Raw genomic sequence first — 55,444 nt, 5'->3', positions numbered from 1 at the left:
AATGCCGAGCTTAGGAACGGCAAAAAGATCAACGGGTACGCAAAGGCACCTGCGCCATCCGGCGACTTCGCGAGCATGCCGGGAATCACCGCAACCCAGGTAAGCGCGAGCGTAAAGAGCGTCAAGATGCCAAACACGGCTGCCCATTCGCCGAAACTCGCAGCGCTGCGAAAACCAAGCAGCAACGATACGAGCACAACCACTACGAGCGACACGAGATTGGCAACAAGAGAAGTCACCACGTGTGCCCAGAGCATTGACGAGCGGGCGATCGGCATTGATTGAAATCTTTCAAAGATGCCACTCTGCAAGTCGTTGAAGAGCCGTAGGGCGGTGTAGCTCACGCCCGAGGCAACAGTGATCAGCAAAATACCGGGCAAAAGATAATCAACATACGAACCACTTTTTTGATCGGTCTGGATCGCGCCGCCAAATACGAACACAAACATCAGCATGATCGCAATGGGCATCACTGCAGTCGTAATGATGGTGTCTGGACTGCGCAAGATATGGCGCAGCGAGCGACCGGTGAGGGTTACCGTGTCGTGCACAGCGTGAGCGCTCATGACTGTTCTCTTTCCGTTGCGTTGAAGGCCGCACTTGTCACTGTCTTGTCGGCGCTCGTAACTGCAAGAAATATCTCTTCGAGGCTCGGTTGCTTTTCGATGTATTCAACCCGTGCCGGCGGCAGTAGCTTTTTCAACGAAGCCAGGGTGCCGTTTGCGATGATCTGTCCCTCATGCAAAATAGCGATCTGATCGGCCAACTGCTCAGCTTCTTCCAGGTATTGCGTGGTGAGCAAGACCGTCACACCGCCGGCGCTCAGTTCGCGCACTGCTTGCCAAACTTCAAGTCGGGCTTGCGGGTCAAGACCCGTGCTGGGTTCATCAAGCAGCACAAGCGCTGGATCGCCAATCAGACTCATCGCAATATCGAGTCGTCGGCGCATACCTCCCGAGTAGCTCGCGGCTCGGCGATCCCCCGCTTCTGTCAAGGAAAATCGGGCAAGCAACTCTTCGGCGATCTGCCTCGGCGCTTCACAGTGCCTCAGTTTCGCAACTAAAACCAGGTTTTCGCGGCCACTCAGCATGTCGTCAATCGCGGCGAACTGCCCAGTGAGGCTCATTGCCTGGCGCACCCTCGCGGCGTCGACGACTACATCGTGTCCGAGCACTGTCGCTTCGCCGGAATCAGCTCGGGTGAGCGTGGCGAGAATTCGCACGAGCGTTGTTTTCCCAGCCCCGTTGGAACCGAGCAGCGCGAAGACACTGCCGCTTTCGATATCAAGGTCAACCCCGCGCAGCACCCGCACCTCACCAAATGATTTGTGGATGCCGCGCAGCCGGACAGCCTCGGGCTTAGTCGCGCTCACCTTGGCCTCCGCGAGATGCGGTTTCAATCGCTTCAACAAGGCGGGCACGCTCTTTGTCGATCCACCGCTTGCCGCCGTACGCTTGGGCGAAGGTCTCTGCAAATTCGACGGGGTCATCGCCAACGATAGACGCGATGCTGGCTTGGTCTGCAGCTGCCTGTTCCCACAGCTCAACTAGACCGAGATACATCTGCACGGTTGTGTCGCCGTCGGTCACACCGCCGTAGTACATAAGGTAACGGTTGGTCGCTTCAGCTGCCGCGCGATAGTTTGCTGGCAATGCCTGCAGGCGGGCCTTTGCTTCGCGGTATTGTTTCTTTTGCTCGAGCGGTCCGATCACCGTCTCGATCCATTTTGCTGCCATGATTTGCTCTCTTTCTCTGGGCTAATCACCGAAGCGCAAGCCACGAAGTGTATGAATGTGTGTTGTCAAGAAGTCCCAGGTCTCCCAGAACTCGGCGAGCTCGGCTCGGCCCTGTTCGTTCAATGTGTAGACCTTTCGCGGTGGTCCCTTTTCTGAGGGCACCCGGTCAACATCAACCAGGCCGCGCTGCTCAATACGCACGAGTAACGCGTACACGGTGCCCTCTGCAATGTCTTCAAAGCCGCTGTCGCGCAGTCTCGCAGTGATCTCGTAGCCGTAAGCAGGTTTTGATTCGAGGATCGCCAGAACGATGCCGCCGAGTGTGCCCTTGAGCATTTCGGTCATCTGTTTGCTCTGCTTTGCCATGTCACCTCCCTTTCGACGAATATCTAGCACTACTAAGTACCGCTATATAGTAACGCCGAGTACCGATAGATAGCAACACTAAGTACCGAAATAAAAAAATAGGCCACCGGTTCTCGTATTCAGAGAAGCCGGTGGCCTAGATTCAACGTGCTTAGTTTTGCTTGCGCCCTGGTCTTACCTTGGCGTTGAGCAACTTTGAGCCCTGAGTAAGCGTGCAATCCCGCCCAGGCGCTCGAAGCAACGCAACGCGTTGCGCGCCGATGGCGCCGAGGCCGACAGGCTCGGCCCATTCAGCCCTACACGCCCTTAGAGCCCTGAGTAAGCGTGCAATCCCTTAAAGAAAACATTCACAATGGTGAAGTTGAAGATCACAGCACTGTAGGCAACGATCGACAGCCAAGCCGATCGAGTACCGCGCCAACCGCGGGTCGCGCGCGCATGAATGAAGCCTGCGTAGAGCACCCAGATGACAAGCGTCCAGACTTCCTTGGTGTCCCAGCCCCAGTATCGACTCCAAGCGCGCTCCGCCCAGATCGAGCCAGCGATCAGCGTGAAGGTCCAGAACACAAAGCCAATGATGGCCATACGGTACGCGAGGTCTTCAAGACGAATAGCGTTCGGGAAGCTCCGCAAGAAACTGAGCGCATTCTGCCCGGCTTTCGCCGCGTTCTCACGCTTCGTCTGCATCAATTGCAGCACCGAGAGGCCGAAGGAGAGTGTCATGAAGCCGACCGCGAGTACCGCGACCAAAATGTGTATCACCAGCCAGTAGGTATCGAGCGCTGGCGGCAGCGGCACGATTGGGCGATAGAAGTTCACCTTCGAAACACCGAGGAACAGTACAGTGAGCCCTGTAACGAGCGCGCCAAGGAAGCGCACATCGACAAAGAACTGCATGAAGAGGAAGATCGCAATAATGGCCGTGGTCGCGGTCAGCGCGAACTCGTACATGTTGGCGAATGGCACCCGCTCGGCGGCAATGCCGCGCAAGAGTGTTGCAGCAAGATGCAGCACAAAGCCGAGCACGGTAAGCGCAAAACCAATGCGCAGCGAGCGGCTGCGCACGACGGTCTTGCCCTTTGCGTCGATTTCAGGCCGAACGGCGGCGCCATCGCCGCTGCGGTTGGCCAGATCTACCGCGTAAAAGACGAATGCAATCGAGTACACGGCCATGGCCGAGTAGAGCGCGATTGTTGAATACTGTTCGAGTTGTTCGAGCGACTGAAGCACGGCTCCTTAGCCTAGACCTACCCGATTGAGGCTAGCTGAGAACAAGCGAAATGCGCTTGTGTTCTCAGGCGAAAGACCCTAGCCCCTACTCTTGCGGAGTCATCAAGGCGAACGGGTACCGCGCCGATCTTGTGACCGTTGCTTCACCAAGGAAACGGTCGCCGGTTTCGTAGTTCGGGTGCGCCGACACCACCACTCGGCCGCTTGAGTTCACAAGCGCTGCACCATCAAGCTCGGCGAGCATCGGCAGAAGCAGCGCCTCAAGCGAGGCGACTAGTACGTCTGCGCAAAGCACCCCGACAAAGGCGTCATCAATTTCGACCGGAATCGCAGCAGTCAGCGTGATTTCGTTTGAGCAAAGATAGTCGACAAAGGGGCCAGCAATATGTCGCTCCCGAGTCTCGGCTGGCAGCCGGAACCATTCAAGCCGTTCAAGATCAATCGCGGCCTGACCGGGCCCAAAGGTCGAAGATGCGAGCAATTGACGGTCCGGCCCCTGCCACCAAGCGAGCGGGTTACCCTCGGTCACGATGGCATCGCTCGCGCAGAATCCTGCGCCGTAAAGTGGGCGGTCCGTCTGTTCAAGCAGCGCGTGCGCATCTTTTTCGGTTAGCGCCGAGAGCTGTGCTCCGGTCATGGTTCCGTCGGCGAGACGCTCGCCAAGCTGGGTCTTTAGCCGTGGCAGCCATGATTCGAGCGGCGCGAATACACCGTCGACAAACTCGTCGAACTGCGCGATTAAGGCTTCGCGCTGTTCGTTTTGTTGCGTTTTCACGCAGCCTCCCCTGTGAAGCTCGTGGACTGTTCTTTGCCACGATACCTCTCAAGTGTTGCACGAGGATCACCCGATGCCGATGATTCGAGCAGTTCGAGGCGAAGTGCACCGAGCCAACGGACCGACCCACGGATGCTTGTGCGCACGACTTCGCGCGCCTTTGCAACGTCACCTGCGCGAGTCGCTTCGATCTGTGCGAGCAGTGAATCGTGGGTGAGGTGCCGCTGGGCTGTGTGCATGTCTTGGAGTGCGAGCAGCGGGGTAAATTCGGTTTGCACTCGCACGTGCTCAGATGTCAGCCTCACGGACTGGCTGAGTGCAGCGAGTTCAAGCTGCACATCGGTAATTCGACGACGCCACGCGCCAGCCGGCAGGTCACGCGCGTCTGAGAGCACACGCTGAGCCACGTCAAGCTCGTCGGGGGTAGCGCGCAAGCACGCGTATTCGGCACAGGCGGCAACGATGACCTCGTAGAGCACGCCGAGGTCTGCGAGAGCCACTCGTGGCATTGCCATGAGTGCTTTGGCGTTGACTTCTTCAACCACGCCCGGGCTCGATCGAACAAAACTGCCGCCGCCTCGACCACGTTTGGTGTCGATCAGCCCGCGGTGCCGCAGCGTGCCAAGTGCCTCGCGCACGGTGACTACTGCAACGCCAAAAAGCTGCGAAAGTTCGCTTTCGCTTGGCAGTCGATCGCCTTCGATGAAAGCTCCGGCCGAGATGGCCTGCATGAGTCTGGTCTCGACGAGCTCGGCCCGGCCCTCGTCGCCGATGGGTGCAAATGCAGCGGTGCGCAAACGGCTCGAACCCGGTGAGGGTGAGCTGGATTTCATATCCGCTCCTTCCGTGGCCGCGTTACGCATATCTCGAGTCTGCCAGGCACAACATGGATTCTTTCTGTACGCGGACCTATTTTTCTCACTTTGTCGTAATCAAATTGTGATTGTTCAGAACAGCGTAAGTTAAAAACATCTAATTTCCTATGTTAATGTTTCTGAGTATTCCGACAATGTCGTTTGAGGAGCGAGCAATGACGCACAGTGACACGCCAAACCAGGGGTTCGACCTTGGCCAATCGCGCGGCCGCCTGCATGAAGAGCACACGAGCCTGCTGAAGACCGCCGACGTGGCCGTCTCACTGCAAGGCCTCGCAAAGCACTTCGGCGATCTCACCGCAGTGAAAGATCTCGATATGGATATTCGCGCTGGCGAATTCTTCTCGATGCTCGGCCCATCAGGATCCGGCAAGACCACCGTGCTGCGCATGATCGCTGGTTTCGAAGAGCCCAGCGCCGGCAAGATCCTGCTGCACGGCACCGACGTCACAAAGTCTGCGCCCTTCGACCGCGAGGTCAACACCGTCTTCCAGGACTACGCACTCTTTCCCCACCTCACCATCGCCGAAAACGTGGCCTACGGCCTCACCGTGCGCAAGATGGACAAAGCAACCCGAGCGAAGCTCGTTGGCGAAGCCCTTGAACAGGTACGCCTCAGCCACGTCGCCGACCGTCGCCCATCACAGCTTTCAGGCGGCCAGCGCCAGCGAATTGCGCTCGCCCGCGCACTCATTCTGCGCCCGAAGGTACTGCTACTCGACGAGCCGCTCGGCGCCCTCGACAAGCAACTGCGCGAGCAGATGCAAATTGAACTCAAGCAGATTCAACGCGAGGTCGGCATCACATTCATCTTCGTGACCCACGACCAAGAAGAAGCACTCACGCTCAGCGACCGCGTCGCCGTTTTCAACGACGGAAAAATCGAGCAGGTCGGCGCCCCGCGCGAAGTCTACGAGTTCCCAAAGACCGAATTTGTCGCCAGCTTCCTCGGAGTCACCAACCTGATCGATGCCGAACTCTCGCAGCGACTGCTCGGTGACGCACGCAGCCACAGCCTGCGCCCCGAGCGCATCGTGCTCGCAGACGCTAGCGCTCCCGCAGAACTCGGCTCGGTCGCCCTCGCAGGCACCATCGCCGAGACTGTCTACGCCGGAGCGCACACCCGCTACCTGGTCGACACCGACGCTGGCATGCGTTTTATCGTCGAGACACAAAACTCTCACACCCCACGCACCGAGCCAAGCATCAGCCGTGGCGACAACGTCAGCTTGCGATTCCAGACCGACCACGCGATGGCGATCCCCGGCTCCGGCACAGTCGAGAAGCGCGACGCCGCCTAAACCAAGCGCGATCCAACGTAATAAAAAACCACCCACATCAGCTACTAAGGAGTAGAGATGAAGAAGATACTGGCAGCTCCGGCAGCCATTGCGGCAGCACTGGCGCTGGCCCTCAGCGGATGCGCAAGCGCAGAAACTGGCGGCGGCAACGGCGAGCTCAAGATCGATGTTCCTGACATCCCAATGATCGAAAAACTCGGCGACTTCGAGAAGGAGGTGAACATTGTTGCTTGGTCTGGCTTCGTTGAGCCAGCTTGGGCCGACAAGTTCACCGCCGACACCGGCTGCGTCGTCAACCGCAAGGTCGCTGGCACCAGCGATGAAATGGTGCAGCTCATGCGTACCGGCAACTACGACCTGGTCTCTGCATCTGGCGATGCAAGCCTCCGTCTGATCGTTGGCGGCGATGTTCAGCCACTGAACTCCGAACTCATTCCGAACTTCGGTGACGACATCGTGCCCGGCATGAAGGGTCAGATTTACGACACACTGAACGGCAAGTCATACGGTGTGCCAATCGGCCGCGGCGCCAACATTCTGCAGTACAACGATCAAGTTGTCACCGAGACCCCTGACAGCTGGGATGTCGTCTGGGAGAAGGACTCACCCTACGCCGGCAAGATCATTGGTTACGATGCGCCAATCTACATTGCTGACGCAGCGATCTACCTGATGGAACACAAGCCTGAGCTCGGCATCACGAACCCATACGCGCTCGATGAAAAGCAGCTCGCAGCTGCAGTTGACCTGCTCAAGCAGCAGAACAAGATCATCGGTGACTACTGGGCCGATCCAGTGAAGCAGATCACCGCGTTCAACGGCGGCGACGTTGTCGTCGGCACCTCGTGGGAAGTACTGCGCAAGCTCAGCGAGAACCCAAATCTGCAGGGCACCCTGCCAAAGGAGGGCTCAACCGGCTGGTCTGACGCTTGGATGCTCAGCGCCAAGAGCGCAAACCCTAACTGTGCATACGCATGGATGGACTACACCAGTGCGCCAGATGTGAACGGTGCAATCGCAATGAACTTCGGCATGGCTCCAGCCAACGGCGCGTTCTGCGACACCAGCGACGAAGCTGCCGCGCACTGCGAGCTCTTCAACGCTACCGATGAAGAGTACTTCTCGAAGGTCTGGTTCTGGACCACCCCAATCGAGCAGTGCATCGATGGTCGCACCGACGTAAAGTGCACCAACTTCCAACAGTGGACCGACGCCTGGCTCACCGTTAAGGGATAACCCCTCTGGCTCGGTGATCCCGGTCATTTCAGACGAGGATCACCGAGCCAACACTCCCGATTTTCGCCGCAGCGCTCATCGCTGAGTGCGCGGATTCACCAACGTACGTTTCTTCCAAGATTGAGGAAAGCCGTGGCTTCTCAGCTCTCATTCACGACTCGGCCCAAGCCGATCTCTTCGGCACTGCACCGGCACCCAAAGGGTCGCCTGGCAGCACTGCTCAGCCTTCCCATGATCTGGCTCGTTGGCGTCTACATTCTTTCGCTCGCGCTGCTCTTGGTTACGGCCTTCTGGGTCACCGATCCCTTCACTTCGAAAGTGAAGCCCGGGTTTACCCTCGACAACTTCGCAAGTATTTTCACTGTTCCGGCTTACCTCGCAACTGCAGGCCGCACCCTCGGTATTGCCGCAGCTGTCACCGTAATCTGCGCCGTGTTCTCGGTACCGCTCGCAATCTTTATGGCAAAGATGGCAAGCCCGTGGCTACGCTCGGTGCTCGCCGTTGCTGTCACGCTGCCTCTCTGGGCCGGCTACCTCGTCAAGATTCTCTCGGTTCGTATTGTTTTCAGCCAGGAGGGGTTTTTGAACTGGCTCTTTGCCCCCTTCGGCATTGAGGGCCCCGGCTACGGCGTGTTCGTCACGATCGTCGCCCTCGTCTACCTGTGGTTCCCCTATATGGCCATCCCGGTGTACACCGCGGTTTCGCAGATTCCCGCCAACCTTTTTGATGCGTCTTCAGACCTCGGCGCCCGCGGCATTCGCACCATCACTTCGGTGGTTGTGCCGCTGCTGAAGCCCGCCCTCATCGCCGGCTCGATCTTCACCTTCTCGCTCAGCCTCGGTGATTACATCGCAGCAAAGTTTGTTGGCGGCTCGACCCAGATGATCGGCACGATCATTGCGCAAAACATCAACCTGAACCCGCCAGTTGCCGCGGCGTTCTCTGTGGTGCCAATTGTGCTCGTACTTGTGTACCTGACAGCAGTGCGTCGCACCGGCGCCCTCGAGAACATCTAGCCGAAATCTAGGCAAGGAGACCAACATGCTTCGACTCGGCCGCGGCGCGAAGATCACCCTCTCGGTGATTGCCGCCCTCGTCATCATCAGCACCTACGTTCCACTCGTTGTGATCGTAATGAACTCGTTCAACGCGAACCGCGTTGCCGGCTGGCCGGTAATGAACTTCTCACTCGAATGGTGGGAGAAGGCGTTGACCAACCCAGCGGTGCACGCCGCGGTAATCAACTCGGTTGTGGTGGCCGCATGCGCCACTGTGATCGCGTTGATTCTTGGCACTCTCGCTTCATTCGCATTGCAGCGCTTTAAGTTCTTTGGTCGCGAGGTAGTGAACCTGCTGATCATTCTGCCGATCACCCTGCCCGGCATCGTCACCGGTGTCGCGCTCTCAAATACCTTCTACTCGGTGCTCGACCCCATCGGCATCAAAGTCGGTTATGCCGGCATGATTATCGCGCACGCAACATTCTGTGTCGTGATGGTGTTCAACAACGTCATCGCTCGCCTGCGCCGCATGAACCCAAACCTCGAAGAAGCTTCGATGGATCTTGGCGCAAGCATCGGCCAGACTTTCCGGATGGTGACCTTCCCTCAGTTCCGCAGCGCATTTATCGCGGGTGGCCTCTTGGCTTTCGCGCTCAGCTTCGACGAGGTCGTTGTGACGATCTTCACCGCCCCTCCCGGGGTTGAGACGCTGCCGCTCTGGATCATGAACCAGATGGCCCGCCCGAACGAAGCGAACCAAGTGAACGTGGTGGCAACCATCATCATCGTGCTCTCGCTCATTCCGGTCTACTTCTCACAGAAAGCGTCAGCCGCGGCAGACGCGAAGTAGCCGCACCCTGACCCAACAAAAATCCCCCTTCGGCATCTGCCGGAGGGGGATTTTTTGCATCCCTATATTAAGGAAGGGTGTTAGAGACGTTCGCGATGCTGCTCACGCAACACCTCAACAGCGCGCTCAAGCGCTGGATCATCGCCGCGAGCCAATGCCGCATACTGCAGCACTACGCCGTCTTCACTCTGCACAGCTTTAACCCACATACGTCGACGTGGCACGAAAAGCGAAGAAAGCAAACCGAGCACAGCGGCGAGGGCCGAAATCAGGATCCACATCTGGGCTGGGTTGTACATCACATCGAATGCGGCATAGCGTGGCGCATTCTCGAACGAGATAGTTCCCATGTTGTCTGGAAGATCCAGCGTTTCGCCAAGATCAAGCTCAAGTGACTTCTTATCAACGGCGCGACCCGTGAGCTGCTCCATGTTGTCAGTATCAAGCTTGTAAACCGACTGCGCGATACCAGAATCAATTCCGAGATCACCCACAAACACGTCGAGGGTGAGCACCGGGTTCTTCAGGTCAGGGTAGATCGAGGTGTAAGCACCGGTGTCAAGCTTTGCTTGAGTCGGGTAGAAGAAGCCTCGCAAACCAACCTGAGTTGGCTCACCACTACGAGAAATACCGTAAGGCACCTTGAGCACGCCAAGCGAGGTCAAGTTCAGGTCTTCTTGCGGAATGAACGGCATCGACTCGCTGTAGACCACCTCGCCCTCAGCATTTCGAATCGTCACGGTTGGCGCATAGCCGTTGGCGAGCAAGTAGACAGGTGAGCCGTGCACTCGCAGCGGGTGGTTCACACGAATAACATCGTCATTCTGCTGGCCGTCGGGAGTGGTCAGCGTAACGTTTGCACGGTACTCGCTCACCTGACCGACTGCGACATCATTGCCGTCTTCATCGGTGATGTAGTCGACCTCAAAGTCGTTGAGCTTCATAGTGAAGGGCTCAAGCTCGGTTGGGCTGAAGTAAGTGCCCGAATTGGCTGAGTCGTAATCAATCAGCTGGTTCACAAACGACTCGCCCTCAACCAGCACACGCTGACCGTTGAAGCTGAACATGCCGCCGATCGCAACGCTCACCAAAACACCAACGAGTGCGATGTGGAAGAGCAAGTTGCCGGTTTCGCGCAGGTAGCCTCGCTCCGCCGAAACCGAGATCTCCTCAGCACCCGCGCTCGGGGAGCGCTTTGAAGACTTCGCGCGCTGAATCTCAACACGGTAGTGCTGTCCGCGCAGCAGTTTTTCTGCTTCGAGGATCGCCCGCTCAGAAAACTCCTGGCGCTCTTCTGGCGTCGCTTGCGGGTTTGAAATGCGCTGCTCCGCGTAGCCGGCCATACGCTGCAAACGAGCCGGGGTGCGCGGTGGAGTACCGCGAAGCGCCTTCCAGTGGTGCGCAATACGCGGCAGTACACAACCGATAAGTGAGATAAAAAGCAGCAGATAGATCGCTGAGAACCACACCGACGAATAGACGTCAAACGCCTGGATCGGGAAGGCGTCAAGCACCTTGAACAGATCGGGGTGGTCCTGCTGGTACTGCACCACACCGTTCGGGTCGGCTGCACGCTGCGGCACGAGCGAACCTGGAATGGTTGCCACGGCGAGCAACAGCAGCAGAATCAGTGCAACACGCATGCTTGTCAGCTGACGCCAGAACCAGCGCAGGTAACCGCGAATACCAAGTTCAGGCGAGATGACTTTGTTGTCGCTTGCGTCGCCTATCGATGCAGATGCGCCGCTTGTGCCGTCGTCATAATCTTCTGGACGACCGGTACGTGCGGTGCCACGGGGGTCAGAGGATCGTGCCAAAGTCGTCCATCACCGCCTGCAAAGAAAACATAATCTGGCTCCAGATTCCGGTCACCATCAAGAGACCGATGAGGATCAGCAGGCCTCCGCCGATCAGGTTGACGACACGAATGTGCCGCTTAAAGAAGGACATCGTTTCAGTCATCCAGCCGAAGCCGAACGCTGCAAGCACAAAGGGCAGTCCGAGACCGATGCAATACGCGATTGCGAGCACCGAAGCACGAGCGAGCGAGCCCGATTGCAACGATAGCGACATGACGACGCCGAGGGTTGGCCCCATACATGGTGCCCAACCGATTGCGAAGACGATGCCCAGCAAAGGAGCCCCAGCGAGGCCAATCTTTGGCTTGAGGTTCAATCGGGTGGTGCCCTGCATCTTGCTGAATGCGCCCATAAAAACTAGGCCCATCAAGATCAGCAGCACACCCATGATTCGCACTATCAAGTCTTGCCAGTCCCAGAGCCAAAGCCCGACAGTGCCCATCAAGATGTTGAGCAGCAAAAAGACAAGCGTGAATCCGAGCACGAAGAGCAGCGAACCGAGCACCATCCGGCGACGGTCCTTGAGCTTTGCATCAGCAGGGTTTGCCGCCGATGAAGCGTTTGAGTCGGCGATGCCGGAAACATAGGCAAGGTAGCCAGGGATCAACGGCAGAACACAGGGGGAAAGGAACGAGACGAGGCCTGCGGCGAGCGCGATCAGCGAGGCAATGAGCAGTTGCCCATCGGCAACTGTCTGTTCAAGTCCCACGGGTTATCCCTCGGCCAAAGTTTCTTGCACGAGAGTACGCAGTTGCGAGGTAGCTGCAAGCTGGCCGACCACGCGATGGGCCACACGGCCCTCCTTGTCAAGCACAAGGGTCGTCGGTACCGCGTTGAGTGGCACCTGCCCTGCGAATGCGCGTTGCGCTTTGCGATCCCCCGCGGTATCCATGATTGAGGGGTACTCGATGCCAAATTCTTCAGCGAATTGCAGAGCCTGAGCTTCTTGATCACGAGTGTTTACGCCTACGAACTGAACACCTTCAGACTTGAATTCTTCGTAGACCTCAGCGAGCTGCGGTGCCTCGGCACGGCACGGCGCACAGCCTGCGTACCAAAAGTTCACCACGGTCACCGAACCAAGAATTTCGTCTGAGGTGAAATCTTCACCAAACTCGGTCACACCAGAGAATTCGACTGCGTCTTTGCGCTCTTCTGGCGCAAACGAAGTGGTCGAGCCGTCACCGGCAACGTAACCCTTGTCGCTCCCCTGGTTCCACTGTTCAGCAAGTCCGTTGCTTTCGGCCGAGCAACCCGAAAGTAGCAGGGCGCTGGCGAGGGTCAAGGCGGCTACTGGAACAAGATTTCGGCGCATTACACTGCTCCCACGTCGATCGAATCTTTCATCAATTCAGCCGCTGGTGTGCGGTAGTCAACCTCAAACCAGCGCCCGCCACGACGCTCAAAAGTGGTGATGCTCGACAGCTCGCACCGGCGCTTAGCCGGGTTGTGGAACAGTGGTTCGCCGTTAATGTCCCGGTGCGCAGCCCAAATCACTGCCTGGTGGCTGACCATAACGATGTCGCCAGACCGCTCTGCTTCCCAGGCGTCATCCATCGCTGCACGCACGCGATTCGCAATGCTGCGGTATGGCTCGCCCCAGCTTGGCCGGAATGGGTTCAGATAGCGGTACCAGTAGCGAGGATTCTTAAATGCGCTCTTACCTACCGAGCCCTCAAATGCGTTTGTGGGCTCAATAATGCGTTCATCGATTGCGATCGGCAGATTAAAAGCCTGCGCGATTGGGGCAGCTGACTGCTGAGCACGTTCAAGCGGCGAGGCGATCAGCAACGATACGGCTCGGTCGCTCGCAGCTAGCTCTTGCGCGGCAGCCTCAGCCATTCCATGCCCCAGCTCAGAGAGTTGGTACCCGGGCAGGCGCCCATAGAGCACTCCCTCAGGGTTATGTACTTCGCCATGGCGCACCAAATGCAGCAGTTTGTCGCTCACACAGACATTCTAGGTTTGCCCTCCTGTGAACATGCTGCCACGGCCCCCGCGCAGACTCCCGCTACGAAGCTTGTGCGTGTAGCGTGTGCACCGCTCCGAGCGGCAATACGTACGAATACAAGTCGAGCACGCGTTTGCCTGAAATCCACAGCCCGTCTCGCTCTTGAGCCCGGTCGTAGCCGAGTGATTCATAGAGCACGTGCGCTCCGGTCATGTGCGGTGCCGTCTTGAGCACCACCGTGTCAAAACCTTCGCGTTGAGCGTGCGCGGCCACCTCGCGCATAATCTTTGCGCCGATGCCTTGTCTTCTCGCCCTCGGCGACACAGCGAGTAAGCGAAGATCAAGTTCACCGTCTGCTGTGTCTTCGTGCAGGGGCCTGCCGTCTTTTCGCCGGGTAGTAATACTGCCAAGAATCAAGCCTTCTTGGTTTCGCGCTACCCAAACGTCAAATTGCTCTGCGCGTACCCTGGCGAAGCGCATCGAGTCACCGCGATCGCTCGGCCCGTAGTCGTGCGTATAGGCATCGAGGATCAGCTGATCAATTTCTTCGTGTTCTTCGGGCTTTGCGAATTCAATCATTGCGAGACCAACCTAGCGCTGGTGCAATCTCGCGGGCGAGCTGTTCAAGAATCTGCTTCCAATCTGCGAGTTCGAACTCGAACGGCAATTCGAATAGGTAGTCGTCGGCTGCCTGGAACGCGACATCGTTTCTAATGAATTCAATAATCTCGGCGTTACTGCCGGTGACATCTGGCGCAATCAGAGTGCGCCCACCGTGCACACCCTTCGTACGAGCCGTGCGCCCCTCAACATATCGCGCATAGCGCTCTTGCTGATCCAGCGTGGCACCTTCGGTTGGCACAATCACTCGTGCGACTGAGACTCTTGCAGAATCTCCCTCCCGGTGCGCCGCCCGGAAAGTATCAATTTGTTTGCGCTGGGCAATTGAAAAGTTTTCTTCTCCCTCTTCATAGGAGGTGATGTTGCTGACCAGCCAGTTGAGACCTGACTGGCCCGCCCACTCGGCCGAACGCAAAGAGCCCCCTCCATACCAAAGCCGCTCCGAGAGGCCCTCGCTGTGCGGCTCAACTCGTTCGCTATCGAAGTCGCCGCCGATGCCGTTGTACTCTGGCACGCTTCGCACCTGCTCACCTGAGAGCAGCGAACGAAGACGCTCGATACGGCCATACCCGTAGTCTTCTTCGCGCCAACCGGTGTCGTGCACCAGGTCGTTCACCTCTTCGGTATAACCCGGGGCGTGCACGCTGAGGCCAGGGAGCAACCGGCCTCCGCTGAGCACGTCAGCGGTGGCCAGGTCTTCGGCCAAGCGAAAAGGATTTTCAAAACCCACCGGAATCACCGCATTGCCAAGGCCAATCTTGGTAGTGCGCTGCGAGACGGCCCCGAAGAATACGGCGGGTGAGGAGAGTCCGTGCTGAAGGTGCCGAGTTCTCACCCAACCGCTATCGAGCCCGAGCGATTCGGCGTACTCGAAGAGTTCGAGCCCTTCTTCGTGACCGCGTTGCGGATCGTTTTTGTCGAAGGGAACGAGATGAATGAAGCCGACGCTCTTTACTGGCCTTGCTTGTGCTGACATAGCTACTTCCTTTGCGTAAAAAATCTATTGGGTTAGATCTGGTAGTCGGGGTTGCCTCTGGACAGGTGGTACTCGTGCAAAAAGGCTCTGGTTCGCGCCTGCACCTTCGGGCCGAAAAACTCTGCCGGGCTCGCATCATCGAGCACTTTTCCGTGCTCAAGAAAAAGCACACGATCAGCCACTTGTCGCACGAAGTTCATTTCGTGCGAGACGATCACCATGGTTTGACCATCGGCGGCAATGCCACGAATTGTCGCTAGTACTTCACCGACAAGTTCCGGGTCAAGTGCACTCGTCGGTTCATCAAGCAGCAGCACTCGCGGCCGCATTGCGAGTGCTCTCGCGATGCCAACGCGCTGTTGCTGCCCACCCGACAGCTGGGCCGGGTAGTGACCCGAGTGCGAAGCAAGCCCCACCCGGTCAAGGTGCTGTCGCGCCTCACTTTCAGCCTCTCGCGAGGACATTTTGCGAACCACACGCAGCCCTTCAGCAACGTTTTCAAGCGCCGTCTTTCGCGAGAAAAGATGAAACTGTTGAAACACCATTGCCGTACGCCGACGAAGTTCAAGCACCTCGCGTTTATGGGCGTGCTTTGCGTCAACACTGAGGTCGTCGATCACGACTCGGCCACTATCGGGTCGCTCCAAAAAATCAATGCAGCGCAGCAGGGTAGATTTTCCTGCACCCGAACTGCCAACGAGCGCCGTAGTCTGCCCTCCGGCGAACTCAAGTGAGAGATCGTCGAGAATCACACGATCGCCGTATGACTTATAAATGTGCTCTAGCGCGATCATGCCAGCCTCAGCTTTCCCGGCAATGGCCGTTTCATGCGCTGCTCGACCACCCGTGCAATTTGCTCAACGAGCACCGTGAGACCCCAGTAGATGATCGCGGTGGCCAGAAACGCCTCAAAGAAGCGGTAGTCGCGACCGCCAATGATTTTTGCGTACGCGGTAACTTCAATGAGCGACACCACAAACGCCAGAGACGACTGTTTGAGCATGCCGATGAAATGGTTCACCAGGGTGGGGAAAGCGATCACGGAGGCCACCGGAATGGTCACCCTACGCAGGGTCTGCCAGGCTGTCATGCCCAACGAGTGCGCCGCCTCAATCTCTCGGCGATCCACCGCGAGCAAAGCTGCGCGTATCGATTCCGAGCTGTAGGCTGCCTCGTTCAGAGCGAAGGTGAAGCCTGCGACGAGAAACGGAGATACCGCGACGACGTTCCAGTCTGTGCCAAATTGCGCGTTCACGGTGAGCACCAGAATTGGTGCCGCGTTTACGTTCAATAGCAGTTGCACGAGGATCGGCGTGCCTCGTAAATACGAAACGATTACGGCGGTGATTTGGCTCAGCACGGGCACTTTCGCCATTTTGATCAGCGCCATAGCCAGGCCGATCACCGTGCCGAGCAGTGTCGCGAAGACACTGATCGCCAGGGTGATCGGAACGTAGGGCAGTAACGCGAGGGTGTATTCGCCGATCGCGTTCAGGTCGATTATCTGCACTGGTTTAGAGGAGTGAGTTCGCTTGGCTAGCGACGGGGCGTTACGTCTACGCCGAAGAACTCGTTGCTCAGTTTTGCGACGGTTCCGTCGGCAATGAGTTCGTCGAGCGCGGTATTGATTTTCTTGATCGTGGCCGAGTGATCCTTCGTCTTGCTAAAGCCGTACGCCGAATAGAGGTTTGTACCAAAGGTGTCGACGAGGTAGTCGCTATCTAGCGGCGTGAACGTCACATCGAGACCCGCGTCTTCGCCGTATCCCTGATAGACCACCCGCTCAGAGAAGATGAAGTCGGTGAGACCTGCTGCGAGGTTTTGGAACTGCAGCTGCAAATCGAGTTCTGTGTAGTCAATGATGATCTGGTTGTCGGGGTTTTCGGCGTTGTAGGCCTCGAGGATCTTGGTGTAGTTGAGACCTGGGGTGCCGTAGGTGCGCTTGCCCGCGAGGTCGTCAATCGTCTTGATGTTGCTCAGGCTGCTGTTTGCGGCAAGGCCAATGCCAAATTGCGCCTCGATGTAGGGGTCGCTGAAGTCGTACTTTTCACGGCGTTCTTCGGTCGTGCTCAGATTGTTTGCTACCAAGTCGAAGCGGCCCGAGTCGAGACCGGCGAAGAGTGCAGGGAAATCGGTGACCTCAAATTTGAATTCAACGTCGTCAAGCTTCTGATCGATCAGCTTTAAGAGCTCGATGTCGTATCCGGTGAGCTCGTCGTTGTCGTCTCGGAAGGTGTATGGGCGCACTGATCCGCTTGTACCGACGAGGAGCACCTCGGTCTTGCCTTCGGCGCTCTCGCTGCCCTCAGCGTTCGCAGCCCCGGGAGCGCACGCACTGAGGCCCATGACGGCGATGGCAGCGATAGCGGCAATGCCGGAGGCGGTGCTGATCTTGAAACGGGGTGACATGCGATGGTCCTTTCGTAGTGACTGATTTGGAGCGTACGCACTCGCAACACATAACCACAAACTATGGGTCACATTATTTCAACTTATTACATGGTGTTTTTATGGCCGCCTTTTTCTAGAAGCAACTCTCGACAGCCGTGAAAGCTGCACAACTGGCAAACACACTCACGACGCGCAGATAGACTTGTGGGATGCAAGAGCGTGTGTTGATCAAAGATCTCGCTGCCCACGAAGACGGCCCCGTACGCGTTTCGGGGTGGGTCGAAAAGGTACGCGACCAGAAGTTCGTTCAGTTCGTGGTGCTCCGCGACGAAACCGGAGCGGTTCAGCTCGTGAACGGCGGCGTGCTGCGCGAGGCTGATCCAGAAAATCCGCGCTCAGACATTCTGCTGGAGCGAACTGGCACCATCACCGAACTCACCCACGGCACCTTCATCACCGTCACTGGCGAGCTACAGCACAATGAGCGCGTAAAGCTTGGTGGCGTTGAAATTCAGATCGACAAGATCGAAGTTGTCACCCGCGCCCTGCCAGACAACCCGGTCGCCGACGATTCAGGTATCGACGTTCGACTCGACTGGCGCTTCCTGGATCTGCGCCGCCCAGAGCAGAACCTGGTCTTCCGCGTGCAGACCACCTTCCTGCACGCGCTGCGTCAGGTTTGGGTGGAGCGTGGATTCATCGAGATTCAGACTCCAAAGCTGATGGCTTCGGCGAGCGAGTCTCGCGCGGAACTCTTCGAGGTTGAGTACTTCGAAGGTAAGGCGTTCCTTGCGCAGAGCCCCCAGTTCTTTAAGCAGATGGCGCAGGCCGCTGGTTTTGGTGGCATCTTCGAAGTTGGCCCAGCCTTCCGCGCTGATCCTTCGTTCACTTCACGTCACGCGACCGAGTTCACCTCGATTGACGCAGAGCTGAGCTGGATCGATTCGCACGAAGACGTCATGGAGCTGCACGAAGAGCTCATGGTTGCCGGCATCACCGCGGTGAAGGAAAAGCACGGCGCTGAGATTGAGAAGCTCTTCGGCATCGAGATTGAGGTACCAAGCCGCCCATTCCCTCGTATTCCACTGGCCGAGGCCAAGGAAATCGTGAAGGAACGCGGCTACGAGGTTCCTCGCGCGGACGCCGATATGGATCCTGAGGGCGAGCGCCAGATCGCTGCCTACGCCAAGGAAAAGTTCGGTCACGATTTCGTCTTCTTGACCGATTACGCCGCATCTATTCGCCCGTTCTACCACATGCTGAACGAAGAAGATCCGTCGCTCACCAAGAGCTACGACCTGATTTACCGTGGCACCGAGATTTCAACCGGCGCGCAGCGCGAACACCGTGTTGAGGTACTCGAGGAGCAGGCGAAGGCCAAGGGCATGGATCCAGCAGAGCTGGCGTTCTACCTGGACTTCTTCCGCTACGGCATGCCAGCACACGGCGGATTCGGCATGGGCCTGAACCGCGTGCTGATGCTGATGCTGCACCAGCCTTCGATTCGCGAAACCACCTACCTGTTCCGCGGACCAAACCGTCTGCTGCCGTAAGGGTTCACAGCTAAAAGCACACATAAAAGTGGCTCCACCATTCGGGTGGAGCCACTTTTATGTCGCCGCTTGGTCAGAAAAAAGTAAATCAGTGCCAGTTTCTGCGCGTTTTATGACGATAGCGATGCGGACCACATAGCTGAGCCAGTTTCCTAACACGATCTCTAGCGAAAATACAGTTGCCAAAAATTTATTCAAACAAGACGCGAAACTTTGTATGCTGTAGCAAATCGAGCGACTTTACATCAAGACACTAGCCTCGTTTTCAGTTACGGAACTCATGCTCGATTTCTTGGGGGAATCCCCCGGGACATCGCAGAAAATACTGCGTAGGGGAGAACTCCAGGGTCATCTACACACATCTCAGTGAAGAGAGTTTGATCATGGGAACAGCAAACACCGCTCAGCCGAGCAACGAAACACAAACGAGCAAAAAACCACAAGCAAGCAGAAAACGGAAGATTGCTGCCATCGCCGCCGGCGCTCTGGTCGTCGGCATCGGAGCAACCTACACGCTCGCGTCTTGGACCGATTCTGAATGGGTCTGGGGCGGCACCGGAAACACTCCAGGGGTTGGCACAAGCAAATTTGAGGTGCAGCAAAACGTCACCGCGCCGTTCAACGACCTGGCCGCAAACTGGGCCAATCGCGAAACCAATCCGGGCGGCGGACTGACCTTCACCGCGGGCGCACTCGCGCTGGCCCCGAATACCACCATCTACGCGCCTGTAGCTTTGCGCACAATAACCCAATCGGCCGGGGCGACAGTTACGCTGCAGAAAGCCGTCACCGCTACCCTTACCCCGCCATACAACGCCGCCACCTCCGACCCGAACAGCGATCTATGGAAATCAATCAAGGTCTCGGTATACACACAGTCAGTCACCAGCCCGGTCACCTCACCGACAGCAGCCTGTGACGCGGCCAACATCGCATCATGGGGCACACCCATCGCAGGGATCACCTCGCTCGACACCACCGCGACGGCAACACAAACCCTGAGCGGTAACGCTGGATCGACCCAGCACTATTGCTTCGTACTGCAACTCCCAGCCACACTGCAATCGGGCTTGACGGCGACATCGATCGACGACCTACAGGGACGCACTATCGCTCCCGCGTGGGAATTCAAGTCGATTTCCACTCCATAACAGTCAGCCGGGCCTAGGGGTCAACCATGTTCCGAAAAACGTTTGGAGCAGCTGCCACGGCGGTCCTCGTCGTGGCAGCCCTCGGGCTGGGTTGCTGGTTCGTTTACGCGGCGACTACGGGAGCGAGCATCATCGTTTTCCGAACCGGTTCGATGAGTCCAACGATGCCGCAGGGGGCGCTTGCGGTCTCAGTGCCGGTTGAGGCGAGCGACGTCCGAGTCGGCGACGTGATCACGCTGCAGCGAGCAGGAGAATCGTTACCTGTCACACATCGCGTTATTGATATCAGCCCGGTCTCGCCACGCAACGAAGGCGACGCCGACATCCGGGCCGCAATGCCCGGCGGGAAGGCGCCCGATATCAATAGCTCCGATGCACGGCAAGTGCTCCTGCAGGGCGACGCCAATCGCACCTCCGACCCACAGCCCTACGCATTCACCGAGACGAAAAAGACAATCTTTTCGCTCCCCTATCTCGGCTCGGCCATCATGATGCTTCAATCCCCCATAGGAATGGGGATCCTCGTCATTGCAGTAGGGGCACTCGTCACCTGGGCATTTTGGCCAAAACCTTCTGCCAGCGAGAGCAGCACCACTGAAAAAACAGCCGTACCCGTATAGGCAGTTTCACGCAAAGGAGGGCCGCCATGAATCTTCGTAATTCAGCGCTCGCACTTGCGCTTGCGTTCGGAGTCATCACGACTCTGGGTGTTGGACTCACAGCGACGCGCGCCGCAGCCGTCTTCAACCAGATCACCGAAACAGGCACTCCCGGTTACCTGAAACTTGCCGTCGACTCAGGATCTCAATTGTTTGCAGATCTCAACCCGGGCGACTCCGCGACGTGGCTCATTCAGGCTGCTCTCCATGATGCCCCCTCAAGCACCCTCACCATTGAAGTGCAAGGCCGGGGGGCAATGATCAATCACTCCAATATGCGTGTCACACTCATCGCCTGCGCCGGCACGTTCCAGAGCGCCACCGCCGGCGCAAGCTGCGCTGGCACAAGCCAGACGATTCTGAACGATCAGCCGCTCGGCCAAGTGATCCAGTCAGGGCAACTCACTGATCTGAGTACCTTGCAAGACGGGCAGCCCCGCGAACTGCTTGTCACACTGGCTGTACCAGCGAGTACCCCGGTAGCGCTATTCGAAGGCGAAAGTGCAGTCATCGGTATTGGCGTGCACGCAAGCGGCGATAACACGCCACCTGTCGTCACCCCTCCCGGCCAGAGGGCTGCACAGCCTCAAAGTCTCGCAGCAACCGGCACCGACGCGCTCGCACTGGGCATGCTCTCCCTCGGGCTAATTGGTTTGGCCCTCTCGCTATCGCTACTTCGAACCGCGAACGCACGCCACCGAGTGATCACAACGCAGACCTCGACCTCTTCAACGCAAAGCACCGCAGCAACAGACGCGGGGGCACCCCATGCCTAGATCACGCAAAGCACTTCGACACCGTCGGGGCATCGCTGGCATTGCTGCCGTCATGATCGCGTCGATCGCTCTCGTCGCTCAACAGGGGATCACCACTGATGCCAGTTGGACCGATGCCGAATGGACAAACGGTCGAGCCATGACCACACCAAAATGTTCGGCTGCCACTGGACAATTCGCGGCCCGCGGCGAGGGGCGGGCGCTCAGCGGTGGGTTGCTCGGCATCAACCTTGATACCCTCGCGGAGGCCAGTGGCGTGGAGGTCACCCAGAACGGTGATCGCTCAAAAGAGACTCGCGGGGTTGCCACTTCGCTCGGAAACGATGCGTACTCGAACCCACTCAATGTGGTTGCGCTATCTGCGGTCAATGTCAATCTCGGGCAAGGCATTTTGCAATTGCCGCTCGACAACAGCCTTGGCGTGCTCGGCCAATATGGGCAGGCACAGAGCACGGGTGTCTCAGTGGGCGCTTCTGGGTTCGTCACCAACACCGGCGGCATTGCTTTGGCACCTGGCAATGGCTATCCGCAGCTTGGCACCATCAATCTCAAGAACTTGCTCAATTCAACCGGCCTCAACCTCGGCACTCTCGTGAGTGGTGTCACTGACGTTGACCTCGAACTTGGCGCGGTTGCTGGGCGCGCAACTCTCAACGGCTGTTCTCAAGTGTGGCAACAGTCTGTCGCGAATGCGCTGACTCGTGATTACCTCGCGTCATCGGTAAAAACCAAAATCTCCTCACCGACAGTAGGAGCGCTCGTCACCGGAGTAAGTAACACGATCACCACACTCGAACAGACTGTGAACCAGGTTGCCGGTAACGCGGGGGTGACCAGTTCGATTGTGAACGGCACCAAAAACCTGCTCAACAGCCTAATCTCAAACCCAATTCTGAGCTTGGGTGAGGTCACCGCCACGGTCTCGGCAACTATCAACACGACAGCGGTTCGCTCGCTTCTCACCGAAACCATCACCGATAGCGGTGGCGTGGTGGCGATCAATCTGGCTCAGGGCACAATAACCGTCAATACCGCAGCGCTGCTCGCAGCGGCCTACCCCGGCAGCTATGGAAGTGGGCTCAACAGTCTGCCGCCCAACACAGATTTGCTCGGCAACAAGACTGTCGTACCAACACTTACCGCCGCCGTGAATAACGCTCTAAACAGCTGGATAGCCCGGGTAAACACCGCACTCACTCAAGCGATCGATGCGGTCTCGGTTACCGCCGCTGTCACCATCGCCTTGCGGGTGGAAGTCTGCACTCTCGGCTGCTTGCAGGTACCTATCGGGACTATCTCCGCGAATGTGCACGGCAGCCTCAAAGACCTTTTGGCAGGCACAGTGCAGGCGACCACAAGCACCAATCTCAACTTAGGCGCTATCGGCGCGATTCTGTCGGGAATCGTTAATCCGCTGATCAACACCTTGCTAGGCGGGCTCGTAAACGGCCTTGGCAAGATCGCGGGCGACGCGGTGAACGCCGTGCTCAACACTTTACGAACGCTACCATCGACGGTGTTGAACCTCGCACCACCAATCACAAATGTGGTCGCGAATGTCTATGCGCAGCTCTTCATCAGCGGTGTCGTTCAATTGCTCGTCAACGCCCAAAATGCGCCGGCCGCAGTGCCTGGGGCAGGCGCAGCCCCAGCCGATTGGTCGACGCTGCCAGCGGGCCGCTTCGACGTGGCGGCACTACGAGTTGGTGTGCTCGGAGCGCTCCCGGCAAACTCGGTTCGCCTGTATCTTGGCCGCGGATCCGTGGGCACGAATTGTTTGGCCGAGCGACCCCCATCGGCGGGCAGCCCGTGCCGTCTGTATTAGGCCTGCAATCTCGCTGAGTACGGGTTCTGGGTCTAGATCGTGAAGTCTGTTGCCACGCGAGCGGCAGCAACTGTTGGCATGTACTGCAATGCCGGCTGGTGCTCCGGGTGCTTCGCGTAAAATTCGAGACCTTCGGCATCATCAAAATCAGCGATCAGGGTGAGGTCGAAGTTTGCGCCGTCAAACAGTTCGTTTCGATGCAGGCTCAGCGCGCGCACGCTCTCGATTTTTTCACGAAGCGGATCGATGAGCGCGATAGCCTCGGCAGCCTGAGCGTCGCGCTGCTCTTTGGTCTCGCCGTTGAACTTCCAAGAAACAATATGGCGCAGGGTCATGACTTCGGGGTGCTTTCTGTGTTTCGTGTGAAAAATGCTGGTTTGCGGGCAGCCTTCTGAATCGCAGCCGTCAGGCGATCCCCGTCTACCCGCCAAATCGCGTGCCGTTTACCGTTCAACAGCACCACTGGAATCTCTTCCGAGTGCAGCCGAGCCAGGGTTTCGTCTTCAAGAATGTTTTGCTCAAGAAGAGTCGTGCTTTGCCCTCGTTCGTCTAACGAGGATCGAACCTGCTCAATCACGGCTCTGGCGTCATCGCAGAGGTGGCAACCTGGCTTTGAAAGCAACGTGATTTCGACGGTTTTTGGCACGAAACCAGTCTAAGCCAGGCCACCCTCTGGATCAGCGACGGCGAACCACAACCAGGGAATCATCGATCAACGCAGCTGCGCCCTCGGGGTCCTTCACCTGACGTTGTCGAATCTCAGCAACCTCAACCACGTACTCGGCAGTGTGTTGCGGTTCAGCTGTAGCGCTTGCGAGGCCCAGCTGCGCCAGTTCGTCTGCGGGCGAGTAAAACGTCGGGCCCTTGCGCTGCGCCGAGTGATCATGGCCGGGATCGAGCTGACCCTGCTGGCTGTTTGCCCACGGTGGCGGTGCCGCGTGGGAGACCAACACCAGCCGTCCACCCGGGGTGAGCCTTGCCAGTGCAGCTCGTAAGATCTCGGCTCGCAGCAGTTCAACGGGCGACTGGAAAAAGCTTGCGGTGATCAGCTCGAATGCTTCTTGTTCGCAATCATCTTGCAAACCAGCAGAGGCCCACTCGGCAAGATTTCTCACCTCGAACGATGCTTGATCACTACTCTTTGCTGTGACTGCGGCCCTCGCCCTGTTGACAGCGGTGGGCGAGAGTTCGATGCCGCGCGCTTGCCAGCCGCGCTCCGCAAGCCAAAGCACGTCAGCCCCCTCGCCACTGCCAAGGTCAAGAGATCGACCCGGCACCAATTCGGCCACCGCACTCGCGAGAGTGGCGTTCACCTTGCCCGACCAAATCGGCGAGCTGCCCGCGTAGCGTTGTTCCCAAAACTCTTCGGGAGAGCCAGAATCCGGGTATGCAGCAGAGGGTCTGGCGCCGTTGTTGTGGTTGGTATTGTGCTGGTGCATTGTCACACCCCTGAGGTCGGCGTCTGCTGCGAACGCTGGGCTTGCTGCGCGAGATCAAAGTCTTCTTCGACGAGCACAAAGTTTAGGCCTCCGCCGGCCATCGCTCCGGCGGCCATTGCCTGTGGCACAGCAGTTGCCGGTGCCACCACATTGCCAACCGCCCAAATACGCGGGTGGCTCGTGCGGCCGGTCGGATCCACCGCAATAAATGACCCGAAAGGACTTTCAGATCGCTTCAGTTGCAAACTCGCCAGCATCTCGTCGTGCGGGCGCAGCGTTGCAGCCGTGAAAATTGCATCGATCGGCAGCTCGCGACCGTTCACGGTGCGAATAGCGGTAACGCTTTGCTCGTTGTTCACAACTTCTGAGATTGGCTCGGACACGAGCTCGATACCCCGTGCGAGCAGCCGCTGAGTTGCGGCTTCGTCGAGTTCACCGAGCGCATCGGTAAAGACGGTGAGCTGATCTGTCCACTGCCGCAGCAGCAGTGCCTGGTGCATTCCAAGCGGCGAAGTTGGCACGACCGCGATGCGAGTGTTGCGCACCTCCCAACCGTGGCAATACGGACAGTGCAGCACAGAGGATCCCCAGTGCTGTGCGAGTCCGGGGATCGGCGGCAAGTCATCGCTAACTCCTGTGGCAAGCACCACACTTCTTGCGATGATTTCGCTACCGTCATCGAGCGCGAGCGCGAGCGTCGCGCCGAGGTCTCGCACTGATTCAACTCGGCCATCTCGAAACTGGACACCGTAGCTTTCAGCCTCGATTTTGCCTTTGCCAATGAGCTCGAGCGGGGGCGTGCCATCGTGCCCGAGCACATTGTGCATGTGTGCGGCGAAGCGGTTGCGCGGCTGGCCTGCGTCGATTACAAGCGTGCGGCGTAACGAACGCCCAAGTGCCTGAGCCGCGCTCAAGCCTGCGGCACCAGAACCAATGATTACTGCGTCCCATGTGTGTTGTGTCATAAACTCAGCATTGCCGCGCTTGGCTGTTTTCGCAAAGCTATTTGCAGAAATGGCAATACGGTGAAATGATTCGAACATGCAGGAACTACAGCAACTCGGCACAAAGCTTCGCGCCGCCAGGCAAGAAAAAGGCTGGACGCTTGAAGAGCTCGCGAGCAAGGCCGGCATGTCCACAAGCACCCTCTCGCGCCTTGAATCAGGCAAAAGACAAGCGAGCCTCGAACTACTCCTACCGATTACCCGGCAACTCGGCATTCGAATCGACGACCTGCTCGAAGAGCCAGAACGCGACCCGAAAGTGCGCAGACCAACCTCAACCCGCAACGGAATAATTGTGGCGCCACTCACCCGCGAAGAATCAGATGTGCGCGCGTTCAAATTAACTTACCCAGCCAAAGCCGAGGCAGCCAAGTTGCAAGTGCACGAAGGCCTCGAGTGGGTCTACGTGCTCTCAGGCGAACTTGAACTCACCCTAGGCGAGACTAGCCACACACTCACACAGGGCGAAGCCGCAGAGTTCGACACCAACACTCCACACCGAATGCGGGCAGCGGGATCACGTCGCTGCGAGGTCATCAGCATCTTCAATACCGTCGGAGAGCGACTGCACCTAATGAGCCACTAACAAGTCGAAACCCCTGGAACCCTCAGAACAAACACAGAAAGCGCCGCACCCAAAGGGTACGACGCTCTCGCAATTCGCTTTCGCGAATTACTTCTTGTTGCGGCGCTGGTGACGCGTCTTACGAAGCAGCTTGCGGTGCTTCTTCTTTGACATACGCTTACGGCGCTTCTTGATAACTGAACCCACAGTAACCTCACAAAATCTCAGGGCCGCGCGATCTGAGGCCCACAAAAATACAATCTTACAACGTTATGCACGCAAGCGAAAACGCGCGACGAGCTCTTTTACCCGATGCTCGGCGTTTGCCATCGCTCGACCAATATTCTCGGCAGCCGTCGCGAGCTCTTCAGGCAGCACTTCGTCGTCGCCAAGAGGCGCCTCAGGGTCAGGCAGAAGCTCTCCCGTTTCAGACCGATATTCCACGGTCACTTCGGTATCAAAACCAACCGAGAGGAACGGAATAATAAAATCCTCGATCATCTCAAGTGGCTCTGGATCGAGCGTGTAGAAACGATGCTGTCCCTCTTCACGCACGGTCACAAGCTCTGCCTCGCGCAGCACTTTCAGATGCTTCGACACGGTCGGCTGACTCAGCTCAAGCTGAGCCACGATCTCTGAGACGCTGATCTCGGCATCCTGCTGGTGGCGCTCAAGAAGCACCTGCAAAATGTCGCGTCGGGTGGCGTCGGAGATCACCCCGAAAATATCTGGCATAACACCCAGGGTAGTCCAGAGGCGGCCTCAGTGTGTCCGAAATTACTTCTCGGGGGTAGCATGACACTCTACGGACGTCACAAACCAGAGCGCCCGTCACCAAATACCGACTGATTCTGACTAAAGAGGAAGCTATTGTGAGGGGATTTCTCGCGCCGCGTCGATCGGTAGCGTCTCTTTCGCAAAAAACGTGGCTGCACTCACTCATTCAGTCATCGCCAGCACGCTTCGCACTGCTCATTTTCACGGCGCTCATCCTGCTCTGGACAGCACTGCTCTCACTGCCAATTGCCAGCCGGACCGGCACCATGACACCGCTCGCCGATGCGCTCTTCACAGCGGTTTCAGCAATCTGCGTGACCGGCCTCAGCACGGTCAACATGGCCGAACACTGGTCACTCTTTGGCGATCTTGTCATCTTGCTCGGTCTTCAAATCGGCGGCATCGGAGTGCTCACCCTCGCAAGCATTCTTGGCCTCACCGTGACCAGGCGTCTCGGTCTGCGCCAGCGCCTTCTCGCCGCGAGCGACACAAACCCGGCACGCACCACAAAAGGGTCAAGTGAAAGCCAAGCCATTGGTCTCGGTGAAATGGGTGGCCTGCTCGCTGCGGTAGCACTCAGCCTGCTTGTCATTGAAGCAGCCCTCACCCTATTGATCACGCCGCGCATGCTGGTTGCCGGATACAGCTTCTGGGAAGCCCTTTGGTACGGCTTCTACCTCGCTGCCTCATCGTTCACGAACACCGGTTTTGTGCCGATGTCCGAGGGCCTCGCGCCCTACGCAACCGACACCTACCTCTTAGTCGTTCTCGCCCTCGGCGTCTTTCTTGGCAGCATAGGTTTTCCAGTAATTTTCGCGCTCTATCGGGTGGTCGTGCGCGGAGGCTGGCGCTCCCACAAGCGCCTAGGGCTGCACGCAAAGCTCACGCTCACCACCACGATCGCATTTGTGATCCTCGGCTGGATCGCGATTGGCGCGCTTGAGGCAGATAATCCCGGCACCTTCGGCAACGAAAACTTCTGGCAGACCCTGATGCAATCCGGCTACATGTCGGTAATGACCAGGTCTGGCGGGCTCGGCATTATCGATCCGACCGACATGAACGGCTCAACCATGCTCGCCATGGACATGCTCATGTTCGTCGGCGGCGGCTCAGCCTCAACCGCGGGCGGTATCAAGGTCACCACAATTGCGGTGCTCTTCCTGGCCGCCTACGCCGAAGCTCGCGGTTACAAAAACGTGCAAGTCTTCGAACGCAGCATTCCAAACGAAGTTGTGCGCCTCGCCGTCTCCATCGTGATCTGGGGCGCGACCATCGTCGCCGCTTCGACCATCACCCTGCTGCACATGACCAAGTTGCCGCTTGATCTTGTGCTCTTTGAAGTGATTTCCGCGTTCGGCACGTGTGGCCTGTCAACAGGTCTCTCTGAAGCCCTACCGGACTCTGGAAAGTACGTGCTCGCCGCCACAATGTGGGCCGGTCGAGTCGGCACCGTCACGCTCGCCGCAGCAATTGCGGCAACCAGCCGCAGGCGCATGTTTAGCCTGCCCGAAGAAAGGCCGATCGTTGGTTGATATTCGCAGCGACGCACCCGTCATCGTGATTGGCCTTGGCCGCTTCGGGGCGGCCACCGCTGGTCAGCTCGACCGCCAAGACCGCGAAGTGTTGGTGGTCGATACCGACATGCAGCTCGTACAGAAGTGGGCCGATCGAGTCACCCACGCGGTGCAGGCAGACGCCAGATCGATGGAGGCTCTGCGCCAGATCGGCGCTGACCAGTTTCAGATCGCCGTCGTCGCCACTGGCGCATCGATCGAGGCCAGTGTGCTCATTGCCGCAAACCTGGTAGACCTTGGCATTCCGCAGATTTGGGCGAAGGCAATTTCGCAGTCGCACGGCAAGATTCTTGAGCGTATTGGCGTGAACCATGTCATCTACCCAGAGCGAGAGGCGGGCGAGCGCGTCGCCCACCTGCTTAGCGGCAGCATGCTCGACTTCATCCAGTTTGATGACAACTACGTGATCGCCAAAATGTACCCGCCGCGCTCAATTCGCGGTCTGTCACTTGAAGCCAGCGGCGTGCGCACTCGTTACCGCGTGACGGTGGTCGGCGTGAAAACGCCTGGCCAGCCGTTCACTCACGCAACGCAGCACACCGTCGTTTCACCGCGAGACCTGATTATCGTTTCAGGCACGGCAGAAGACGTGGAACGCTTCGCCACAATCGGCTAGCTGATCTAGCTCGATTGCCCTGACTTTGCGTCACACTCGCGCAATTGCGACGTGAATTGCGGGTTGAGGTCTGCCAACGCGGTGATCGCTCGTTCGGGGTGCTCAGCGATCCGGTTGAGCACATAGAGCCACCATTCAGGTCCGAACACGATGTACTCCCTGGTAGCAAGACCCTCGTCGCGCAAGCTGTCCAAGAGTTCGGTGCCAAGGCCCTGGAGCATTTCGAATTCCACATGCTCAGCTCGTAGCTCATCGCCAAGCTCATCTTGCAATCTGGCAACAAGGGTGCGGTCATGGCTTGCGATATTGACTCGGTGGCTGGCGCGAACAAGTTCGCTCACCATTGCCCGATAGGCCTGATACATCGGGGCCGAGTTACGTGGGTGAGCGACCGCCGAGCTTTCGAGAAACGCGCCTTTTACCACGCGGATTGGGCCTGGCCGTCTGCGCACACGATCAAGATCGATCGGCGTGCGATGCAGACGAGCTTGCAGCGTGATTCCGGTTTCAGGGAAGTCGGAAGAGATCCGTTCCCAAAGTTCCAGCACAAGATCGGTGCGCGATGAGCCTTCTGCGGAAACCATCACATAGCTGCCAGCATCGCGTGCAGCTTGCGCAATTCGTAAGGCATGTTTTAGGCCAAGCTCCGGCGAGACCACCGAACCAACGTGCGAAAGGTCAAAGGAGATTGTCGCCGTGCCAGGTGTAGCAGCAAGCTGCGCTGCCAAATCGACGATCGTCTCTGTCTCGCGGAGCGCAACATCGGCATCGCGAACTGATTCACCCACGCACTCGATGCTTCCCTGGTGACCTTTCGCGTGGTTTGCGGCCAACAGTCGCAGCGCATCGTCCACTTGCGAACCTGCTGTGTATCGTCGCGCGACACGCTCCGCAATCGAAGCGAGCGCTGGATCAGCCCGCACAGTTTCTTTGAGGCGCTCATCAAGCGCCCAGCTTCGGAGGGTGTCTGCGGCGGCGGCAAGTTCTTCGTGAGGAATCGTCATAGCGTCAAGGTATTGCGCCTCGCCTAGGCCGGTATTGTACGAAATTGCGTTATCCGCGGTAGGCCCCAGGGGTTGCCGCGACATAAGCGCGAAATACCCGGTGAAAATGGCTTTGATCAGTGAACCCCAGTACCGCAGCAGTTTCGCTGAGCGATCTCCCGTCGCGGAGCAGACCTCGCGCCGCAATAATGCGCTGGTTCTGCCGCCAGGCGATCGGTGTCATCCCCGTTGCACGTTTGGTCGCGCGGATCAGCTGATACTTGTCCATCCCGGCGAGCGTGGCGAGCTCATCGAGCGTTGATTCCGAAGTGTGTTCCTCAAGCTGTTCAAGAACCGGCGCAAGTTGCGCAGCCAGCACCCGGTCGGTCACCGGAGTGAGCCGTAGCACCGGGCTCAGTGTTGCGCACTCCCGCAAGGCAGTGGCAATCTGAGCTTCCACCTGCGCTGATTCCAGTCCCGCAAATAGCCGTGAATTGAGCTGATCTAGCCGCTGATATACGGCACTATCGCGGAAAATGGTGATTTCACTCAACAACTGCGGAGCGTCTCCAGCAAGAAACTCAGCGACCCAACTCTCGTCAGCGTGGATCATTTGGTATTGCCAGCGGCCCTGATCCGGGTTGCACGCGTGTACGTGACCCGCCGGAATAACGATGATGTCGCCCGCCAATAGTTGCACGGCCTGATCGGAGACACCTGTCACCAGCGCAGTACCGGAATCGATCAGCCCGATCGAAAACCGGTCGTGCGTATGCGGCCGATAGCAGGTGAGCTCCTGGCAGGAGCGCCGAGATTCCAAGTGCGGCAGCCGTTCACTGCGCCAAAACTCGGTCATCGCTTATGTCGCAATCCCTCAGGCATGCACTGAGCATACGACAGGCCATGACCTGCGGTTCCGCGCGGGCACATGGCGCAAGCTGCCAACGTTAACCTTCAGCAGCCAGCTCTTCTGATCGACGAATGTTTGCGGCGAAAGCCCGGTCATAAATCTCGCCCAGCTTGGCTTCTTGCATCACGAGGATCGCCTGCTCTGTGGTGCCCTTCGGGCTCGTCACCTTGCGACGCAACTCTGCCGGTTCCTCACCGCTTTGACGTAGCAGCTCTGCCGAACCGATCACGGTCTGCTCCGCCAACAGACGAGCCTGATCGTCGTCAAAGCCGAGCCGCTTGGCGGCCGCCGTCATTTCTTCGGCATACAAGAACAGGTAGGCGGGGCCTGAGCCTGAAACAGCAGCAACCGCATTGATCTGCTCTTCGCGCACCACAATCGCAACACCCACGGTTTCAAAGATCCGCTTCACCAAAGCTAGCGATTCCGCGCTGGTCTGGTCGTTGCCAGCGATACCGGTCATGCCAAGACCAACATTCGATGGCGTGTTCGGCATGGCCCGCACCACAGAAACGCCCTCTGGCAGCACCTCAGTCATGCTTGCTGTGGTGACGCCTGCCGCAACACTTACAACAACTGCTCCGGGGGCAAGATCCGCTGCAACCTCACTGAGCACTTCGGCAATCTGCCAGGGCTTTACAGCGAGGATCACCACGCTCGCGCCCCGCACAGCTTTACGGTTCGCCTCAGCATCAAGTTCATTCGCGAAAGCCCGCACATCACTCGCGCCATCGAACGCTGCAGCGCTCGCGGCAGAACGGGTGGTCACCGAAATAAGGCCGTCAACCGCCACGCCCGGAGCACGCAATCCGGCAAGAATTGCGCCGCCCATCGAACCGACGCCGATCATCGCAATACTGGGTAGCTGCTGAGATACATTCGCTTCGCTCATAGTCACCAAGTCTAGGATGGGAGGCGATCCATCGAACAAAGGGGATTCGGACATGACGGCGAGCAGCGAAGACGTAGCAAAGATCGAGGCAAGCCTGCTTGAGGGCGCCAGTATTCGTCGCGTGATCGGTCTTCAGGTCGCGCATGCCGGCGAAGTACTTGTGGTTGGCGCAAAGGTCGATATCGACTCTGAGCTCACCATGAAAGAGGTCTCGGTGATCCTCGCCCAGGCAAAACGTCGCGTGCAGAAGGCTCTGCCAGAGGCAAAGGTGATTTACATCGAGCCGGATGTTTGGATCGACCCCGATGTGACGCCACCGACCACGAGCGCCATTGTGATGCTCGGTCTCGACTAGGCTTTCGCGCGTATCGAATACGCACATCTTGACGAGCTCAACGGACGAAGCGATGTCAAGTTTCTAACGCCGTGCGGCAAAAAACTCTTGAAGTAGGGCCTGGCAATCTTCAGCGTTTACTCCGCTGACGACCTCAGGTACCGCGTGTGGCAATCGACCATCTCGCAAGAGGTCGTAGACGCTGCCAGCCGCACCAGCTTTTTCGTCCCACGCGCCAAATACCACGCGCGGAATACGCGCCGCAAGAATGACGCCAGCGCACATCACGCAAGGTTCGAGGGTGACTACTAGTGTGCACCCGTCAAGCACTCGGTCGTTCAACACGCGAGCTGCCTCACGAATAGCATTCACCTCGGCGTGCGCCGTTGGATCCTTCTCAAGCACGCGAGAATTGCGACCGGTTGCAATCACCGAGCCTTGCGCATCGACCACAAGCGCACCAACCGGAATTTCTCCGGCATCGCTTGCAACCCGTGCCTCGACAAGCGCGGCAGCCATCAGCTCGCGCTCTCGATCACTCGGTGGAATGCTGCCCACTGTGCCTCACTCGTAAAAAGTGCGCAGTCACTCGCCAAGACCTCGACTAAGCTGGAAACATGCGCGTTGTCATTGCGGATCATCCGCTGATCACTCACAAGCTTACGGTTTTGCGCGACAAGCGCACGCCTCCGCCTACCTTCCGACTCTTGGTCGAGGAACTGATGACCCTGCTCGCCTACGAGGCGACTCGCGAGGTCAAGGTCGATCCCATCGAGATCGAAACGCCGGTCACCACGACCACTGGTGTGCGAATCAGCCATCCAACTCCGCTGATTGTTCCCATCATTCGTGCGGGTCTTGGCATGCTCGAGGGCATGGTGAAGCTGATTCCCACCGCAGAGGTTGGCTTCCTCGGTATGAAGCGCAACGAAGAGACGCTTGTGCCTGAAACCTACGCCGAGCGTCTGCCGGATCATCTCGAACAGCGTCAGTGCTTCGTGCTTGACCCGATGCTTGCTACCGGTGGATCGCTCGCAGCTGCGATCAACTTCCTCTTTGATCGCGGTGCAGAAGAAGTGATCGCGATTTGTATTCTCGGCACCCCCGAGGGCATTAATGCCGTTCGCGAGACCGTCGGCGATCGCAACGTCACCCTCGTGCTCGGCGCACTCGATGACGGCCTCAACGAGCAGGCCTACATTGTGCCGGGGCTCGGCGATGCCGGCGACCGCTTGTACGGCACAGCTGACTAGCAAATACTTTGATCTGTTTTGAATCGCTCCGGGCACGGCTCGGGGCGATTCTTTTTTTGGCGCGGGTGAGGTTCCGCGATCTGCGGCCGTCGGCCGAGCGTCACACAAAGAAATAATTTGACATGAAGCGCAATGCTTTGATTAACTCTGACTTATGACTGACACGAATCGTCCCCAGGCCACCCGCGAGGTGAACTTTGGGCAGGCTGGCATGATGATGTGCCGCCGTAGTGTCATGTGCTGTCGAATGCACCTCAGCTAGGCGAGAGAACAGCAAAGCTTCGAGCTTCGCACGCCTAGCGCTCGGCGAAAGAACCGAGCATCCTGCCTGCATCCTCCTTCTGACGAGGATCGTGCACAGCGGCCTTCCAGCTGCTCCTGGCGAATACCGCCACACAGATCGGGTGTTTCACGTAGAACGCCGCCTGGTCTGAATCAGCACACGCGGCCTCGCAGCGCCGCAGCCACCGACGGTGGCAACCGCAGAAAGACAGCACATCATCATGACTACCATCACTCGCACCGCAGCAACTGTTCGCCCAGACCTCGCTCAGGCACACACCTCGGAACGTCGAGTTCCAGAGGGCACCGAGGTTCGTGGGTTTGCCCTCTACGTTGGCCTCGCAGACGACAAGATCGCTGAGGGCGACCCGAAGCTCGGCGAGATTGTTTCGCAGATCAAGCAGCTCGTCTCGCAGCTCGCACCAAACGCCGGCACCTACGCCGCAGTCGCGCTCGCCCCAGAGGGCACCGGCGGCCGCGATGTTGATGTGGTTCGCCTGGCGCTTGGCGATCCAGCGGCAGTTGCACGTCAGAAGCAGCAGCACGCACCAAGCGAAGATGATCGCGCAGCCAGTGGCGTGACTATCGACCTGTCGCGCAAGCGGGTGCTGCTCGACAACATTGCAGCCCCTCTCACATTCCGCGAGTTTGAGTTGCTGCAATACTTCGTGCTTCGCGAAGGCCTCACCGTGAGCCGCGAAGAGCTCATCGAAAAGCTCTGGGCCGACGCGCCCGAAGATGAGACGCCGAATGAGCGCACCATCGATGTGCACGTGCGTCGCCTGCGGGTCAAGCTTGCCCACTATCAGGACATTGTGCGTACAGTTCGCGGTACCGGCTACCGATTCGATCGTCACGCCGACGTCTCGATTCTGCACGCGGCTACGCCGAGCCCAGACATTTTCTAAGCACTCGTTTTTGCCGGTTTGCACAGTTTTCGCTCAAGAAGTGTGCAATCAGATTGGTGAAACTACCAAAAGTTCACATTCCTGCGGTAGTTTTTTTATACAACCAATACGGTTCCCAACAAGAGAAGAGGGTCGTCATGTCGACTTTGCCTCCCGAAGCAAACGGTGAGCAGCCTCAGCAGCCGACCGTTCCAGAGCAGCCAGTTGCCCCGGAACAGGTCGCTCCAGCAGCACCGGTTCCACCAGCCGCACCGGTACCACCGGCAGCTCCAACAGCGCCGCAGTACGCTGCACCACCTGCGCCACCAGCTGCACCTCAGTACCAGGCACCACCAGCACCACCAGCACCACCAGCTGCGCCCGGCTACCAGGCACCGCCAGCCGCTGGCCACCAGGCTCCTCCCGGAGGCGGCTACCAGCAGCCATACCAGCAGCCAGTCGCCGACCCAGAGGCGAGCAACGTGGTACTGAACTACTGGCTCTCAGTGTTCTTCGCCTGGATCCCAGCGCTGATCTTCTACTTTGTCGGCAAGGACAAGGGAAACCAGCGCGCACACGAGTTTAACGTGGCGAACCTGAACTTCTCGCTGCTGCGCACCGGTGCTGCACTCGCTGCTACGATCCTCGGCTACTTGCCAGTGATCGGCGGCCTGATCGCAGTACTGCTCGGTATCGCGGGCTTTGTGCTCTTCATCTTCCACATCATCGCTGCTGCGAAGGTATCGGCTGATTACCGCTCAAACGCGAAGACCGATCCATTCATCTTCAACGTTCCGATGGTGAAGTAAACGATCCGGTTTTGATGCGGGGTCCGGTTGCAAGCTGCAGCCGGACCCCGCATTTTTGTGCGTGCACTTCACGTGCCCTCTAAGCTGAATACGTGAATGAACGATGGCGTGAAGTAGCTGGAGCCACTGGATTGCTCAATCAGGCTGGCAATGCGCAGCCGACGATCTTTGCCGAGATGAGCGCTCTTGCGATGCGCACGGATTCTGCGAATCTTGGCCAGGGTTTTCCCGACGAAGATGGGCCCGAGTGGATCCGCGAGCTCGCGGTCGATGCCATTCGCGCTGGCGTCAATCAATACGCACCGGGGCGCGGCACCGCCGAACTCCGACACGCCATCGCTGCGCACCAGGCGAAACACTACGGAATCACGCTCGATCCCGATCGTGAAGTGCTCGTAACCACCGGCGCAACCGAGGCAATCGCAGCAGCCCTGATCGCGCTCACCGGGCCAGGCGATGAGGTCGTCACGCTCGAGCCGTTCTACGATTCACATGCCGCGAGTATCGCGATGGCCGGCGCAACTCACGTCACCGTTCCACTACTCGCCCGCGACGGTAGATTTCAATTGGATCTGCAAGCCTTAGAAAGTGCGATCAGTGATCGCACCAAGGCGATCCTCGTAAATACACCGCACAACCCAACCGGCACGGTGCTCACCGAAGCCGAACTTGATGCCATTGCCGCAGCCGCACAGCGTGCCGACGCGATAGTGATCACCGATGAAGTCTACGAACACCTGGTTTTCGATGAGGCTCGGCACCAACCGCTCGCAAGTCGGCCCGGTATGGCCGAACGCACGCTTACGATTTCTTCTTCGGGCAAAACTTTTTCGATCACAGGCTGGAAGATTGGCTGGCTCACCGGCCCGGCCGAATTAGTTGACGCCGTACTCGCGGTCAAACAGTTTCTTACTTTCACGAGCGGCGCCCCATTCCAAGGCGCTATCGCCCAGGCGCTCATCGACGGCGACACTGATATTCGAGAACTGCGCGAGACACTCGCGAGGCGTCGAGAAGTACTGATTGCGGGGCTTTCGAGTGCTGGCTTCGAGACGTTCAGGCCAGACGGCACCTATTTTGTGTGTGCCGACGCGACGCCGTTTTTAAGCTCGGAGCTACCAGATGGCGCCGCATTCGCTCGCTGGCTGCCCGAGAACATCGGCGTAGCCTGTGTGCCGCTCAGCGCATTTTGCGCGGAGGGTTCGCCCGCAGCTGCGGAGTTTGCCAATTGGGTTCGCTTCACCTTTGTGAAACGCGACGACACACTGCATACTGCGATTGAACGCCTGCAGAAGTTGCGCGCAAACTAGACGCTTGCGCGCAACTTGGCTAGGCGGCGATGACCGTGTTGCGGAGCGAGCCGAGGCCTTCAATGCGGCACTCAACGATGTCGCCGGGCTGTAGGTGCTCGGCTGGTGTCATGAATTCACCGCATCCCCACGGGGTGCCAGACAGGATCACATCACCGGGTTCAAGGGTGAAGTTCTGAGAGCAGTAGGCCACGAGTTCGGCAAGACCGAAGATCAACTCTCGGGTATTTGAGTCTTGCTTAATAACATCGTTGACTCGGGTTGAAAGCGCAAGCTCACCAGGGTTTGCAACTTCGTCAGCGGTGACAACTGTCGGCCCAAGCGGACAGAATGTGTCCTGGCTTTTGCCGCGTACCCACTGCCCATCGCCGAATTGCATGTCTCGCGCCGAAATATCGTTTGCAATGGTGTAGCCAAAGACGTAGTCCATAGCTTCTTCGATCTGAACGTGCTGAGCCCGTTTGCCAATCACTAGGGCAAGTTCGACTTCCCAATCGACCCGCTGGGTACGCGCCTGGTCAATCACAACATCACTGTCTGGGCCGGTAACACTTGATGGGAACTTGGTAAATACCAATGGAGCTTTCGGAACCTCTGCCTGGGCTTCACGAATGTGGTCCATGTAGTTGAGGCCAATGGCAACGATCTTGCCGGGAATGAGCGGGGCTAGCACCTCACCCTCAAGTTCTGGGCCTTCAGCTTTAAAGGCAGCACCCCGAGCGAGCATTTGCGGGAGTGTTACTCCTGCGGGCGCGGCGGCAAGCCAGCGTTCATCTTGCTGCACTGCAAGACGAGGACCCTCTGAAGTCTGAATTCTAGCGATACGCATGGTGTCTCCTTTGCACACATTCGCGTCTGGTTAACCAAACTGGTAGTACCAGATTATGTAACCAGGTGCGACTGCGTCAAGTACAGTTATCGCAGACACAAAAACAAAGGAGCACGCAAATGACAACACTTGTCGAGCAACTGCGCGCCCTGATCAGCCTTCGGGAGTATCGACCCGGCGAGCGGCTCCCCTCAGAGCGTGAGCTCGCCACACACTTCGAAGCCTCACGCCCCCGCGTGCGCCGAGCAATCGCGACCCTCATTGAGCACGGCGTGCTCGAGGCACGCGACCGATCCGGTATCTATGTCCGCGCTACTGACGCCTCAGAGCTTCTAGCCGCACGCCTACTCATCGAACCCTGGGCCGCGAGCGAAGCAGCCACGCACGCCACCGCCGATGACCTCACGCATCTGCGCGCCCAACTTGCGGGCGCAGCCAACGCGATTAATGATGAGGCAGGCTTCGCCGCTCACGATCAGAGCATTCACTCGCGGGTGATGCAGGCCAGCGCAAATAGCGTCATCATCGAGCTTTACGCGAGCCTCACGCAGCGCATTAGCGCTTCTCGCGGCCGCACCGCCTCATTGCAGTCAACGCGCACACAGGCCCTCGCCGATCTCACGACGCTGGTAGAAGCTATTGAGTCCGGGCAGCAACAGGCTGCCGCCGACGCGATGCGCAAACACCTCAGCCATCTGCCCGCAAAGTGACTTTGCCCCGCCCCGGTTAGGGGCGCAGCCGAACCGCCAAGGCGCCAAGTTCGGTCCGGAACTCTTCAACACGGTCAATCAATTCACCGAGTGGTGTGCGTACCGCAATCGCGCTCACGCTCACTGCACCGTCGATTGAGGCTGTCGCCGATAGCGAGACCGGTAAAGCTATACAGGCGACTCCAATCTCGCTTTCCTCTCGATCCAACGCAAAACCGCTTTCGCGAATCTGCTCGAGCTCGTGCCAAAGCTTCGCCGGGTCAGTCAGCGTCGAATCTGTGCGCGCGGGCAATGCGCGAGCCTTCGCCCACTGCAGAAATGAATCACTGTCACGAAAACGATCGGCGAGAAGCAGCTTGCCAACTCCGGTCGCGTGAGCAGGATTTCGCCCGCCGACCACCGAGGTCAAGCGCATTCCGCCCGAGGGTGGATCCGCTTTCGCGCGATACACCACCTCGGCCTCATCAAGCACCGCAAAATGCACGGTCTCTCCAAAGCGTTCGCTCAAGCGTTGCAGTGCTGGTTCGACCCTTGCGCTCTCGGGTCGCTGCTCGTGGACCGTGAACGCAAGGCGTAGCAGTTCGTCTCCAACGACGTAGCTTCCACGCCCGTCTTGAGCGGCAAATCCGCGCTTGCGCAGCGTTGCAAGCGCTCGATGCACGCTCGACTTCGGCGCATCAACAGCAATTGCGAGGTCTTCAAGTGAAACACCAGAGGGATGTCTGCCTAATTCACTCAACACCAACAGCACGCGGTCGGCACCGACTGCTCGCTCTTCGCTCATGACTCTCCTTCTGCGTTCGATCAGTTTACTAGCGCTCGGCAAATTCCAATTGTTTGACTTTGATTTCATTTAATGGAATATTGCAATCAAGAGTAAGCCGCAATGAAAGGACAATGATGTCGCGGAAAGCAGTAGTGACTGGTGGGTGCAGCGGCCTTGGCCAAGCAACCGCCGCGAGACTAGCCGAGGACGGCATTGAGGTGATCACCTTCGATCTCTCACCCGACGCAGACTTTCGCGTAGATGTCAGCGACTCAGCCTCAGTTGCTGATGCCGCCGCAAAGGTGGGAGCTATCGACATTCTGGTGAACAGCGCCGGCATCGTCGGTGAGGGAAAGCCGACCTGGGAAATCAGCGACCAAGACTGGCAGAAAACCCTTGCGGTAAACCTCACCGGCACATTCAACCTTTGCCGCGCGTTTTCTCCAGGCATGATTAACGCAGGTTGGGGCCGAATCGTAAACATCGCGAGCATGGCAGGCAAAGACGGCAATCCAAACATGGCACCCTATTCCGCTTCGAAGGCAGCCGTAATCGGACTCACCAAGACTCTGGGCAAGGAGCTCGCACCCCATGGTGTGCTCGCAAACGCCATCGCCCCGGCGGTAGTGGCGACTCCAATGAACGAGAGCACTGCCCCAGAAGTGCTCGCCCACATCACGAGCCTGATCCCGATGGGCCGAGTTGGCCGCGCCGACGAAGTCGCCGAACTCATCGCCTGGCTGACCTCCGACCGCTGCAGCTTCTCAACCGGAGCGGTTTACGACATCAGCGGCGGCCGAGCAACCTACTAGCCCCTGCACTCAATGTCTGGTTATTGGAATTTCCAATAACCAGACATTGAGTGCCAAGAAGCCATCGGGATGGTGCGGGCGATCCCCCGCAAAACCCCCGCCAAAACCACCCGAGCAAACAGAAAAGCGGGATGCACGCTCTCCGCGCATCCCGCTTTCCCGGAGGCTCAGCTTTTTGCCGGAAGGCGTAAGCCGCTCAGTCCCCCATCGACCACAAGCGTGGTTCCAGTAGTTGATCCGGCGAGGGGGCCAGCCAGATAAGCAATCGCCTCGGCCACCTCTTCAGCCTTGACCAGTCGCCCGTGCGGCTGCCTAGCTTCGAGCGCCGCGCGCTCGGCAGCTGGGTCGTCGGCCTGATCCATTAGGTTCTGAATCCACGGCGTATCTGCGGTGCCCGGCAGCACCGCATTCACGCGAATGCCTTCGGCCATGTGGTCGGCCGCCATCTGCAGCGAAAGCGACGAGACCGCCCCCTTGGTTGCGCCGTACAACGCGCGATTAGGCACCCCCACAATCGCAAGCACTGACGAGGTATTCACGATCGCTGCGTGCGGCGATGCGCGAAGCCACGGCATTGCTGCACGCGAAACCCGTACGAGCCCAAGCACGTTGATGTCAAAGACTCGATGCCATTCGGCCTCATCGTTGCCTTCGATGGTGCCCTGAGCACCAATTCCAGCGTTGTTCACCACGATGTCGATGCCACCAAGGCGCTCGGCAGCCGCCTCGACTGCTGCTTGGACTTGCTCTGCATCTGAGATGTCTGCTTGAAAAGCCGGCACATCATTGGCGACGGCAACAATATTTCGATCGAGGATCGCCACGCGCGCCCCACCCGCACGCAAGCGGGCAACAATCGCAGCCCCGATTCCCGATGCGCCGCCGGTCACAATCGCGGCAAGGCCAGAAAACTCGTTACTCATGCTGCTCCCTACTTTCCTACGCTCATTGCGGCGGCGTTCAGCACCGCCCCATCAACTCGAAGTTCTACCTCCCGCAGATACGGCGCCACGGCATCAAGGTTCACGGCGATGCCGATTCCGGGCGCCGTTGGCGCGCTCACCTGCCATTGCTCGTCCGGCACGAGCGCGGTCGCGGTGACGGCCTTCGCGAGTTCGCTGAGGCCCGCGGGGAACTCGCAGAGTGTGCTCGTCGCTTGCCCGGCGAATGAGTGCAGCGAGGCGGCGAGCGCGAGGTGTGAGGTGAAGGAGTGGTTCACATAGGTAACGCCCTCGGCTGCCGCGAAATCAGCGATTTCCTTTGACGCTCCAATGCCGCCGACACGACCGGTATCGATCTGGACAAACCGGATGCCGCCGAAGCGAATCAGGTTCTTCGCCATTTCTGGGTTGTGTGAGGCTTCACCGCCAGCGAGCGCCACCTGCGGCGAGCGCCGCGCAAGTTCGGCATGTGCGAGATAGGCGTATGGGCTAAATGGTTCTTCGAGCCATAGCGCGTTCACTTCTTCTAGCAGCGGGATGCGCGCAGCGGCAGCATCGACATCTTCGCCCCAGATTTGCCCGGCGTCGACCATCAGCTTCGCTTCGCTTACGCCCTCGCGCGCGGCACGAAGTTGTGCCTGATCGGCGTCGAGCGATCCAGCGCCGAAGCCGCCCCAACCGAACTTCACCGCGCCGTAGCCCGCTTCGACTGCGGCGCGACCGCGCTCAAAGGTTTCTTCTGGTGTTCCGCCAAAGAGCAGTGACGCGTAGGGGTCTTTGGCAATGTTTTGTTTGTAACCGAGTAGTTGCCAGACTGGGGCGCCGAGTTGGGTGCCGAGCAGGTCCCAGAGCGCCATTTCTACGCCTGACCAGGTGTGCGCTGCCTGCAGCAGGTCCATACTGTTGCGGCGCACGTTTTCGCTCAATCGCGCGATATCAGCTGGTGACTCTAGTCGCTCGCCGATGACCGAGGCTGCGACTGGCTGGCAGACTCCGTGCGACCGTGGCGTGACGAACGCCGCAATGGATACGAGCGGGGAGGCTTCGCACTCGCCCCAACCTTCTGCTCCGTCGGCAGAGCGCACGCGAACCAGTAGCGCGTCTTGGCTGCCGTCTGCATCAAGTGTCACTACCGGCATTGCCGCGTAAAAAAAGTCGACCGCGCTGATCTGCACGTCGCCCTCCGTTCTCTCACCGTTGAGTGTCGAATCGACAAAAATTATAGATTGTTAACAGTTAACCATACGTGCGCGGCAGATCGTCCTGCCACTGAATTTCAAGGTGCCACGAGAGCTTTCCACCAGCACGAAGCCAGCTGAGCGCGTCTGCAGCGCGCGCATCATCTCTCGTTCGACCCGGTGTCGACATCATCTCGATACCAAACACGTCACCACACCAAGGCGAGCGCGGCGGCCGGAAATGCCGCCAAAACAGCAGTTCAGCCGTCTTTGTCAGATCAGAACTTATGCGCACCGAACCGGCGTAGTCTGGCGCAGTCAAGATGATTTCTGGGTCAGCGAGCGTGACACACAAGTGGTCGTGCGAACCGTCGGCTGCAACCGGAATCACATCGGTTCGCGCACTACCGCCCAATCGCTCTATTGCTGTCGGCCAGCTGAAATCTTGACCAGCGAGAAAACGATTCGCACCGGGCTCAGAGACCTCAGGCGTAGTGTGAGCCCGAGCGGCTCGAAGAGCAACCTCTCCGCCCGCAAAAACCGAGCGTGCAAAACAGGGATGTTCACCGAAACTCACTTCCCTATCCATTGCGCCCTGATTCACTACCGTCGTGCTTACTCGCACGTTCGTGCCATCAAGCTGCACCTTGCGCACAGCGCGCAGCCCATCCACCTCAAGCTCGCAGCTCAAGCTTGTGTCGTCGTGTTGCAGCACATGCCAAGCAAAGCGAGGAAAGGTTCCGTGCATCTGTTCATCGACATCATTGGCGCCGGGGATCCCGGCATTCGGAAACATGCCAAACCAACCGCCGGCAAAAACCTCTGCGTCAAAAGGATCGCCAGTCGAACTTGCCTGTGCCGGATCCACGAACGGATGCAACGGGGCGTTCGGGCGCTGCCAAAGCAGATTCACTCCAATTGCGGTAGGAACAATTTCAGTCAGCAACATTCCGTGTTCCGGTACGCAAGCGACTTCAAGTTCACGAGTGCGCAACACAATTGCGTTCATCATCAAGCCCTGGACAATGCGCGGAAACGGAAAAGGCTGCCAGCCAGCGGCTCACGCCGCCAATCTAATTCAGTGAAACCTTCGGCTGCCGTAGTCACATACAGATCGTCACCGACAAACTCGCAAGCAGTCACCTGACTCACCGGAAGCGAATACTCGCCGAGCTTCATCCCCGCAAGCGAATAACGTTCCACCCGGGCTCCCCCAAAACAGGCCACCCAAAGATTGCCGTCTGGTCCAATACAGATTCCATCAGGAAGCGCCGAGTCATGCTGGATCAAAACCTCGCGCTTGTGCCAGCTCTCACCCTTCGCCCCCGTCGGCACACGATAAACACGCTGCTCGACGCTCTCGGCAAAATAGAGCCAACTTTGGTCTGAGCTCCAAGCGAGACCATTCGGGATTGTGAGACCACTCGCTACCGTGCGCGTTGAACCATCAATCTCAATCGCCACAAGCTCAGCAGCACCCTGCGCTTCATCTGCAGCCATTCTGCCCACGTAACGCCTCCCCCAGGGGTCGATGTTCGCGTCGTTTGAAATCAGTTCGGAACCATCATCAAAGCGAAAGATAAGCTGCGCAGTCGACTCCGGTCGCCAACGGTAGATGCCCTCGGCTCCAACCAACTCGAACTCACCGCCCGCGAGCGGAAGCGCAGCACCCAACGGAGCAATTCCCGTGTCGTAACTGCGAATCGCTTCTGTGGCCGGGTCGAGTAAAAACACTCGCCCAGTTGGAATATCTATCCACGACAACCGCCCACTGGGCGCACTCCACCGAGGCCCCTCAAGGAGAGAACCAGTTGGAGCGGCCGAGAGTTGTTCACACTCGTGCTCGGTCATACCGCTGTCAAACCACCATCTACAGTGAAAATTCCACCGGTGCAGTACGCGGCCTGATCGCTCAGCAGGAACAAGCTCATTGCCGCGATCTCATCAGGCCGGCCAACCCGCCGCTGCGGAATACCCTGCACCTCCTGGGCAAGTTTCACTTCGTCACGCATCACAAAATCATTGATCGGGGTATTGATCAGGCCCGGCCAAATCACATTCACCCGAATACCCTGAGCCGCATACTCATTCGCCATAACTCGGCCAAGCCCCGTCACCGCAGCCTTACTCGCGCTATAGGCATGGTGGCCAAGCTCCAAGCCAAAGTGCCCGGTAGGTGAACCGATCAACACCACACTGCCCGAATGCGGCGCCGCCTGCAGCATCGCACCGACAACAGCCCGCGACACCCGCATGGTGCCGCCCGTGTTTACATCAACAACCCTGCTCCAAACCTCATCAGAGAGACTGTCGACCGCCGCATCGCTCTCCGGCTCAATACCGGCCGAGGCGACGAGCCCATCTGGCGCACCGAACGCAGCGACTGCCGCCTGCACCCAAGAGTTCACGCTTTCGCTGTCACTCACATCAACGCGGGTCGCCCGCAGACGCTCGTCACCGACCGCTCCACGCAATTGATCCAGCGCCTCAATATTGAGGTCGGCAACCGAAACCCGGCAACCCTGCGCGAGCAAAGCCGTGACCGTCGCCAAACCAATGCCGCTGCCGCCACCGCTCACCAAGATGTGCGAGTGCTGCAAACTGCGGTACACAACTGCCGGCTCACTCACCGTGCGCCTCGTTTCCCTGGCGCCTACCGAGCAGTCGAATAGGCGACGCAAGCACGTGCTCGTCAAGCATTTCTAGAGCTGCAGTGAGATCGCCACCGCGGATCACCTCAAGCAATTGCACATGCTCATCAACGATCACCCCAGGGTGCTCATGCAGTGAACCCAGCTGATAAAAACCAGCACGAATGCGAGGTTCAATCGTCGACCACAACTGCTCAGCATGATAATCATTCGACATATTGATGATGTAAGTGTGGAACTCAACATCAAGATCAACAAGATTCTGCAGCTGATCGGGGCCGCCCTCGTTCACCGTCTGCGTCATCAAGTCGATGATGTTCTGCAACGCTTCAAGATCGCGTTCTTGCAGCACCTTCAGTGCGCCCTCAAGAGCAAACTTTTCAAGCACGTAGCGGACCGGCAGCAGGATTCCGCGCAGATCAGCGTCTGAAATCTCTACGACAATCGCGCCCTTATAGGCCTCAACAACGATCAAGCCATCTTTTTCGAGCTGACGCAAAGCCTCGCGGACCGGGCCACGGCTAATTCCGAACTCGCGCGCAATCGACTCCTCAGCGATACGAGTACCGGGCGGAAACTCACCCCGGATGACTCGACCGCGCAAGATGTCAGTGAGCTCCTGCGAAATAGTGAGGCGGTCGCGAAGCACTCGCGACTCCTTCTCTTTGTTCATCAGTTCACTCCGATCACATTCGGCAGCAGCTCCCAGCCGCCAACCTTTGGGTGGTCACCCAAAAGCTGGAATCCCTCAGCGAATGGAACGCCAGCCTCCTCCCCGCGTTGTTTTGCCATGCGGGTTGAGTCGTCGTCCATGTCAGTCTCAAAGATTCGCTCCATCCACGCTACCTGGCTAACGTGCTGCGCGAGCATTTCCTTGCGCCGCTCAATCACCGAAGTGACATCAACATAGCCCTCAGGAACAAAATTTTGGCCCTGGTAAGTATCCATGATGAACGTTGTAGGTATCTCAGCTGGCGGGAAGGCTGTTTTGATCAGCGGCACACTCGCCGGAATACGAGCGTCACGAGCAATCGTTCCAGCGATCCGATGATCCGGATGGTAGTCCTGCTCGCTCAGAATAAACATAAGATCCGGCTGAGCCTCACGAATCGCATCAATAAAACTCAGACGCGATTCACGATTACTGAAGAGAAACTCATCGTCATAACCCATCCAAATGAGTTTGGCACCGATCAGATCACAAGAGGCCTGAGCCTCCTCTTGACGCATCAACGCAATCTTCTCCCGGGTTCCGGTTGGGTGACCGATATCGCCCTTCGTCGCAATAGCAATGTAAATCTCATGCCCCTGATCTGCGAGCAAGATCAGTGTGCCAGCGCAGAAGTTTTCAATGTCATCGGGGTGTGCACCGATCGCCAGTACCTTCATCTTCATTAACCCTTCTTCTGCTCAGAGAGCTGCCGTTGATCCACGCGTGGGATCAAAATGTGGAACCGCTGCAATGAGGTCCCTAGTGTATTCAGCGTTTGGCGCGGCAAAGATCTGCTCCACCGCACCCTCTTCAACAATCTGCCCCTGCTTCATCACAATGATGCGATCTGAGAGGTACTTCACCACTCGCAGATCGTGCGAAACAAAGATGTAGGCCACGTCGAGCCGATCACGCAATTCGAGCAGCAGATTCAAAATCTGAGCCTGCACCGAAACGTCAAGACCCGAGGTAATCTCGTCGCAGATAATCAGGCGCGGCTGCATAATCAGTGCGCGCGCGAGACTGATTCGCTGCCGTTGCCCACCACTGAAAACCGCAGGGTAACTTTTCGCGTCGGCGGCACGCAGACCGACTTCCTCAAGCACCTGCGCCACCCTGTCATCGCGTTCCTTAGGCGTACCAAGACCCCGCAGATCAAGAGAATCGCCTACGGTCTGCCGCACGGTCAGGTGCGGAGCAAGCGAGCCGTATGGATCTTGGAAAACATACTGCACATCTTCACGAAGGGTCCGGAAGTCACCCCGGGACCGCACCGGCTTCCCGTCAAAGTACAGGTCACCCGAGGTGAGCTGCTCAATGCCAACAAGCATGCGCGAGACAGTGCTCTTGCCCGATCCGCTCTCACCGACAAGACCAACGATCTCGCCAGAAGAGACCGATAGCGAGACATCATCTACCGCCACCAGCGGCGAGCGCTGCCCGGGAATTCGGTATTCGCGTCGCAGGTGTTCACCACGCAGAATCTCAGTCATTTGTGTCTCCTCGCGTTTCAAGAGAAACCCGCACGGTGTGCTCTGGGTTGCCCTGCACCGGCACCATTTCACTGGCTGGTCTGGTCGGTGACATCTTTGGGCGTACCGCCGTGTACGGCCGAAGCGGCTCGTCTTTGGTGCTGTGCAGCGTCGGCGCGGCATCAATCAAACCGCGAGTGTAAGGGTGCTGCGGGTTATTCAAGATGCTCTCTACCGGGCCAGCCTCAACGATCTGACCGGCATACATCACCATCACCCGGTCGGCCACGGCACCAATCACACCCAGGTCGTGACTGACAAAGAGGCAGCCGAAGCCATCACTCTCGATCCTGGCGCGAATCAGGTTCAAGATTCCCTCCTGCACGCTCACGTCAAGGTTCGTGGTCGGTTCGTCAGCGACCACAAACCTTGGCCGACAAGCGAGCGCCATCGCGATGCAGACACGCTGCTTGAGCCCACCGCTGAGCTGGAACGGGAAGGAGTTGAACCGCTCGCGCGGGTTCGGGAATCCGACGTCTTCGAGCGCCACGACCGCGCGCTCTTCTGCTTCTTTTTTGCTCAACGATTGGTGAGCACGAAGCACATCCACAAGCTGTTTCTTGACGGTTCTGGTGGGGTTCAAAGCAGCCGAGGGATCCTGAAAGATCATCGAAAGCTCTGCCCCGCGCAGCTTTCGTAATTCAGCATTACTGAGTGAGGTGAGATCGTCTCCAACAAATTTCACCTCGCCAGCACGCACGTGAAGTCCCTCGGGAAGCAAACCCATTGTGGTGAGACCGGTGAGCGACTTGCCCGAGCCAGACTCGCCAACGAGACCAACGCACTCACCCGGGCGCACTTGAAGGCTGAGTTCGTGCACCAGTGCTGGCGCATCGACAGCCGTTGAGCCAAGTGAGACGGTGAGGTTCTGTACATCAATAATCGGCACAGCGCTCTGCAGAGTATTCACAGTGAAGACATCCCTTCGATCACACGGTTCGCAGAGGTCAGCGGTCCGGCAGGTGCCTGAGTCTGTTCGGTCTCAAGCGGAGCTTCGCTTCCACCATCGACCGCCCGCAGCTTCTGGCGCTTACGCACGAGAGTTTCGAGAGCAGTACCAAGGCCGATCATGGCCGCACAGGTAATCGCAATCATGATGCCAGGAAGCGTGGTGAGCCACCAGGCATCTGCCATGTACGACTTACCCTCAAGCAGCACACCACCCCATGAAGCGGTCGGCGGCTGAATACCCAAGCCAAGGAAGGAAAGGGTGGATTCCATAACGATCATGGCCGAAGCCTGCAGCGGCGCAATGGTGAGCACAACTGGCAAGACGGTTGGTCCGATATAGCGAAACAGCACTCGGCCGCCACCGGCACCAACCATTTCGGCGGCACTCACGTAGTCCTTCGCGCGCTCACCGACTGCCACGCTTCGCACTACGCGAGCCGCAGAGGCCCAACCCGCGAGCATCATCAGCACGATCAGCACACCAAGTGAAGTACCAACAGCACTCACAATCACAATCGCGAGGATCACGTAGGGCAGTGCCATCTGCACATCGATCAGCCGTTCGACGGCCCAGCGCAGGCCCGGCTGCGACGAACTTGCCGCGAGGCCGGCGAGCACACCGATCACAATTGATCCGGTCATGCCGATCAACGCAACGGGGAGCGAGATTCGACCACCATTCACGATTCGACTGAAGAGGTCACGGCCGAGGCTGTCGGTGCCGAGCAGGTGACCATCGGTGAGCGGGGGCAACAATCGAGCGGCGAGACTCTGCGTATACGGGTCTGGTAAAAAGAACGGGCCGACGAAGGAGAGCAGAATGATCACCGCGAGCACGCTCGAACTGATCCAAAACAGTGGTGTGGTCAATTGCACCCAGGATGTGCGGTTTTTCGCGTTCATCATGCTGCCTTTCCGAGTCGCACGCGTGGGTTCACCACGGTGTACAGCAAGTCGACGATGAGGTTAATCAGCACAAAGGTGACCGCTGCAATAATGGTGACGCCCTGGATCAGCGGGTAGTCACGGGCATTCATCGCGTTCAGGGCAACGCTGCCAAGTCCCGGGTAGTTGAAGACCATCTCAGCCACAATCACGCCTCCGAGCACAGTGCCCATATCGACACCGATCACGGTCATTAGTGGCAGCACTGCGTTGCGGTAGACGTACACGAAGCCGATCTTTGACTCGGAGAGCCCAAAGGCGCGGGCCGAACGCACATAGTCTTCACCGAGCTCTTTGCGCACGCCGCTGATCAGCACTCGCATCTGTGACGGCAAGATGCTGAGGGTGAGCGCGGTCACGGGTAGCACCAGGCTCTTCCAACTGTCGAGACCGCCCGGCGGGAACCAGCCAAGGTTCATTGCGAAGAGTGAGATGAGCAGCAGGGACACCCAAAACAGTGGCGCACTCTGACCGACGATTGCCAGCAGTGAGCTGAACCGCGCGATCAGGCTTGTTGGGTAGCGTGCCGAGAGTGTGCCAAGCACCGTTGCCAGCACGAAGGAGATTGCGAGGGCGATCCCGCCGAGCAAAAGCGTGTTGCCTAGTGCCGGAAGCAGAATGTCGAGCACTGGCACTTCATAGCGGAAGCTTGTGCCGAAGTCGCCACGAAACATGCCGCCGATCGTGTTAAACAGCTGCACGATGATGGGCTTATCCGTGCCAAATTGTTCGCGGTACGACTGCAGTACCGATTCTTGGGTAAACACCTGACCGCGGATACGGGCCGGGTCACCCGCAGTCAGTCGAAGCGCGAAGAAGGCCCCCACTGAGATCACACAGACAACTATCGCGGCCTGTCCGATACGTGAAAGTACATATCTCAAAGTGGGTGCCTCCTTCGGCGACCAGTTTCTCGGTTTCCCGAGGGGTAGAGGTTACTTAGCTACTGAAACGTTCCGCAGCAGCGGTTCGCCGACCAGTGGGTTGCGTTCGTAACCGGTGACCCGGTTGTTCACGAGTGTCGTCCAGGTCTCGTCGCTCAGCCAGAGTGTGAGCTGGTTGTCCCACATGTAGGTTGCCGCAGCGTTGATAGCCGGGTTGCGTGCTTCGCCAACGGTTGCGTTCTGGGTTGCCACGAGTTCGTCGACCTTTGGATCAGCCAGGTTGAATACGGCCTGACCGGTTGCGCCGGTGAAGGTTGCGAGAATGAAGCTTGGGTCGTTGTTGAACGAGGCAAGCGTGTTCATGCTCAGGTCGTACTGTGGGTAGCTCGTGCGGAACTCGCCGACCTCAAGCTGGGTAACCTCAACATCAATGCCGATGTCCTTCAGGTTCTGCGCGATCGCCTGGTCGATTTCCAGCTGTCCTGGCACCAGTGTGCTGGTGGCCATGGTGAGCGTGAGGCCCTCTGACTTGCCGGCTTCGGCGAGCAGGCTCTTTGCCTTCTCTGGATCGAACTCGAACTTGTTGCTTGCTTCCTGGTAGCTCGCGAGGGTGGTTGGGATGGCGTTGAAGCCGACCTTGTTCACGCCGTGCATGATGCTCGCTGCAATGCCCTCACGGTCGATCGCATAGGCCAGAGCCTCACGGATCTTCAGATCGGCAAGTGCACCATTGTGCTGGTAGATCATCACGATCTGCGACGGTGGCGATACCGACTCAACCGTAATGTCGGCGTTGTCCTTGACCGCGTTCACGTAGTTCGGGCCGGTGCGGGTGGTGATGTCGATCTGGCCGGCGAGCAGTGCGTTCTGGCGGGCGTCAGCGTCGGCGATGTATCGCAGCACTACGCCGTCGTTCTTTGGTGCTCCGCCCCAGTAATCGGCGTTTGCTTCGAGGGTGATGTCGTCGTTCGCGTAGGAAACAAACTTGTATGGGCCGCTGCCGTTTGCGCCCTTTTTGAAGTTGTCCGGCGAGTCGATGTCGGCCTTCGAGAGGATCGACACCGCGGCGAGCGAGTTTTCAAGCGGGCCAAATGGCTGGTCGGTGCGGATCGTCACGACGTCGCCTTCAGCGCTTGCTTCGCCGGAGGTGAGCAGAATTGCCTTTGCGAGGGTTTCTGATCCGGGCTGCATGAGGCGGTTCAGTGAAGCGACTACGTCGTCAGCGGTCACGGGGGTGCCGTCGTGGAACTTCGCATCGGTGCGGAGTGTGAGCTTCATTTCGGTGTCGCTCACCCATTCCCACTCGGTGGCGAGGTTGGGGCCGATGTTTCCTTCGGCGTCCATCGATAGCAGCGTGTCGAATACGAGCGAGGCTACCTGCTCATCGACAAGACCGAAGGAGGCGGCTGGATCCCAATACGCTGCCGTGGGCGGTTCAGCGTTAGCAACGATCACTTGACCGCCGCGGTCTCCACCCGTGTTTCCTCCTTCGGTGGCTGGCGAGCTACATGCGCTCAACATCAGTGCGGCAGATGCGAGTACCGCGATACCCGCGAACCTCCAACGTCCCCGCATTACTCGTTCTGGCTTCATGGCCACTCTCCTGTTCATCATTGAACTTTCGGACTTTGGCAGGTGTTAGAAGTATCTGCCGAATACCGAGCATAGCGTAGACTGTCAACTGTTAACAATCTTGTGTCGAAACTGTTAACCTTCTTCAAAGTGCAGCTGTCTGCCAGCCCTCGAAGAAGAGGGCGCGACGAGAGAAAGTGTTCCCATCAATGAAGATTCGTAACGTAGTGAGCGCGGGGCTCATCGGCGCAACGCCCAAGGGCGGCTGGGCAAATGAGCTCAACCCAAACGATTCCCTGCACACCCTAATCGCCGTGCACACCGACGAAGGCCACACCGGGCTCGGCAGCGTATTCACCCACCAAGACTTGGTTGCTGGTGCACTCTCAGTGCTCAACGATTTGCTGGTTGGCATGGAATTTGATTCACCAACGGCGATCACCGAGCGCCTACATCAGGCAAACTTCTGGATGGGTCGAGGCGGCTCGATCACCCACACCATCAGCGGCGTGAATACCGCGCTCTGGGACATTTTCGGGCAGGTTACTGGCATGCCGATCAGCCGTCTGCTTGGCGGCAATTACCGCTCGAAAGTGCTGCCGTATGCCTCACTCTTGATGGACGACCCAGAGATAATGGTGCCCCGCCTTGAGGGCTATGCCTCAGAGGGTTTCCGCGCATTCAAGATTGGCTGGGGCCGATTCGGCCGCGATTCGGCAGCAACCGATCGCAAGATTATTGCGGCAGCGCGCGAGGCCGTCGGCCCCGATGCCGTGCTGGCAGTTGACGCCGGAGGCAGCGATGGCTTTTGGCCACACGGCTACAAGTGGGCAATCAACACAGCCCACATGCTGGCCGAATACAACGTAGCTTGGTTTGAAGAAGCGCTAAGCCCCGACGATCTTGCCGGGTACGTCGAACTGACCACCCACTCACCCGTACCGATCAGCGGAGCTGAAACACTCACCCGCAGGCAAAGCTTCACCCCGTTCATTGACGCCAGGGCATTCGACATTGTGCAGCCAGACGTCACCAAGAACGGCGGCATCGACGAGTCGATGGCGATCGGCCGACGCGCAGAAGAGGCAGGCATGCGCCTCATTCCGCACGGCTGGAACACCGCCGTGGGGCTTGCCGCAGATCTACATACGGCCGCAGCCCTGCCGCGCACCGACTTCGTCGAGTACTGCACCGGCTCTGCCTACATTGACGACATTGTCTCCGGCGGCTGGTCACTCGATGAGCAGGGAATGCTAGATATTCCGACTGGCCCCGGCCTTGGCATTACGTGGGATCGCGAAGCCATCGCACACTACACCCGGGGCGCTTCGCTGTTCATCGACTAAACAACAGCGCGGCCTAGCCGCTGTGCTCGTCGCCCAGTTGGGCGACGAGCACCCGCAGCGCTTCGGCAATATCGCTCATTGCGACATTCACGGCAGGTACCGGCTGCATCATGTCGAATCCACCGTGCACCAACCCTGCGAACTCAAAATAGTTCACTTCGACACCGTGTAATTCAAGAGCCTTGGCATAGGCCCGGTTTTCGTCGCGAAGCGGATCGTATTCGGCTGCGGCGATAATTGCTGGCGCCACCCCAGCAAAATTCGCTGCGCGAATTGGGCTGAGTAGCGGATCCCCCGCTCTGGTGAAGTCGGGCGCATATTCGCGAATCGCCCACTCAATATCTGCCCAGGCAACAAAGCATCCGACCCCGTTGGTGACCCGAGAGGGGTACGCGGTTGTAGCGATATCAAGGTCGACTACCGGGTACAGCAACACTTGCCCTTCGACCACATCGGTCTCCGTGTTTGCGAGCACGGCAGCGAGATTTCCACCTGCGCTGTCTCCGCCAACCAGAATCGAGCCTTCACCGCCGAGCTGATCGCGATGACTCGCCGCCCAGAGCAGCGCGGCACGAGCATCGTGCACTGCCGCCGGCCAGAACTGCTCGGGAGCCAGCGCATAGTCGACTGAAAGCACGGCAATGCCCGCTCTTGCGCAAAGCGCCCGCACCACTGCATCTGCGGTGTCGAGGCTTCCGGTTACCCAACCGCCACCGTGAAACCAGACCAGGGTAGCTGGGTTTGCAGCGTTCAACGGCCGGTACAAACGAGCGGAGATTTCGCCAAGTGGACCGGAAAAGCTGACTGCTTCGACCGAGCCAACCGCGTCTCGAGAATCAAGCGGAGCGAAACTCACGATATCGGCCTCATGGAATCGTCTTGCGTCAGAGATCGACACAGGCGCTTCACCTGGCCTGGCGTAATCGGAATCTGCTTCTTTTTCGTTCATGAGCGAAAGAATCTCTGCGACGATTGGCATTTGTTTCCCCTTGCACTTACAGTGTGCGCTGTCTGCGACGTCAGTCGTTAACGAGTGACCTCTTCAAGCAATTCGAGTACGTGACGGTACGGCATTCCGGTGGCACGTGACATACCGATCTCGCAGGTACGGTTCGCTGACACGTAGGCATCAAACCTGCCGCGATCTTGTTCTGCTTCACGCAACTCTGCACGCTCTGCAGCGGTGGCGCTCTCGGTGAGTTCGGGGTGCAACATGCCTCGGTCTCCCGCGAACGCGCAACAGCCCCAAGCATCTGGCACGTACACCTCATCGGCGACAAAATCGGCAATCTCGCGAAGCGCTGGAGTAGCGCCGAGCGCTGTAGTTGAGCAGCTTGGATGAACCGCAACTCTGCCAAAACTTCGCTTTGCCCTAAGCCCGGGCAGCGCTTCTCGAGCGAGAAACACTGTCGCGTCTTCGACGCGCAGGGCGCGATATTCGGGGTGCTCAACAAGCGCTGACCGAAGCATCACCTCAAGGCCTTCAGAACACGATGCTGCGTCACAGATCACTGGCAACGCGCCCTCATTGCTCGCGGCCCAGAGCGCGGCCAGTGTGCGCTCAGAAATAACGCGATACCCGTCGAGGTGACCTTTCGATTTCCAGGGGGTGCCGCAGCACAGCCCTCCGGCGTCATCGGGCACAGCATAGGCGATGCCTGCACGCTGCAGCACCGCTTGCACGGCGCTGCGTGATCCGGGATGCTCAGTCTCCGGGCCGAACATTTCGCCAATACAAGCGGCAAAAAACACCACCTGAGCCGAATCTTGCGAGCTAGCTGCTGCGAGCGCCTTTCGGTTCGAGGATCCTCCGGCGGGCAGGCCACTGTCATAGAGCGGCACTGAATCCGCACCGAGCAGAGCCCGGCCCACTCTGGTGACTCCGCGCACGAGCGGGGCCGGCACTGCCTTTGCGACGCTCAGCGCTACCCCGCCGAGCGAGGTCACGGTGCCCCAGTGTTTTGCTGCGGTGTTCCAAATTGCATTCTCAACCGGGTTTGCAGTCTCGGCGCGCAGTCTGCGCACCAGGTCTCCGGTGTTGATATCAACAGGGCACGCGACCCCACACATGCCGTCTACTGCGCAGGTCTGCACTCCGTCGTACTCGTATGAATCGCGAAGTTCTGCAAGCAAGGCAATGTCACCGCGCTGTTCGGCTGCCGCAATCTCGCGGCGCAAGACAATTCGCTGTCGCGGGGTGAGGGTGAGGTCTTTACTCGGGCAGCTTGGTTCGCAATATCCGCACTCGACGCAGCGGTCGACCTCCGACTCAACCTTCGGCGAAACTTTGAGGTGACGCACGTATGAATCGGCGTCCTCGCTCAGCACTACCCCTGGGTTGAGTAGACCGTTGGGATCGATCAGTCGTTTGATTGCCCACATCAAGTCGGTGAGTTTGTCACCGTATTGTCTGCGCACAAAAGGTGCCATTACTCGCCCGGTTCCGTGCTCGGCTTTGAGAGATCCTTCCTGCGCCAGAATGAGCTCGACCATGTCTTCGACGAAAGCCTGATGTCGGTCGATTCCGGCCTGGCTATCAAAGCGTTCAGTGAGCATGAAGTGAATATTGCCGTCTTTGGCGTGACCGAAGATCACCGCATTTTCGTAGCCGTGTTTCTCAAAGAGTTCGGCCAAGCCTTGGCAGGTCGCGTACAGTCGTTCAACTGGCACCACTACGTCTTCAAGCAGTGCCGTTGTGCCAGAGGGCCTCGCCCCGGCGATGGCGGCGTACAACCCCTTGCGCACATGCCAGAGCGAAGCTCGCTCGCTCGCATCTTCGGTGAGGTTTGGCGCCGAGACTAGGGGCAGCTTGGCTAATTGCTCAAGCGCTTCTGCGCTGCGTGT

Annotated in this window: 62 protein-coding genes (2 of these 62 running past the window's edge); 20 read left to right on the top strand and 42 right to left on the bottom strand. The window is 58.4% G+C overall.

Annotated features, from left to right (window positions below; translation table 11 throughout):
- The 7 genes from QBL02_RS09230 to QBL02_RS09200 all read right to left on the bottom strand — a co-directional run.
- Positions 1-566, bottom strand: the 5' portion of a protein-coding gene (locus QBL02_RS09230) for an ABC transporter permease (protein ID WP_282726128.1). It extends 202 nt beyond the left edge of the window; 566 of the gene's 768 nt are visible here — the first part of the coding sequence; its start codon is at positions 564-566; its stop codon lies beyond the left edge, outside the window.
- The gene (locus QBL02_RS09225; RefSeq protein ID WP_282726127.1) at positions 563-1,372 is read right to left on the bottom strand and encodes an ABC transporter ATP-binding protein; all 810 of its coding nucleotides are present in this window, start codon (positions 1,370-1,372) and stop codon (positions 563-565) included. Before QBL02_RS09225 ends, QBL02_RS09230 begins: the two co-directional genes overlap by 4 nt.
- Entirely contained in the window at positions 1,359-1,736 is a 378-nt protein-coding gene (locus QBL02_RS09220) for a DUF1048 domain-containing protein (protein WP_282726126.1), read from the bottom strand. The genes QBL02_RS09225 and QBL02_RS09220 overlap by 14 nt, the downstream gene beginning before the upstream one ends.
- 21 nt (positions 1,737-1,757) lie before the next feature.
- Positions 1,758-2,102, bottom strand: a complete 345-nt coding sequence (locus tag QBL02_RS09215; protein ID WP_282726125.1) for a PadR family transcriptional regulator — start codon at positions 2,100-2,102, stop codon at positions 1,758-1,760.
- Between the two features lie 306 nt (positions 2,103-2,408).
- Positions 2,409-3,275, bottom strand: coding sequence for a c-type cytochrome biogenesis protein CcsB (gene ccsB / locus QBL02_RS09210; protein ID WP_282726216.1), 867 nt, complete (start codon positions 3,273-3,275; stop codon positions 2,409-2,411).
- A gap of 142 nt (positions 3,276-3,417) precedes the next feature.
- The gene (locus QBL02_RS09205; protein WP_282726124.1) at positions 3,418-4,107 is read right to left on the bottom strand and encodes a cache domain-containing protein; all 690 of its coding nucleotides are present in this window, start codon (positions 4,105-4,107) and stop codon (positions 3,418-3,420) included.
- Positions 4,104-4,940 carry a GntR family transcriptional regulator gene (locus QBL02_RS09200; RefSeq protein ID WP_282726123.1) on the bottom strand — a complete coding sequence of 279 codons (837 nt, stop codon included), beginning with the start codon at positions 4,938-4,940 and terminating at the stop codon, positions 4,104-4,106. The genes QBL02_RS09205 and QBL02_RS09200 overlap by 4 nt, the downstream gene beginning before the upstream one ends.
- A 197-nt stretch (positions 4,941-5,137) precedes the next feature.
- Between QBL02_RS09200 and QBL02_RS09195 the strand changes: the two genes are divergently transcribed.
- The 4 genes from QBL02_RS09195 (at position 5,138) to QBL02_RS09180 (ending at position 9,371) form a co-directional block, all read left to right on the top strand.
- Positions 5,138-6,283, top strand: coding sequence for an ABC transporter ATP-binding protein (locus QBL02_RS09195; RefSeq protein ID WP_282726122.1), 1,146 nt, complete (start codon positions 5,138-5,140; stop codon positions 6,281-6,283).
- A gap of 57 nt (positions 6,284-6,340) precedes the next feature.
- Positions 6,341-7,519, top strand: coding sequence for an extracellular solute-binding protein (locus QBL02_RS09190; RefSeq protein ID WP_282726121.1), 1,179 nt, complete (start codon positions 6,341-6,343; stop codon positions 7,517-7,519).
- A gap of 132 nt (positions 7,520-7,651) precedes the next feature.
- On the top strand, positions 7,652-8,536 hold the full coding sequence (locus QBL02_RS09185; protein ID WP_282726120.1) for an ABC transporter permease: 885 nt from the start codon (positions 7,652-7,654) through the stop codon (positions 8,534-8,536).
- 25 nt (positions 8,537-8,561) lie between these two features.
- Positions 8,562-9,371 (top strand): ABC transporter permease, encoded by an 810-nt coding sequence (locus QBL02_RS09180; RefSeq protein WP_282726119.1) that lies wholly within the window; start codon positions 8,562-8,564, stop codon positions 9,369-9,371.
- 80 nt (positions 9,372-9,451) lie between these two features.
- Here the strand turns inward: QBL02_RS09180 and QBL02_RS09175 are convergent, their stop codons facing one another.
- The 9 genes from QBL02_RS09175 to QBL02_RS09135 form a co-directional block, all read right to left on the bottom strand.
- Positions 9,452-11,188 (bottom strand): cytochrome c biogenesis protein ResB, encoded by a 1,737-nt coding sequence (locus QBL02_RS09175; RefSeq protein ID WP_282726118.1) that lies wholly within the window; start codon positions 11,186-11,188, stop codon positions 9,452-9,454.
- Entirely contained in the window at positions 11,172-11,939 is a 768-nt protein-coding gene (locus QBL02_RS09170) for a cytochrome c biogenesis protein CcdA (RefSeq protein WP_282726117.1), read from the bottom strand. Before QBL02_RS09170 ends, QBL02_RS09175 begins: the two co-directional genes overlap by 17 nt.
- A 3-nt stretch (positions 11,940-11,942) precedes the next feature.
- The gene (locus QBL02_RS09165) at positions 11,943-12,545 is read right to left on the bottom strand and encodes a TlpA disulfide reductase family protein (protein ID WP_282726116.1); all 603 of its coding nucleotides are present in this window, start codon (positions 12,543-12,545) and stop codon (positions 11,943-11,945) included.
- The gene (locus tag QBL02_RS09160) at positions 12,545-13,180 is read right to left on the bottom strand and encodes a histidine phosphatase family protein (protein ID WP_282726115.1); all 636 of its coding nucleotides are present in this window, start codon (positions 13,178-13,180) and stop codon (positions 12,545-12,547) included. The genes QBL02_RS09165 and QBL02_RS09160 overlap by 1 nt, the downstream gene beginning before the upstream one ends.
- A gap of 61 nt (positions 13,181-13,241) precedes the next feature.
- Positions 13,242-13,760 (bottom strand): GNAT family N-acetyltransferase, encoded by a 519-nt coding sequence (locus tag QBL02_RS09155; RefSeq protein WP_282726114.1) that lies wholly within the window; start codon positions 13,758-13,760, stop codon positions 13,242-13,244.
- Positions 13,753-14,778, bottom strand: coding sequence for an LLM class flavin-dependent oxidoreductase (locus QBL02_RS09150; protein ID WP_282726113.1), 1,026 nt, complete (start codon positions 14,776-14,778; stop codon positions 13,753-13,755). The genes QBL02_RS09155 and QBL02_RS09150 overlap by 8 nt, the downstream gene beginning before the upstream one ends.
- A gap of 32 nt (positions 14,779-14,810) precedes the next feature.
- Positions 14,811-15,572, bottom strand: coding sequence for an amino acid ABC transporter ATP-binding protein (locus tag QBL02_RS09145; RefSeq protein WP_282726112.1), 762 nt, complete (start codon positions 15,570-15,572; stop codon positions 14,811-14,813).
- On the bottom strand, positions 15,569-16,288 hold the full coding sequence (locus QBL02_RS09140; RefSeq protein WP_282726110.1) for an amino acid ABC transporter permease: 720 nt from the start codon (positions 16,286-16,288) through the stop codon (positions 15,569-15,571). The genes QBL02_RS09145 and QBL02_RS09140 overlap by 4 nt, the downstream gene beginning before the upstream one ends.
- Positions 16,289-16,314: 26 nt before the next feature.
- A complete protein-coding gene (locus QBL02_RS09135) occupies positions 16,315-17,187 on the bottom strand; it encodes a transporter substrate-binding domain-containing protein (protein ID WP_282726108.1) in 873 nt (290 codons plus the stop codon).
- A gap of 191 nt (positions 17,188-17,378) precedes the next feature.
- Here QBL02_RS09135 and aspS point away from each other — a divergent pair, with 191 nt between their 5' ends.
- The 5 genes from aspS to QBL02_RS09110 all read left to right on the top strand — a co-directional run bounded on the left by aspS (position 17,379) and on the right by QBL02_RS09110 (position 23,133).
- Positions 17,379-18,722 (top strand): aspartate--tRNA(Asn) ligase, encoded by a 1,344-nt coding sequence (gene aspS / locus QBL02_RS09130; protein ID WP_282726107.1) that lies wholly within the window; start codon positions 17,379-17,381, stop codon positions 18,720-18,722.
- Between the two features lie 383 nt (positions 18,723-19,105).
- The gene (locus QBL02_RS09125) at positions 19,106-19,873 is read left to right on the top strand and encodes an acyl-CoA dehydrogenase (RefSeq protein ID WP_282726106.1); all 768 of its coding nucleotides are present in this window, start codon (positions 19,106-19,108) and stop codon (positions 19,871-19,873) included.
- 26 nt (positions 19,874-19,899) lie between these two features.
- Positions 19,900-20,493, top strand: a complete 594-nt coding sequence (locus QBL02_RS09120) for a signal peptidase I (RefSeq protein ID WP_282726105.1) — start codon at positions 19,900-19,902, stop codon at positions 20,491-20,493.
- 26 nt (positions 20,494-20,519) lie between these two features.
- Positions 20,520-21,308 carry a hypothetical protein gene (locus QBL02_RS09115; protein WP_282726104.1) on the top strand — a complete coding sequence of 263 codons (789 nt, stop codon included), beginning with the start codon at positions 20,520-20,522 and terminating at the stop codon, positions 21,306-21,308.
- Positions 21,301-23,133: a choice-of-anchor G family protein gene (locus QBL02_RS09110; RefSeq protein ID WP_282726102.1), complete on the top strand. Its 1,833-nt coding sequence runs from the start codon at positions 21,301-21,303 to the stop codon at positions 23,131-23,133. Before QBL02_RS09115 ends, QBL02_RS09110 begins: the two co-directional genes overlap by 8 nt.
- Positions 23,134-23,165: 32 nt before the next feature.
- Here the strand turns inward: QBL02_RS09110 and QBL02_RS09105 are convergent, their stop codons facing one another.
- The 4 genes from QBL02_RS09105 to QBL02_RS09090 are packed head-to-tail and all read right to left on the bottom strand — an operon-like array spanning position 23,166 to position 25,537.
- Positions 23,166-23,468: a Dabb family protein gene (locus tag QBL02_RS09105; RefSeq protein ID WP_282726101.1), complete on the bottom strand. Its 303-nt coding sequence runs from the start codon at positions 23,466-23,468 to the stop codon at positions 23,166-23,168.
- Positions 23,465-23,779 (bottom strand): glutaredoxin family protein, encoded by a 315-nt coding sequence (locus tag QBL02_RS09100; protein WP_282726100.1) that lies wholly within the window; start codon positions 23,777-23,779, stop codon positions 23,465-23,467. The genes QBL02_RS09105 and QBL02_RS09100 overlap by 4 nt, the downstream gene beginning before the upstream one ends.
- Before the next feature lie 31 nt (positions 23,780-23,810).
- Positions 23,811-24,572, bottom strand: coding sequence for a class I SAM-dependent methyltransferase (locus tag QBL02_RS09095; RefSeq protein WP_282726099.1), 762 nt, complete (start codon positions 24,570-24,572; stop codon positions 23,811-23,813).
- Between the two features lie 2 nt (positions 24,573-24,574).
- Complete coding sequence (locus QBL02_RS09090; protein ID WP_282726098.1) at positions 24,575-25,537, bottom strand: NAD(P)/FAD-dependent oxidoreductase; 963 nt, start codon at positions 25,535-25,537, stop codon at positions 24,575-24,577.
- 76 nt (positions 25,538-25,613) lie between these two features.
- On the opposite strand from QBL02_RS09090, the gene QBL02_RS09085 reads away from it, so the two are divergent.
- Positions 25,614-26,162 (top strand): XRE family transcriptional regulator, encoded by a 549-nt coding sequence (locus QBL02_RS09085; RefSeq protein ID WP_282726097.1) that lies wholly within the window; start codon positions 25,614-25,616, stop codon positions 26,160-26,162.
- An 87-nt stretch (positions 26,163-26,249) separates the two neighbouring features.
- Here QBL02_RS09085 and QBL02_RS09080 read toward each other — a convergent pair whose 3' ends face one another.
- Positions 26,250-26,348: an AURKAIP1/COX24 domain-containing protein gene (locus QBL02_RS09080; RefSeq protein ID WP_005504750.1), complete on the bottom strand. Its 99-nt coding sequence runs from the start codon at positions 26,346-26,348 to the stop codon at positions 26,250-26,252.
- Positions 26,349-26,411: 63 nt separating this feature from the next.
- Positions 26,412-26,876, bottom strand: a complete 465-nt coding sequence (locus QBL02_RS09075; RefSeq protein ID WP_282726096.1) for a metalloregulator ArsR/SmtB family transcription factor — start codon at positions 26,874-26,876, stop codon at positions 26,412-26,414.
- Between the two features lie 194 nt (positions 26,877-27,070).
- On the opposite strand from QBL02_RS09075, the gene QBL02_RS09070 reads away from it, so the two are divergent.
- Complete coding sequence (locus tag QBL02_RS09070) at positions 27,071-28,453, top strand: potassium transporter TrkG (protein WP_282726215.1); 1,383 nt, start codon at positions 27,071-27,073, stop codon at positions 28,451-28,453.
- Positions 28,446-29,111, top strand: a complete 666-nt coding sequence (locus tag QBL02_RS09065; protein ID WP_282726095.1) for a TrkA family potassium uptake protein — start codon at positions 28,446-28,448, stop codon at positions 29,109-29,111. Before QBL02_RS09070 ends, QBL02_RS09065 begins: the two co-directional genes overlap by 8 nt.
- Before the next feature lie 5 nt (positions 29,112-29,116).
- Here QBL02_RS09065 and QBL02_RS09060 read toward each other — a convergent pair whose 3' ends face one another.
- The 3 genes from QBL02_RS09060 to proC form a co-directional block, all read right to left on the bottom strand.
- Positions 29,117-30,115 carry a proline dehydrogenase family protein gene (locus QBL02_RS09060; protein WP_282726094.1) on the bottom strand — a complete coding sequence of 333 codons (999 nt, stop codon included), beginning with the start codon at positions 30,113-30,115 and terminating at the stop codon, positions 29,117-29,119.
- 49 nt (positions 30,116-30,164) lie between these two features.
- Positions 30,165-30,950 carry an AraC family transcriptional regulator gene (locus tag QBL02_RS09055; RefSeq protein WP_282726092.1) on the bottom strand — a complete coding sequence of 262 codons (786 nt, stop codon included), beginning with the start codon at positions 30,948-30,950 and terminating at the stop codon, positions 30,165-30,167.
- A gap of 91 nt (positions 30,951-31,041) precedes the next feature.
- On the bottom strand, positions 31,042-31,896 hold the full coding sequence (proC, locus tag QBL02_RS09050; protein WP_282726091.1) for a pyrroline-5-carboxylate reductase: 855 nt from the start codon (positions 31,894-31,896) through the stop codon (positions 31,042-31,044).
- Between the two features lie 52 nt (positions 31,897-31,948).
- On the opposite strand from proC, the gene QBL02_RS09045 reads away from it, so the two are divergent.
- The gene (locus tag QBL02_RS09045; protein ID WP_282726090.1) at positions 31,949-32,251 is read left to right on the top strand and encodes a hypothetical protein; all 303 of its coding nucleotides are present in this window, start codon (positions 31,949-31,951) and stop codon (positions 32,249-32,251) included.
- Between the two features lie 63 nt (positions 32,252-32,314).
- Here QBL02_RS09045 and QBL02_RS09040 read toward each other — a convergent pair whose 3' ends face one another.
- Complete coding sequence (locus tag QBL02_RS09040) at positions 32,315-32,749, bottom strand: nucleoside deaminase (RefSeq protein WP_282726214.1); 435 nt, start codon at positions 32,747-32,749, stop codon at positions 32,315-32,317.
- Positions 32,750-32,847: 98 nt separating this feature from the next.
- Between QBL02_RS09040 and upp the strand changes: the two genes are divergently transcribed.
- The 4 genes from upp to QBL02_RS09020 all read left to right on the top strand — a co-directional run bounded on the left by upp (position 32,848) and on the right by QBL02_RS09020 (position 36,771).
- Positions 32,848-33,483 carry a uracil phosphoribosyltransferase gene (upp, locus tag QBL02_RS09035; RefSeq protein ID WP_282726089.1) on the top strand — a complete coding sequence of 212 codons (636 nt, stop codon included), beginning with the start codon at positions 32,848-32,850 and terminating at the stop codon, positions 33,481-33,483.
- A gap of 503 nt (positions 33,484-33,986) precedes the next feature.
- Positions 33,987-34,673, top strand: a complete 687-nt coding sequence (locus QBL02_RS09030) for a winged helix-turn-helix domain-containing protein (protein ID WP_282726087.1) — start codon at positions 33,987-33,989, stop codon at positions 34,671-34,673.
- Positions 34,674-34,810: 137 nt separating this feature from the next.
- Positions 34,811-35,461 (top strand): DUF4870 domain-containing protein, encoded by a 651-nt coding sequence (locus tag QBL02_RS09025; RefSeq protein WP_282726086.1) that lies wholly within the window; start codon positions 34,811-34,813, stop codon positions 35,459-35,461.
- Positions 35,462-35,553: 92 nt separating this feature from the next.
- Positions 35,554-36,771, top strand: a complete 1,218-nt coding sequence (locus QBL02_RS09020) for an aminotransferase class I/II-fold pyridoxal phosphate-dependent enzyme (protein ID WP_282726085.1) — start codon at positions 35,554-35,556, stop codon at positions 36,769-36,771.
- Between the two features lie 19 nt (positions 36,772-36,790).
- Here QBL02_RS09020 and QBL02_RS09015 read toward each other — a convergent pair whose 3' ends face one another.
- Positions 36,791-37,600 carry a fumarylacetoacetate hydrolase family protein gene (locus QBL02_RS09015; protein ID WP_282726084.1) on the bottom strand — a complete coding sequence of 270 codons (810 nt, stop codon included), beginning with the start codon at positions 37,598-37,600 and terminating at the stop codon, positions 36,791-36,793.
- A gap of 119 nt (positions 37,601-37,719) precedes the next feature.
- Between QBL02_RS09015 and QBL02_RS09010 the strand changes: the two genes are divergently transcribed.
- Entirely contained in the window at positions 37,720-38,310 is a 591-nt protein-coding gene (locus QBL02_RS09010) for an FCD domain-containing protein (RefSeq protein WP_282726083.1), read from the top strand.
- A 16-nt stretch (positions 38,311-38,326) separates the two neighbouring features.
- Here the strand turns inward: QBL02_RS09010 and QBL02_RS09005 are convergent, their stop codons facing one another.
- Positions 38,327-39,094: an IclR family transcriptional regulator gene (locus QBL02_RS09005; protein ID WP_282726082.1), complete on the bottom strand. Its 768-nt coding sequence runs from the start codon at positions 39,092-39,094 to the stop codon at positions 38,327-38,329.
- A gap of 113 nt (positions 39,095-39,207) precedes the next feature.
- On the opposite strand from QBL02_RS09005, the gene QBL02_RS09000 reads away from it, so the two are divergent.
- Entirely contained in the window at positions 39,208-39,888 is a 681-nt protein-coding gene (locus QBL02_RS09000) for an SDR family NAD(P)-dependent oxidoreductase (protein ID WP_282726081.1), read from the top strand.
- Positions 39,889-40,055: 167 nt separating this feature from the next.
- On the opposite strand, the gene QBL02_RS08995 is transcribed toward QBL02_RS09000, so the two are convergent.
- The 12 genes from QBL02_RS08995 to QBL02_RS08940 form a co-directional block, all read right to left on the bottom strand.
- Positions 40,056-40,811, bottom strand: coding sequence for an SDR family oxidoreductase (locus tag QBL02_RS08995; RefSeq protein ID WP_282726080.1), 756 nt, complete (start codon positions 40,809-40,811; stop codon positions 40,056-40,058).
- 8 nt (positions 40,812-40,819) lie between these two features.
- Positions 40,820-42,004, bottom strand: coding sequence for a mandelate racemase/muconate lactonizing enzyme family protein (locus QBL02_RS08990; RefSeq protein WP_282726079.1), 1,185 nt, complete (start codon positions 42,002-42,004; stop codon positions 40,820-40,822).
- A gap of 61 nt (positions 42,005-42,065) precedes the next feature.
- Positions 42,066-43,016: a hypothetical protein gene (locus QBL02_RS08985; protein ID WP_282726078.1), complete on the bottom strand. Its 951-nt coding sequence runs from the start codon at positions 43,014-43,016 to the stop codon at positions 42,066-42,068.
- A 2-nt stretch (positions 43,017-43,018) separates the two neighbouring features.
- A complete protein-coding gene (locus QBL02_RS08980; RefSeq protein ID WP_282726077.1) occupies positions 43,019-43,858 on the bottom strand; it encodes an SMP-30/gluconolactonase/LRE family protein in 840 nt (279 codons plus the stop codon).
- Positions 43,855-44,637: an SDR family NAD(P)-dependent oxidoreductase gene (locus QBL02_RS08975; RefSeq protein WP_282726076.1), complete on the bottom strand. Its 783-nt coding sequence runs from the start codon at positions 44,635-44,637 to the stop codon at positions 43,855-43,857. The genes QBL02_RS08980 and QBL02_RS08975 overlap by 4 nt, the downstream gene beginning before the upstream one ends.
- The gene (locus QBL02_RS08970; RefSeq protein ID WP_282726075.1) at positions 44,630-45,331 is read right to left on the bottom strand and encodes a GntR family transcriptional regulator; all 702 of its coding nucleotides are present in this window, start codon (positions 45,329-45,331) and stop codon (positions 44,630-44,632) included. Before QBL02_RS08970 ends, QBL02_RS08975 begins: the two co-directional genes overlap by 8 nt.
- Positions 45,331-46,053: a PIG-L deacetylase family protein gene (locus QBL02_RS08965; protein WP_282726074.1), complete on the bottom strand. Its 723-nt coding sequence runs from the start codon at positions 46,051-46,053 to the stop codon at positions 45,331-45,333. The genes QBL02_RS08970 and QBL02_RS08965 overlap by 1 nt, the downstream gene beginning before the upstream one ends.
- A gap of 15 nt (positions 46,054-46,068) precedes the next feature.
- Positions 46,069-46,863 (bottom strand): ATP-binding cassette domain-containing protein, encoded by a 795-nt coding sequence (locus QBL02_RS08960; RefSeq protein ID WP_282726073.1) that lies wholly within the window; start codon positions 46,861-46,863, stop codon positions 46,069-46,071.
- Positions 46,856-47,812: an ABC transporter ATP-binding protein gene (locus tag QBL02_RS08955; protein WP_282726072.1), complete on the bottom strand. Its 957-nt coding sequence runs from the start codon at positions 47,810-47,812 to the stop codon at positions 46,856-46,858. Before QBL02_RS08955 ends, QBL02_RS08960 begins: the two co-directional genes overlap by 8 nt.
- Entirely contained in the window at positions 47,809-48,756 is a 948-nt protein-coding gene (locus QBL02_RS08950) for an ABC transporter permease (protein WP_282726071.1), read from the bottom strand. Before QBL02_RS08950 ends, QBL02_RS08955 begins: the two co-directional genes overlap by 4 nt.
- Positions 48,756-49,682, bottom strand: a complete 927-nt coding sequence (locus QBL02_RS08945; protein WP_282726070.1) for an ABC transporter permease — start codon at positions 49,680-49,682, stop codon at positions 48,756-48,758. Before QBL02_RS08945 ends, QBL02_RS08950 begins: the two co-directional genes overlap by 1 nt.
- Before the next feature lie 51 nt (positions 49,683-49,733).
- Positions 49,734-51,275 (bottom strand): ABC transporter substrate-binding protein, encoded by a 1,542-nt coding sequence (locus QBL02_RS08940; RefSeq protein WP_282726069.1) that lies wholly within the window; start codon positions 51,273-51,275, stop codon positions 49,734-49,736.
- A 188-nt stretch (positions 51,276-51,463) separates the two neighbouring features.
- Between QBL02_RS08940 and QBL02_RS08935 the strand changes: the two genes are divergently transcribed.
- A complete protein-coding gene (locus QBL02_RS08935) occupies positions 51,464-52,600 on the top strand; it encodes a mandelate racemase/muconate lactonizing enzyme family protein (RefSeq protein ID WP_282726068.1) in 1,137 nt (378 codons plus the stop codon).
- A gap of 13 nt (positions 52,601-52,613) precedes the next feature.
- On the opposite strand, the gene QBL02_RS08930 is transcribed toward QBL02_RS08935, so the two are convergent.
- On the bottom strand, positions 52,614-53,579 hold the full coding sequence (locus QBL02_RS08930; protein ID WP_282726067.1) for an alpha/beta hydrolase: 966 nt from the start codon (positions 53,577-53,579) through the stop codon (positions 52,614-52,616).
- Between the two features lie 47 nt (positions 53,580-53,626).
- Positions 53,627-55,444: the 3' portion of an FAD-binding and (Fe-S)-binding domain-containing protein gene (locus QBL02_RS08925; protein WP_282726066.1), read on the bottom strand. It continues 1,029 nt past the right edge of the window; 1,818 of the gene's 2,847 nt are visible here — the last part of the coding sequence; the start codon falls outside the window, past its right edge — the gene reads right to left on this strand; the stop codon is at positions 53,627-53,629.

Origin of the sequence: Leucobacter sp. UT-8R-CII-1-4 (genome assembly GCF_030010235.1) — a bacterium.
GTDB lineage: Bacteria > Actinomycetota > Actinomycetes > Actinomycetales > Microbacteriaceae > Leucobacter.
Note: the sequence above shows the minus strand (reverse complement) of the source record. Positions and strands in the feature narration are given on the sequence as shown.

Bases quoted from the DNA above. Each gene is read 5' to 3' on its own strand.
- QBL02_RS08970 (WP_282726075.1), bottom strand. From the start codon at position 45,331: ATGAACAAAGAGAAGGAGTCGCGAGTGCTTCGCGACCGCCTCACTATT.
- QBL02_RS09010 (WP_282726083.1), top strand. From the start codon at position 37,720: ATGACAACACTTGTCGAGCAACTGCGCGCCCTGATCAGCCTTCGGGAG.
- QBL02_RS09190 (WP_282726121.1), top strand. From the start codon at position 6,341: ATGAAGAAGATACTGGCAGCTCCGGCAGCCATTGCGGCAGCACTGGCG.
- QBL02_RS09180 (WP_282726119.1), top strand. From the start codon at position 8,562: ATGCTTCGACTCGGCCGCGGCGCGAAGATCACCCTCTCGGTGATTGCC.
- QBL02_RS09135 (WP_282726108.1), bottom strand. From the start codon at position 17,187: ATGTCACCCCGTTTCAAGATCAGCACCGCCTCCGGCATTGCCGCTATC.
- QBL02_RS09125 (WP_282726106.1), top strand. From the start codon at position 19,106: ATGGGAACAGCAAACACCGCTCAGCCGAGCAACGAAACACAAACGAGC.
- QBL02_RS09155 (WP_282726114.1), bottom strand. From the start codon at position 13,760: ATGATTGAATTCGCAAAGCCCGAAGAACACGAAGAAATTGATCAGCTG.
- QBL02_RS09145 (WP_282726112.1), bottom strand. From the start codon at position 15,572: ATGATCGCGCTAGAGCACATTTATAAGTCATACGGCGATCGTGTGATT.
- QBL02_RS08930 (WP_282726067.1), bottom strand. From the start codon at position 53,579: ATGCCAATCGTCGCAGAGATTCTTTCGCTCATGAACGAAAAAGAAGCA.
- QBL02_RS08960 (WP_282726073.1), bottom strand. From the start codon at position 46,863: ATGACTGAGATTCTGCGTGGTGAACACCTGCGACGCGAATACCGAATT.
- QBL02_RS08980 (WP_282726077.1), bottom strand. From the start codon at position 43,858: ATGACCGAGCACGAGTGTGAACAACTCTCGGCCGCTCCAACTGGTTCT.
- upp (WP_282726089.1), top strand. From the start codon at position 32,848: ATGCGCGTTGTCATTGCGGATCATCCGCTGATCACTCACAAGCTTACG.
- QBL02_RS09045 (WP_282726090.1), top strand. From the start codon at position 31,949: ATGACGGCGAGCAGCGAAGACGTAGCAAAGATCGAGGCAAGCCTGCTT.
- QBL02_RS09090 (WP_282726098.1), bottom strand. From the start codon at position 25,537: ATGACACAACACACATGGGACGCAGTAATCATTGGTTCTGGTGCCGCA.
- QBL02_RS09095 (WP_282726099.1), bottom strand. From the start codon at position 24,572: ATGCACCAGCACAATACCAACCACAACAACGGCGCCAGACCCTCTGCT.
- QBL02_RS09195 (WP_282726122.1), top strand. From the start codon at position 5,138: ATGACGCACAGTGACACGCCAAACCAGGGGTTCGACCTTGGCCAATCG.
- ccsB (WP_282726216.1), bottom strand. From the start codon at position 3,275: ATGGCCGTGTACTCGATTGCATTCGTCTTTTACGCGGTAGATCTGGCC.
- QBL02_RS09200 (WP_282726123.1), bottom strand. From the start codon at position 4,940: ATGAAATCCAGCTCACCCTCACCGGGTTCGAGCCGTTTGCGCACCGCT.
- QBL02_RS08950 (WP_282726071.1), bottom strand. From the start codon at position 48,756: ATGAACGCGAAAAACCGCACATCCTGGGTGCAATTGACCACACCACTG.
- QBL02_RS09165 (WP_282726116.1), bottom strand. From the start codon at position 12,545: ATGCGCCGAAATCTTGTTCCAGTAGCCGCCTTGACCCTCGCCAGCGCC.
- QBL02_RS08940 (WP_282726069.1), bottom strand. From the start codon at position 51,275: ATGAAGCCAGAACGAGTAATGCGGGGACGTTGGAGGTTCGCGGGTATC.
- QBL02_RS09105 (WP_282726101.1), bottom strand. From the start codon at position 23,468: ATGACCCTGCGCCATATTGTTTCTTGGAAGTTCAACGGCGAGACCAAA.
- QBL02_RS09115 (WP_282726104.1), top strand. From the start codon at position 20,520: ATGAATCTTCGTAATTCAGCGCTCGCACTTGCGCTTGCGTTCGGAGTC.
- QBL02_RS09040 (WP_282726214.1), bottom strand. From the start codon at position 32,749: ATGGCTGCCGCGCTTGTCGAGGCACGGGTTGCAAGCGATGCCGGAGAA.
- QBL02_RS09220 (WP_282726126.1), bottom strand. From the start codon at position 1,736: ATGGCAGCAAAATGGATCGAGACGGTGATCGGACCGCTCGAGCAAAAG.
- QBL02_RS09110 (WP_282726102.1), top strand. From the start codon at position 21,301: ATGCCTAGATCACGCAAAGCACTTCGACACCGTCGGGGCATCGCTGGC.
- QBL02_RS09215 (WP_282726125.1), bottom strand. From the start codon at position 2,102: ATGGCAAAGCAGAGCAAACAGATGACCGAAATGCTCAAGGGCACACTC.
- aspS (WP_282726107.1), top strand. From the start codon at position 17,379: ATGCAAGAGCGTGTGTTGATCAAAGATCTCGCTGCCCACGAAGACGGC.
- QBL02_RS09150 (WP_282726113.1), bottom strand. From the start codon at position 14,778: ATGTCAGCACAAGCAAGGCCAGTAAAGAGCGTCGGCTTCATTCATCTC.
- QBL02_RS09025 (WP_282726086.1), top strand. From the start codon at position 34,811: ATGTCGACTTTGCCTCCCGAAGCAAACGGTGAGCAGCCTCAGCAGCCG.
- QBL02_RS08985 (WP_282726078.1), bottom strand. From the start codon at position 43,016: ATGAACGCAATTGTGTTGCGCACTCGTGAACTTGAAGTCGCTTGCGTA.
- QBL02_RS09005 (WP_282726082.1), bottom strand. From the start codon at position 39,094: ATGAGCGAAGAGCGAGCAGTCGGTGCCGACCGCGTGCTGTTGGTGTTG.
- QBL02_RS09030 (WP_282726087.1), top strand. From the start codon at position 33,987: ATGACTACCATCACTCGCACCGCAGCAACTGTTCGCCCAGACCTCGCT.
- QBL02_RS08995 (WP_282726080.1), bottom strand. From the start codon at position 40,811: ATGAGTAACGAGTTTTCTGGCCTTGCCGCGATTGTGACCGGCGGCGCA.
- QBL02_RS09120 (WP_282726105.1), top strand. From the start codon at position 19,900: ATGTTCCGAAAAACGTTTGGAGCAGCTGCCACGGCGGTCCTCGTCGTG.
- QBL02_RS08965 (WP_282726074.1), bottom strand. From the start codon at position 46,053: ATGAAGATGAAGGTACTGGCGATCGGTGCACACCCCGATGACATTGAA.
- QBL02_RS09085 (WP_282726097.1), top strand. From the start codon at position 25,614: ATGCAGGAACTACAGCAACTCGGCACAAAGCTTCGCGCCGCCAGGCAA.
- QBL02_RS09060 (WP_282726094.1), bottom strand. From the start codon at position 30,115: ATGACGATTCCTCACGAAGAACTTGCCGCCGCCGCAGACACCCTCCGA.
- QBL02_RS09055 (WP_282726092.1), bottom strand. From the start codon at position 30,950: ATGACCGAGTTTTGGCGCAGTGAACGGCTGCCGCACTTGGAATCTCGG.
- QBL02_RS09000 (WP_282726081.1), top strand. From the start codon at position 39,208: ATGATGTCGCGGAAAGCAGTAGTGACTGGTGGGTGCAGCGGCCTTGGC.
- QBL02_RS09015 (WP_282726084.1), bottom strand. From the start codon at position 37,600: ATGCGTATCGCTAGAATTCAGACTTCAGAGGGTCCTCGTCTTGCAGTG.
- QBL02_RS09075 (WP_282726096.1), bottom strand. From the start codon at position 26,876: ATGCCAGATATTTTCGGGGTGATCTCCGACGCCACCCGACGCGACATT.
- proC (WP_282726091.1), bottom strand. From the start codon at position 31,896: ATGAGCGAAGCGAATGTATCTCAGCAGCTACCCAGTATTGCGATGATC.
- QBL02_RS08935 (WP_282726068.1), top strand. From the start codon at position 51,464: ATGAAGATTCGTAACGTAGTGAGCGCGGGGCTCATCGGCGCAACGCCC.